Origin of the sequence: Hymenobacter sp. H14-R3, from assembly GCF_030063445.1 — a bacterium.
Taxonomy (GTDB): domain Bacteria; phylum Bacteroidota; class Bacteroidia; order Cytophagales; family Hymenobacteraceae; genus Hymenobacter.
In genome coordinates, this window is the sequence record NZ_JASITD010000004.1 from 228,711 (window position 1) to 285,999 (window position 57,289).

Genomic DNA, 57,289 nt, shown 5'->3' on the forward strand with positions numbered 1-57,289 from the left:
AGCGCGGCTGGCCTACCACGCCCGCATCACGCACGACGCGTTTGGCGAAGTGGAGCTGGGCCTGCGCCTGCTGGCCAACGTGTTTCGACACCAGCCGGCGCTGGTGGCGCGGCTGCACGGCCCCACCCAGCCGCTGCTGCAACACCTGGTGCGCCGCACCCAGGAAGCCCTGAAGCAAGCCGAAAAGCTGCACCCCGACTACCACCTGGAGCTGGCCGACGCCGCCAATGCGGTGCTGGCGGGCCTGTTTGCCGCGGGGGCGGCCCCGCTGGCGCGTGAGGCCGGCCTGCCGGCCCACGTGGCGTGGGGGTGAGGCGCAACCTTACTTGGATAGGAGGGGGCTTTAAATTATCCACAAAAAACGGTGGTCCAAGGACAAGGCACGCCGTTTTTTCGTAGGTGAGGAAGGGCTGTTTCTTACCTTTACCCAAAGGCTGTTATTTCGCTTGTTAACTTATGAAAATAGTGCGTACGCTAGTATGGGTCAGCTGTTTGCTATTGGCTTTGCCGGGGCTGGCTGCGCCGCCTACGCGGCCGGGTAAGCTAGTGCTGAAGCTGCGGGCCAGCACCAACCCGCTGGCCGCCGACCTTAGCGCCTTGCTGCCCGCGCTGGTTGCGTTGCAGGCCACTGACCTGGCGCAGAAGTTTCCGCACAGCGCCCTGCCCAGCCCCGAGCGCCCGGGTAGCGTAGACCTGCGCCGCGTGTACGAGCTGACGGTGCCAACCGGCTTAACGCTGACCAAGGCCCGTACAATGCTGCTAGCCACGGGGATTGTGGAATATGTGGAGCCGCTCTACCTGCGCATGCCCCAGTACCAGCCCAACGACCCACGGGCCGACTCGCTGGCCGGCTACAATGAGTACCACCTGCGCCTCACCCAGGCCTACCGCGCCTGGGACTTCACGAAGGGCGACACCAGCGTGGTAATCGGCGTGACCGATACCGGCATTCGCTACACCCACGAAGACTTGGTTGGGCAAGTGAAATACAACTACGCCGACCCCGTCAACGGGCTGGATGATGACGGCGACGGCTACATAGATAACTTTCGCGGATGGGATTTTTCCAATAATAACAACGACCCGTTTTATAACGCCTTCGTTGGGCACGGCTCGCAGGTATCGGGCATTGTGGCGGGGGCCACCGACAATGGCAAGGGCATAGCGGGCGTCGGGTTTAAGTGCAAGTTTCTGCCTTTGCAAATATTTCCGGGTACTACTACGGGCTCGTTTGCGGGCTACGAGGCGGTGGTGTACGCCGCCGACCACAACTGCCGGGTCATTAATATGTCGTGGGGCGGGGCGGGCGGTTATTCGCGCTTCGAGCAGGATGTGTGCACCTACGCCGCCGTGAACCACGACGTGGTGCTGGTAGCGGCGGCCGGCAACACGCCCGGCGACCTGCTTTTTTACCCCGCTTCCTACGACCACGTGCTCTCGGTGGCCGCCACTGATGAGGCCGATGCCAAAGCTGATTTTTCTGCTTATAGCCGCCGCATAGATTTGTCGGCGCCGGGTACCAACATCATCATCGTTAATGGCCGGCTTAGCAGCTCATACGCCGGCCCGCCCGATGCCGACTACTGGGTGGGTTCGGGCACGTCGTTTGCCTCGCCACAGGTGGCGGGCGCGGCGGCCCTGGTGCGCAGCCGCTTTCCGCAACTTACTGCCGAGCAGGTAGTTGCCCAGCTGCGCCAGGCAGCCGATACCAGCATCTACACCCTGCCCGCCAACCAGGGCTACCGGGGCTACCTGGGCACCGGCCGCCTCAACATTGCCCGGGCAGTAGCTGCCCTTAACCAGCGCGAGGCGCGGGTGGTAACCAGCGCCTTTGCCCCGGCCAAGCCGTTTGGCTACGCCCCCGGCGACACCGTGCGGCTGGCCGCTACCGTGCGCAATCTGCTGCTGCCGGTGGCCGGGCTCACCGTCACGCTCACCTCGCTTTCGCCCTACCTCACGGTGCGGCAGGGTGGCTTTGCGGTGGGCAGCCTGGCCACGCTGGCCGAGGCCAGCAACGGGGCCGCGCCGTTTCGGCTGGCGGTGGCCAGCAACGTGCCGCCCAGCACCAAAGCCACGTTGCGCTACCATTTTTCGGGCGCAAATAACTATCAATCAGACCAATATGTGGAGCTGTTGCTTAACCCCGATTTTGTGCAGCTCGACGCCGGTAATATCAGCGTGAGCGTGAGTAGCCGGGGCAACCTGGCCTACGACGACGTAACCGGGGCGGTGGGCCGCGGCTTCAGCTACCGGGGCAGCACCCCGATGCTCAGCGAAGGCGGCCTGCTGCTGGCCACTACCCCCACCCGCGTGGCCACCCACCTGCGCAGCAGCTCCGGCGCGGTGCAGCAGTCGTTTTTTGCCCTCGCCCAAATACAAAAGCTAACCCCCGGCCCCCGCGCCGACCAGGAGGCCCGCGGCACCTTTCGCGACTCCCTGCCTGACCCGCAAAAGCCGCGCTCGGTGGGCGTGCGCGTGCGTCAGCACGGCCAAAGCTGGGCGGCCCCGGCAGCCCGCCGCAATTTTATTCTGCTCGATTATTCGCTGCGCAACCTCACCGCCGATACGCTCAAGCCCCTCTACGCCGGCCTGTTTGCCGACTGGGACCTGCCCGGCGATGCCGCCCGCAACGTAGCCCGCTGGGACTCCGTGAACCGCATGGGCTACTGCTACGACCCGCTCACGCCGCAGGTATACGCGGGGGTGCAGGTGCTGGGCCCCCGCCCGGCCGGGGTGTACTCTATTGATAATAGCGCGCCGGCTGGCACGCCCATCTACTTTGCCGACGGCTTCAGCCCCGCCGAAAAATACCTGGCCCTGAGCGGCGGCTTTGGCCGGGCGCACCGCAGCGTGGGTACCGACACGCAGGGCACCGATGCCTCGCAGGTAGTGAGCACCCTGGTGCCCTGCCTGGCCCCCGGCGACTCGGCCACCGTGGCCTTTGCGGTGCTGGCCGCCCCCACGCTGGCCGAGCTGCAAGCCACCGCCCAGGCTGCCACGGCCGCCTACCAGCAGCAGCAAGTGCTGGCGGCGGCCCCAGTGGCGGCGGGTACTACCTGGCAGCTATTCCCTAACCCAACTACTGGCCTGGTAAACATTGTGTTACCCACTAAGCTTGGTGCCGCTGCGGCGCAGGTGCTCGATGCCCTGGGCCGGCCCGTAGCCACGGTGGCGCTGCCCAGCGGCGGCGGCCTGCTGAGCCTGCAAGCCCTGGCCCCCGGCCTGTACGTGGTGCGCATACTCGGCACGAGCCTATTGCAGCGCGTGGTGCGCGAGTAGCTGCGAAGTAGGTTTAGCTACACGGGTTTGAAAACGGCACCAAAAGCGGCGGCCCTTGCCTGAGCCACTGCTGAACAAGCAATTAGCTCAGGCAAGGGCCGCCGCTTTTAGTGCCGAATGCAGGCTAAATGCCGGCCGTGGTGAAGCCTAGCACGGGGGTTTCTTCGCCGGTGCCCAGCCGGAAGGAAGGCTCGGCGGCGGCCATTTCGTAGCGCAGCACAATGTCCGTTTCGAAGGCCACGAAGTATTCGCAAAGCATAGCCAGTGCTTTGGCCGGCCACTCGCCGGCCAGGTAGGCCTCCAGGGCGGGCACCGACAGGCCGAGCAAGCTGATTTCGAGGGCCGGCAGGGTTTCCTGGTAGGCCCCGCCCAGCACCAGGTCGTGGCCCAGCGCCACGTGGCCCAGGGTGCCCGCCGCCGGGCCGCCGGTAGGAGCGGAAGGTAGGGGGTGGCGCTGCGGGGCCACCGTGCGCAGCGCCACGGGCTGGCCCAGCACACTTTCGAAGCAGCGCTGCGTACGGGCGAGGTCACCCACTATGCTTTGGGCCAGGGGCAACAGGTACAGCAAGTTGGTGAGGGGGGCGGGGGGCAGGCCGCAGTCGGCAATGCCCCAGAGGTGCGCCAGCACCTCATTGTACCAGGTGGGAGAGAGGCTGGTGAAGTAGCGGCGCTCTTCTTGCTCGATGCGCACCCGGCACCGAAAAAACTCCTGCTCGAAAGGCAGAAAAAACTGCCGGGTAGCCTTCTCTTTGCGGCGCTGCACCTGGCTGTCCTCCACCATGGCGCGCACGCCGGGGGGCGCGTCGGGCGTGGCGCTGCCCGGCTGGTGAAACACCTGCTGCGGCAGGGCGTCGTAGAGGCCCTCGCGGTGCAGGTCGAGCACGGTGCGCACCACGGGCCGGCCGCTGCGCACAAACTCTTCGTCGTGCACGGCCCCCAGGTCGCGGCGGTAGCGGCGGGCAAACAGCCCCACGGGCCGCACCAGAAAATCGTCGAACGCGTACCCGTAGCTCAGCAGTTCGGCCAAAATTACTTCGAGGCGCAGGTCGAGCGGCTGGCGGCTGAGGGTGGCCAGCAGCTGGCGAACGGAGGTGGTTGGTGGCACGGCAAAAGCTAGGGCAAGTGAGGCAGCGGGCCCGCCCCAACGCGTACGGGGCCGGCGGCCCCAAGTTAGGCGGCCCAATTCGATATTGGCCCGCAGGCACCCCTGGGCCAGAATTTTCCGTACCTTGGGCAGCCGGCCCCTGCTGGGTGCCCTGGCCGCCCGCTGCCGTTCGCTAGCCGCTCTCCGAATGCTCCCAAATCCTACTTCTCAGGCCCGTACGGCCGCTTCCAGTGCTTTATCCAATTCGGCTTCTAGAATTCAGAATAGCAAGCCTTTTATTAGCGGAATGCTCTATGTGTTGGGCACCGTGCTGGCGTTTGGGCTGCTGGGGCTGGCGGCTGTGCGCAGCCCGTGGCCGTTTCCGCTCACGTTTGGCTTGTTGCAGCTGGCCGTGGTGCTGCTCGGGTGGCTCTACGCCGCCCAGCTGCCCAGCTGGCTAAGCTGGTATAACCCTCAGCGCCGGGCCCAAGGAGCTCTGATACTGTTGGTTACGGCTTTCGTAGGGGCGGCGGCCATTTTTGCACTGCGCTGGGTGCCGTGGGCCAAAAGCCAGCTGCCTTCCACTAGCTTTATGATGGCGGTAGTGCCGTTTTTATTGCCCTTCTTTTTCTGGGAATCGTACCGGGCGTGGCTGGCTATTCCGCACCGGCAGTATAAGCTGTGGCACTACAACCCGCTGGCTGCCAGCCCCGACCTGTCGCGCATGGACCTCAACAACTTCATGGTGGTGCACTTCTGGATGACGCGCCGCCACGGCGAAGCCCTCTACTACGACTTCTCCTCCAAGGCCCCCTTCCAGATGCGGGTGGGCGACTTGTTTGCCATTTTCCTCACCGACTACAACGCGCTCAAGCCCGACCAGGCCCTGCAATACGTAGACGGCCAGGGCCAGCCCTTCGGGTGGCTGTTCTACGCCAAGCGCTCGTGGTGGCACCGCCGGCACTACTACAACCCCGACTTCACCTTTCAGGACAATTTCCTGCGGCAGGGCAGCATTTTGGTGGCCCAGCGCGTGCCGGTGCCCCCGGCCGCCCAGGCTTAGGGCGGGCCGCCGGGGGTGCACTTTACTTTCGCTTCTACATTTGCGTCTATGATTCCTGAAATTAAGTATTATCCGGTGAATTGGGTGGATGGGATGAAAATTTCCCGCCTCCAATTTGCGGAGACTGAGCGTTTCACCACCGACCACCTGCGCGATGCCATCGCCCTGCACCTGCGCCCCGATTACTACGGCCTGCTGCCCGCCACCAACGAGCTGGGCAGCCCCGCCTCTTTCGAGCTGCTGCTGAGCGTTGATGCCCAAAGTGGCGTGCAGGCCCGCCTCACGCAGTGCCGGGCCATTACGGCCGGCGGGGCCCGCATCGAAATCACCCCCAGCGCGCAGCCCCTTACGGCGGCCAGTAGCCTGCCCCAGCTGCTAGCGGCCTTCGGCCTCACGGCTACCGAAGGCCTGCGCTTTAGCGTGGTGCTCACCGTTAATCCCTTCGAGCGGGTGCCTACCGGCGCGCCGGCCCCTGAGGAGATGCCCCCCCGGCACCCGTACTCGCGCCCCGCCTATGAGCTGAGCTTTGTGCCCACCCAGCAGCTGAGTGGCACGGCCAGCGCGGCCTTTACGCTGGTGGTGGGTGAGCTGCTGTATACGGAGGGCGAGCTGCGGCCCGTGGCGCAGTTTATTCCGCCCAGCACGGCACTGGCTAGCCACCCGGCGTTGCTGCAAGCGCTGCATCAGCTTGATTTTCAGTTAACTGAGCTGGAAACCGATGCCTTCAAAATTATTCACAAAGTGAAGCTGCGCACCGACAAGCGCGGCCCGCTGGCCGACCTCGTGCGCGAGCTGGCCGAGCGCACCGTGTTTGCCCTGGCCCAGCAGCTTACCACGCTGCGGCTGCTGGCCGCTGCCCAGCCCCCCAGCTACCTGCTCGATGCCCTGCTACGCGTGGCCAAGCAAATAAAAACGTCGCTCGACAGCCTCACCGAAGCTGAGCGCGAAGAGCTGCTCAAATACTTCGAGCAGTGGTCCGAAACGCCGCCCGCTGCGTTGCTGGGGGCCTTGCAGGCCGCCGTTACGCTTACCTACAGCCACCAGCTGGTGCACGAGCACCTGCGCCAGCAGCAGCAGCTGTGGCAGCTGCTGGGCCTGGTGTTTCGGCAGCTTAGCCAGCTGGAGTACATTGGGAAAAACCGCGAGGGCTGGCAGCCCTTCATTATCGAAAACCCGGTGGCCCGGTCGCCCGCCGTGGGCTACGTGCCCACGCAGCCGCAGCTGCAAACGCAGCCCGAGTCCGAAACCAACCCCGCCCCCGCGCGCAGCACGCGCTGGAACCCTTTTTAAGCGTCCGTTGCACCGGCCCGTCGCCTCTTCCTTGCCTGCATGAATCCCCTCAACCAACCCGAGCGCCGCACCCGCCTCTGGCAATTTAGCCTGTTATACCTGTTAGCGCTGCTCATTCCGCTGGGTGCCTCCTACTATTTGTTTTCCAATAAAAGCATTGTGGAAGAGAATACCCGGCTCACCAGCGAGTTGGACGTGACGCATAAGGAGCAGGCCCGCTTGGTTATGCAGTTCGATACGCTTACGCACCGCCTGCAAAATATCGACCAGCTCGACCAGCGCATCCTTAGTGAAACCAACCAGCAGGTGAAGAGCAGCCTTGCCCTGCGCAATGAGGAAAACGTAAACGCTATCGGCCTCGGATTAAGTGAATTGAAGCGAGATTCGGCTCAAATGAAGGTGCAAGCGCATCGGCAGCTGGCCCGTAACATACTGCGCGATTTTGACCTGCTGCGCTCTACCCGCAAAACGGTGGATGTGCTAAACCAGAATGTGACCCGCGGCGGCGATGCCGAGAAAAGCAACGCCACGCTGCTCGACCAGCTTGGCCAAGCCCGCCAGCAGGTTATTATGCTGCAAGCCGCCTTAGCCAACTGCTCCAAAGCGCCGCCACCTATCGTCAACCCGCCCTCCGTGGCTACGCTCAGCACGTCGGCCAAGCTTCAGATAGAGCTGCTGCGCAACCAGGTAGCCTTTGCCGATGCCGATTGCCTGCGCCAGCGCGCCCTCGACAGAAAGCCCCACAGCAAGGACCGCGCTAAGATGCTGGAAGAGTCGCGCACGGCTTTTATCCACATCCTGCAAAACCCCGCTACCGATGACCTGAAGCAGAGCATCGAGAAAACGCTCGAAACCATTAATGTTGAGCTGGGTAAGCCCGCCCGCTTCTTTTTATTTAAATAGGGCTTACGCAAAAGCCCCTTTTGTAGCCCCAGCGAGGTCGTACTCCGCTGGGGCTACAAAAGGGGCTTTTGCGTGAGCCCTGGCAAGGTTTTATGAAAAGCAAAAAGAACGTCATGCTCATCTGGCGTTCTGACGAAACCCTGAACAGGCTCGTCGGCAGCTTCTACTGGGAGTATACCTGTTCGTTCTGAAAACAACTTTTCCCCTCCTTTTCGGAGAGGTTGTCGGCGCACGGGGCGCGCACAGAGAATGAAAAATAAGGAATTAATAATCTTATAATGAGGTAGTTGCAGTATATGTTACTGCGTGGCCTCGGCCCACTGGTTAACATAGGCCACGCCCTGCTTGATGATTCGGCGGGCCACCACGCTTACCACATAGTAGTGCGAGGCTTGCCCCAGGCCGTTGGGCTCAAAATGCTCTTCGTAGCCCACGCAGTAGGCTTCTTCGAGCACCAGCGTGAGCGGCAGCGACACGCCATCGAGGGCCTCAAACACTACCCGCGCCGGCAGAGCCATGTGCGGGCTGAAGGCCCAGGTGGGCAGCAGCACGTCGTGGGGGCGGCTTGCCAGTACCAGGCGCAGTTCGCCGCTGGTGGGTTGTGCATTCACAATGCCCCGGTCGGTGGTTTCCTGGTGCATATGCTGGGTGAGGCTGCGTACGACGTAGTCGGTATCCTGCACCCAAAAAGTAGCGGCGGCGGAATTCATAACAAAAACGACAAAGGAGGAAAAAAGGTACTAATAGCCCAAGCCAGCCAGTGGCTTAGACCGGCCAGTGATTATCGATAACCAGCTCGCTCTCAATATGCAACTGCCGGGCAGTGAGCACTATAGTCATGCTACCCGCAAATTGCCCGTCGCCCCCGGCCGTGAAGTGAAGCTCCTGGCTCACGCACAGCGCATCCACAAACCGCAGGCTGCGGGCCGTACCCAGGCCATCGGGCGCATCGGCCACCAGCAGCCCGCTGAGCTGCTTGCGGGCGTCGGCCATCCAGGCATCGAGCAGCGGGTGTTGCAGCTTATCGATAACCAGGCTGATTTTGCCGGCCAGCACGCTATTTTGCGGCCGGCTCTGGGCATCGGTGAACTGCACAACAGCCCAGTGAAACTCCTGTACTATGAGTTCTTCGCCTTCCAGATACAGCTTGGCCGAATGTGCCATAGTAAAAAATTTGTTTGAGGTAATTCTGAATAAAAGTAGTGCTATTAGGGCGGTTGCCAAGTCTGCTAGGCCCACCAATGGCTAGCTATACCCGTACTACCATCTCAATAAGCCAGCTACCAAACATATGCGCTGCCTAATTGTCAGCCATATTCATGAGCGTTTACGTAACGGATAACAGCGGCGGGGGTTATCTGGTAAAAGCATTAGCTTGCGCTGGGGCACCACCAAGCTTGGGTTGCCGGCACATAGTACTCAACTAGCTACGTAATGATTCCACCATTTATGGCGCGCCGCCCACCGGGAGACGCGCCCACCAAACCAACGCCACCCGCCACCGGCTGGGAGCAGGTGCGCCAGGGAATAGAGGCGGCCCGGCTTTACCAGGCCCTCGACTTGCAGGCCGCCGTGCAGGCCTGGGAGCTAACCCGCCCGGTGCAGCGGCTCACTCCCGTGCGCGCCGCGCGCCAGGATGGCCACCTGGCGTATGTGAAGCGCCAGCATTACGAAACCGCCCTGCATGGGGCGCAGGCCGCCCGCCTGGCGGCCGAAGCACGGGTGCAGTCCCGCATCACCTACGTCAGGACCGGGCCTACGCCCATTGAGCGGGCTATGCGGGAGGCCGCCGTGCGCGACCCCTTCGCCGCCGCCTGGGGGGCCGACCCCCTCAACCGGCAGATAGCCGTATCGGTACTCACCGTAGGAATGGGCCGGGTATTGGCTCCGGCCTCCGCCGGCGTTGCCAGGCTGGCGAGTCGGCTCACGTACGCAAAGGCGCTTCGGGCAGGTGGTGAATTCGGCGTGCGGGCCCTCACTGACGGGGTCATTCAGTTTTTTGGCGGCCTGGCAGCGCACGATGGCAACTTCGAAGAAGCAGTGGGTGAAGTTAACATAACGTCGATGGGGATGGCCGGGCTGCCGGGCGACGGCCTGGGGCATTCCATTCGCAACAATTTGATTAGCAATTCACTGGAGTGGAAGCTTGATTTTAAAGAGGGCACCAAGTTCGAACCCATGACCTTCGACCAGCCGGGCCTGCTGAACTTCGGCCAGAAGGTGGTCATTGGCGTGGGGGTAGACTACGCCACTGGCCGCCTCAATGCCATGGTGCAGCCCGCCCGGGGGGCGTCGTCCTCGGCCATTAAGCGGTCCCTTGACCCCAACACGGTTTGGTTGCATCGGCAGCGCCTGCGGTACCTCAATATTTTTCTAAGGGGCACGGATGGCTTCAAGGTGTCGGGCGAGGCGGGGAGCAACCTGCTCGAAGACCAGATAAAGGCTATTTACAAAACCGATGAGCAACCATGAGCGGGTTTTTAGCGGCCGTGCGGGAGGTATGGTTGGAGGCACCCCTAAAACATACGCTTACCATACTGGGGCTGAGCGCGTTCATTGGCTACGGCTTCTACAACTACTACGTGCGGGGCGGCAAGCTGCGGCGGCACCACCGCTACACCATTGCCACGGTTTACAAAACGCACTGGTCGGTTAAAAGCGGCAAGTTTGCCGATAGCCGCTACCAAGTGCAGGGGCGCGACTACCTGGTGAGTGCCGATGCCGACAAGCTGGCCGGGCAGGAGCTCATCGGCCGGCGGTTTTTGGTAGAATACCATCCCCCCGACCCCACTATTAACGTATTGCTACTGGGGGCCCCCGTGCCCGACAGCCTGGCCACCGCCCCCCCCGATGGGTGGGCCCAGCCGCCCGTTACTATAGTTGAATGAAGGTAGCACGCAGCGTTCTTGTCTTACTTTCGTCTTCCGTCTTTCCTCCCCCGTTCCTTTTTTCATGTCGTATCCCGTAAAAGTGAGTGTGCAGGTGGCTGGGGTTGCCGACCCCTCGTCGGCCCTGGCCGACTACCACCACCTGACCCTGCAGCAGCACGCGCTCACCCACCACACCTTTACCCTCGACTTTGCGTGCGATACCCTGGGTAAGGCCCTGGGTATCAAGCCCGAGTTGGTGCCCATTCAGGCGCACACCCGCCTCAGCGGCAAGGACATTACCATCGGCTGGACGAGCCGGCTGGCCAGCGCCGCCGGGCGCTCGTTTCAGTTCAAGGGTATCATCACCGACATCTGCATTCGCACCGATGCCGACCTGGTCAACTACTACCACCTGAGTGGGTACAGCCCCACGTTTTTGCTGGAAGACGGCACCCAGAGCCGCACGTTCGTCAAGAAGTCGCTGCCCACCATTTTCGATCAGGTGCTGGCGGCCTACCCCGGCAACGCGTTTGCCAGGCAGCTCAGCGCCCAGGGCTCGCAGGTGCTGCCCTACGTGGTGCAGTACCAGGAAACCAACTTCCATTTTCTGAGCCGCCTGGCCGCGGCGCAGGGCGAGTGGTTTTACTACGATGGCACGACGCTGCGGCTGGGTGGCGAACAGGCCCCGCTCATTGCCTTTCGCAGCAGCGGGGCGCAGGTATTCAGCCTGGCCATGCGCCTGCAGCCCAGCACCACGCAGGGGGCGGCCTACAACTACCGCACCCACGCCCCGCTGGCGGCCACGGCCGCGGCCCCGGCGGCGGGCTACGCACTGAGCCAGTTTGCGGTGCAGCACTCGGCGGCCCTGTTCACCCAGCCCCAGCGGCTGGTGGTGGGCCCGCAGGGGCGCGACCAGGCCCAGTTGCAGCGGGCCCTGGACGGGCTGGCCGCCAGGCAGGCGGGCAGCCAGGTGACGCTTACGGGGCAGGGCGAGGCCTTCGACACGCGGCCGGGTAGCGTGCTGGACGTGCAGGACGCGGCGGGGGCGTCGTACGGCAAGTTCCGGGTGCTGTCAGTGGTGCACACGCTGGACGGGGACGGCAACTACCAGAACCGCTTCGAGGCCCTGCCCGAGGGGGCCACCGGCCCGCCGCCCAACCCCTACTGCGCCCCGCCGGGTGCCCAGCCCGAGCTGGCGCAGGTGCTTGACCTGGCGGACCCCAAGCAGCTGGGGCGGGTGCGGGTGCGCTACTACTGGGGCGTGGCGCAGGCCAGCGAGGCGGAGAGCGGGTGGCTGCGGGTGAGCACGCCGTACGCGGGCGACGGGAAGGGGCAGTTGTTCACGCCGGAGGTGGGCAGTCAGGTGCTGGTGGGCTACGAGCAGGGGCGGGCCGAGTTTCCGGTGGTGCTGGGCAACCTGTTTCACGCCCGCAACCCGGCCGGGGCCAAGTACAGCCACGGGCCGGGCGGGGGCGAGGTGAAGGGCATCCAGACGCTGGCGGGCAACCGCCTCACGTTTCACGACAAGAAGGGGGAGGAGAAGATTGTTATCACCAGCGGCCAGCAGAAGGAGACGGTGCTGGAAATCTCCTTCAAGGGCCAGGGCCGGATTGAAATTAAGACGGCGGGTGATATCAGCCTGCGCGCGGGCCAGAACGTGCGCATCGAGGCCGGTAAAAAAATGAGTCTGAAAGCCGATGAGCTGACGCTGGAAGCCAAAACCATTCAGGCGAAGGCCGATTCGACGGTGGAGGTGGGCGCGGCCGGTGCCCAGTTGAAGATGGCGGGCGCTTCCACGCAAATCAAAGGCACTCTCACGCAAGGATAACCCGCGATGCCTCATACCGATTATGTTGTCAATCTGGCGATAGTGAAGTGCTCGATGGGCACGCTGCCGCTGCCGTTTCTGGTGACGAGCCAAGTGGTGCACCTGGTCAACAACGTCCTGGCCGTGGCCACGGAGCTGGACCGGGCTCCGCTCGTGAATATTCCGTGCTTTGGCATCTGCCAGCAACTCACCAAACTGGCCAGCGGGGTGCCCACGCCTTGTGTGCCGGTGCCCACGGGCTGGAAGGGAGCCAACCCGGCCCGCAAAATCACGGGCCTCAAGCCGCTGCTCGAAAAAGCCACCTGCCAGTGCGTGCTCGGCGGTACTATCTCGTTCCAGAGCTCGGGGCAGGTAGGGGCGGCCAGGTTCCAGACGGGCCCCAACTTTATCATGCTCGCGGCGGGCAGTGTCGGTGGCTGGAACAAGGTGCTGAATCAGCCCTTAGCGCCCGACCACGAGTATCTGGTAGACAACTACCTCTACTCGACCGACAGCCAGGGGCGGGTAGCGAAGGTGCGAGGCGATTTGGAGGACCAGGAGCACAAGCGCCACCCGACCCAGCAGATGGCCTCGGTGCGCCTCAAGGACGGGCAGCACAACACGGCCTTCGTAGCCGACCCGCGGGCCAAGGGCACCAAGCTGGCTAAGCTGCGCAACGGGCAGCCCAACCCGGCTTTCGTGCCCGACCCGCGCCAGCCCCAGCAGCAGCGCGAGTTCTCGGACGACGGGGGCCACCTGCTGGCCTCCCTGTTCAACGGGCCGGGCGAACAGTTCAACTACGTGCCCATGGCCAGCAGCCTCAATCAGGCCGGCGGCGGCTGGTATCAGCTGGAGCAGGAGTGGAAACAAGCCTTGCGGGGTAGAAACCCACCGCCCCCGCTTCCCAAAAAGGTAGATGTTGAAATTGAGCTTCAGTATGCCACTGATAAAAGACCAACAGGTTTCAATGTACGATACTGGATTGATGGCAAGAAGAAAAAAAGGTTTTTTCCTAATTAATGTTAATAAATCAACTGTCCAGTGATTTCAGCAAAAGAGATTTACGCTTTTATTGGTAAAATTATTGCCGATGATATTCAGGACGAATGGCAACAGGCGATTTTAAATGTGGAGCGTTTAGAAGATAGTGTAGGATGCGACGGCTACTATACTAATGAGACAGGTGATAAAACGGATTTAGAATTGGAAGCAGAGGGTTTCGACCTGCAGTTTTCAAGCCGAATTCAGGCGTTATATAGCATCACGACATCAGAAGAAAGTAACCGTTGGAACCGTTTGCGCTACACGCTTTATGCAAATAATAGTTTTGAAGTAGATTTCATCTGGGACGAGGATTTTGCCGAAGAAATGGCCTACATCAACTCCACGACGCAGGTGCCCGAGCCCCAGCGGGCGAATGGGCTGGACTTTCTCAAGCAGCGCCAGCTAGAGCGTAAAACCCGGCACCTCTACGACACCCTGGCCCTGGCCCTGCTGCGCAACGCGCCGACCAGCGGCTCGCCCTGGCAGCAACTGGTGCTCACCCTCACCCAGCCCCCGCTTCACTACGAGGCCCACACCGAGCGCACGCCTGCCCCCCGCGCCCCCGTCCAGCGCCAGGCCCTGCTGCTGCTGGGCGAGCACGAGGCGGTGGAGGCCCTGGTCGAGTTAACAGAAAAGGGCGACCACCTGGGCTGGGAGCGCGCGCAGGTGGTGGTGCAGCCCACGGGAGCGTACCGCTTCAGCTTCGAGTGGGCGGGGGCCCCCGCCTACAAGCTGCCCCGCCACTACCACCGCGACGGGCAGGCAACGCCCCCCGAGTCGCCAGCTTAGCCAGGGCCAAGGCCGCAGGAGGCCGAGAGTGGCTGGATGCGGGTGAGCACGCCGTACTCGGGCAATGGCAAGGGGCAGCTCTTCACGCCGGAGAAGGAGTCGCAGGTGCTGGTGGGCTACGAGCAGGGGCAGGCCGAGTTTCCGGTGGTGCTGGGCAACCTGTTTCATCCCCAGAACCCGCAGCAGGCCAAGTACAGCCATGGGCCGGGCGGGGGCGAAATGAAGGGCATTCAGACGCTGGCCGGCAACCGCCTCACGTTTCACGACAAAAAGGGGGAGGAAAAGATTGTCATCACCAGCGGCAAGCAGAAAGAGACGGTGCTGGAAATCAGCTTCAAGGGTAAAGGCAAGATTGAAATTAAGACGGCGGGCGACATTAGCCTGGCTGCCGGCCAGAACGTAAGTATTGAAGCGGGCGAGAACGTGGTCATCAAGGCCAAGAAGAAGTTGGTGCTGGAGGCGGAGGAGGTAAGCAGCACCAGCGGCCAGGCCACGGCCATCACGGCCGGCGGCAAGGCCACGCTGGCCGGCAGCAGCGGGGTGGACGTGAAGGGGGTTCTCAACCAAAGCGCCTAGCAGCCATGAAACAGTATTTCGTCATCTCCGGGGCGCGCCTGAGTTGCGACCAGTCTCCGCTGCCCAGTTTCTTTTCTGCCGTCAACACCTGGAAAATTAACAATAAAGGGGTTGGTCGCCTCACGGATTTCATTCCATTCCTGAATGTTTTGTCCTTTGGACTGCCGTGCAAGATGCTGACGCAGGCGGCGAGCGGGGTGCCCACGCCCTGCATCCCGTTTCCGCTGCCCTGGCAGGGCACCCACGAAAAAGGCAAGGGCCAGCAGTTACGGGCCCTGCTGGACACCTCCAGCTGCCGCTGTGCCTTTGGGGGCAAGATAACGGTGGCCGACGCGGGCCAGCAAATCGGCTGCTACGACGGGCCAGTGCTGGCCGTGGCCGACCCCCCGGCCACTGAGGTGGCGGGCTCGGCCGCCAATATCGTGGTTTACCACCCCCCCGATAAAAACACTGCCCCGACGGCGGCCCATGACAAACAACTCAAGGCGGTCGAAAAGATAATCAACCAGCCGGAGCTGCTGCGGCCCAACACGTTTTTTCTGGTGGGCCAGCACCTCTACGTTACCGACGCACTGGGCCGGGTGGTGAAAGTCAAGGGCCGGCTGCCCTTGCCCGTATCGCCGCCGCGGGGCCAGCCCAAGCCCAAGCCCGTGCGCAACGAGACGGCCCAAGGGACCTCCGTGCGCTACAAGGATGGGCTGCGAAACGCAAAGTGGAGGGGACCAGACAAGCGCACCCCAGACCAGAAAAAAAAGGGCCACCAGGACTACATCCCGGACCCGCGGCCGCTGGATGAACAAAAAGAGTATTTTGACCAGGGGGGCCACCTGATTGGGGCCTCTTTCGAGGGCACCCCGTTCCACCTCAACTACGTGGCCCAGCACGAAGACCAGAACCAGGCCCGCACCGGGGTGGAAAACTGGAATGCCATGGAGGGCCGGCAGCGGAAAGCCTTAGCAGCTGGCAAGCACGTATACGTGGAATACGAGATGCAGCACCCGCTCGCCGGGCCGCCGGGCTCGAAGGGGTTTGGGGGCTACACTGGCAAAGAATTGGCTCCAAATGGCGACACAGTACTCAAATCTCCAGACCCAAAAACCCAGCGCGACTTTTCCCTGCGTCCAGACAGTTTCCTCACCAGAACGTGGATTGCAGGCCGATTAGACGAGCAACCATACCCCAACTCATAATGACTGATATAACGACCGCGGCCGAAGTATACACCCTGCTGGGCGACGCGCTCTGGGATTACCTGCCCATCGAGGAGGGCCGCATTTTGCTGCGCATTGAGCGCTCGGAGGGTGCGCAACGCTATAATGGCATTTACATGAACGACAATGGCAGCGCAGAAAGCCTAGCCGTGCTGCCCTCCAACAAGAGCAAGGCCGTCGAGCAGCTCTACCAGCTGACGAGCCAGGGGGGCAAAAACCCGTGGAACCTGCTCTATTTCACCCTGCTGCCGGGGCGGGCCTTCGAGGTCGACTTTATCCGGGACGAGGACGCGGTAAGCTCGCTGGCCTTCTTGACCCGCACCCGCCAGCTGAGCCGGGCCAAGCGCGAGGCGGCCTATGATGCCTTCATGGAGGCGCAGGCGCAGGCGGGGGCAGGGCGGATTTTCACCAGTATCAGCCAGCGGCTGCCGGCGCTGGTGGGCGGTTGGCTGCCGGGCTGGCAGCGGCTGGTGGTGCGGGCCCGCCACTGGAACGGGGGCACATTTGAGTTGCGGGGCTTTGCCTACGCCGACCTGCCGGATGAGCCGGTGGAGGGCGAACCGTTCAGCGTGGTGCAGGACTGGGACCTCGTCAAGCAGTTTTATGAATTTAACACGAATATTTTTCAGACGCCCTGGAACACGTTGGCGTGGACGGTGCGGGCGGACGGCACGTACACGCTCGTCTTCGACTGGGACCCAGAAGAAGAGTTGTATAGCCCCCGTCCGCCCGACACTATCTTTCCCTATACCCGCCAGGGGCGGTGGCAGGAGCCGGCCTAGCGGGTCGGAGTACCTTTCAGAAAAACCAGGTTCCGAGAATAACGCTCAATGACTGATATAACGACCGCGGCCGAAGTATACACCCTGCTGGGGGATGAACTCTGGGATTACCTGCCCATCGAGGAGGGCCGCATTTTGCTGCGCATCGAGCGCTCGGAGGGTGCCCAGGGTTACAAAGGCATTTACATGGACGACAATGGCAGCGCGGAAAGCCTGGCCGTGCTGCCCTCCAACAAGAGCAAGGCGGTCGAGCAGCTCTACCAGCTGACGAGCCAGGGGGGCAAAAACCCGTGGAACCTGCTCTATTTCACCCTGTTGCCCGGGCGGGCCTTCGAGGTCGACTTTCTGCTGGACGAGGACGCGCGGGCCATGCTCTCCTTTCTGGCGCACTCGCACGGCATGGCGGCCAGGCGGCGGGACGCGGCCTACGCCGCCCTCATGGCCGAGCAGGCGCGGACGCAGGCGGCGCGGATTTTTACGCAGTGCAGCCAGCGGCTGGCGGCGCTGGGGGCCAGCGAGCAGCCGGGCTGGCAGCGGCTGCTGGTAGAGGCCAGCCACTGGAACGGGGGCACGTTCGAGCTGCGGGGCTTCGTCTACGCCGCCCCGGTGCCGGGGGCAGCAGGCGAGCCGCCGCAAGAAGCGGGCGAGGCGTTCAGCGTGGTGCAGGACTGGGAGCTCGTCAAGCAGTTCTACGAGTTCAACACGAATCTGTATCAGCCGATGTGGAACACGTTGGCGTGGACGGTGTGGCCCGACGGCACGTACACGCTCGTCTTTGACTGGGACACGCAAAAGGAAGTCTACACTAAACGCCCCACCCACCTCGTCTTCCCTTACACCCGCCAGGGGCGCTGGCAGGAGCCGGCCTAGCGGGTCGGTCCGGCCCGGCCCAACGCGGCCGTTTCTTTTGTCGTCTTCTTTTCTCCTGCCTTCCTATGTTTTCGCTGTCTTCTCTCTACACCCAGCACGCGGCCCGCTCGCTGGAAAAGCTGCTGGCCCTGCAAGCCCTGACCGGCGACCCCGACTTTGACTTCAATCTGGGGGCGGGCACGCTCAGCTTCGGGGCCGGGTTCACGTACCCGATGCAGATTCTGGGCACGGTCTCGCGCCAGAGCAGCACCTGGCAGTGGGCCTGGGCCAGCCCCCAGGCGCTGCCCGCGGCCCTGCTGCTAGCCAGCGAGCAGCTCCAAGAGCTGGGCGCTGCCCGCGGCATCGAGGAGTTCACCAGCCCCCGCTTCGCCATCACGCCCCCGCCGGCGCCGGCGGGCTCACTGCTGGGTCTGCACCAGCAGTTGGGCTTTGCCGGCCGGCCCGCCGCCCCGCTCGACGGGCACCTGCTGGCGATGGTGGGGGCGGGCGTGTGCGGGGCAGACGCGTACTACGGGGCCGACTACGGGCCGGGCATCGCCTATGTGCTGCTGCCCAGCGTGCCCGGCGCGGCGGCCCACTGGGCGCAAGAGCCGGGGCAGCTGGCAGAAGTATTTCGCCGGGTGCTGGCCCTGCCCTACGCGCTGGATGCGCGGGCGGCCTTCAGCGCCTATCTGACGCAGAAGGGCTACGCGTTGGAAACCGACGGCGGGCTGCGGCTGCGCGGGGTGAAGGGCGAGCGGTGGCTGGCGGCCCGTTTCGATGATGCCGGCCAGCTCACGGAGCTGGAGCCCGACCAAGAGGAGCCAACCTAGCCCAAGAAGCCACCCTGCCCCGGCTGCGGGGGCTGGGAAGGGGCAGTTGTTCACGCCGGAGGTGGGCTCGCAGGTACTGGTGGGCTACGAGCAGGGGCGGGCCGAGTTTCCGGTGGTGCTGGGCAACCTGTTTCACGCCCGCAACCCGGCCGGGGCCAGCTACCGCCACGGGCCGGGCGGGGGCGAGGTGAGGGGCCAGCTACAGCCACGGGCCGGGCGGGGGCGAGGTGAAGGGCATCCAGACGCTGGCGGGTAACCGCATTACGTTCCTGGAGAAGAAGGGGGAGGAAAAGATTGTTATCACCAGCGGCCAGCAGAAGGAGACGGTGCTGGAAATCTCCTTCAAGGGCCAGGGCCGGATTGAAATTAAGACGGCGGGTGATATCAGCCTGCGCGCGGGCCAGAACGTGCGCATCGAGGCCGGTAAAAAAATGAGTCTGAAAGCCGATGAGCTGACGCTGGAAGCCAAAACCATTCAGGCGAAGGCCGATTCGACGGTGGAGGTGGGCGCGGCCGGTGCCCAGTTGAAGATGGCGGGCGCTTCCACGCAAATCAAAGGCACTCTCACGCAAGGATAACCCGCGATGCCTCATACCGATTATGTTGTCAATCTGGCGATAGTGAAGTGCTCGATGGGCACGCTGCCGCTGCCGTTTCTGGTGACGAGCCAAGTGGTGCACCTGGTCAATAACGTCCTGGCCGTGGCCACGGAGCTGGACCGGGCTCCGCTCGTGAATATTCCGTGCTTTGGCATCTGCCAGCAACTCACCAAACTGGCCAGCGGGGTGCCCACGCCTTGTGTGCCGGTGCCCACGGGCTGGAAGGGAGCCAACCCGGCCCGCAAAATTATGGGCCTCAAGCCGCTGCTGGAAAAGGCCACTTGCCAGTGTGGGCTGGGGGGCACCATCTCGTTCCAGAGTTCGGGCCAGAAGGGGCTGGCCAAGTACCAGACCGGACCCAACTTCACTATGCTCCAGGCGGGCCAGAAAGAGCCGGGTAAAAAGGGGGTGTGGACCAAGGAGTTGAACAAGACCCCCCTGGAGCCTGACCACGAATACCTGGTGGACAACTACCTCTACTCAACCGACAGCCAGGGGCGGGTGGTGAAAGTGTGCGGCGACCTGGCACAAAAGCAGGAGGAGCGGCGCAACGAGTACCAGCAAAAGGAATCGGTGCGCAAGAAGGATGGGCAGGGCAATGTGCATTTTAAGAAGGACAAACGTAAACCTGGTACGAAGCAGCTTAAACTCCAGAATGGCCAGCTAAATAGTAAGTTTAAGCCCGACAAGCGACAGAAGCAGCAACAGCGCGAGTACATGGACGACGGGGGGCACTTGTTGGCGGCCATGTTCGACGGGGCGGGTGAGCAGATTAACTATGTGGCCATGGCCAGCACGCTTAATCAAGCCGGAGGGGGATGGTATGATATGGAACAAATATTTAAGAGCGCCTTGGATGGAGACAATCCGCCGCCAGAATATCCGAAGGAAGTGGAGGTGGAAATTGATATTATTTACGGTGTTGACAAACGCCCAGTAGGTTTTCAGGTAGAGTACTGGATTGATGGAATAAACAGAATCGAACGTTTCACTAATTAAATTCTTTGCGGTAATGTCAACTATATCTGATTCAGTTTACGATACAATCGGTCAATCAATGGCCGATTGTATAGCGGGTGAATGGACGAAAGCAGTGCTCACAATTGAGTATCTACCTAAAAGAAAAAGCTATCAAGGTATTTATTTTACTCTTGAAGGTCAGAAAGAGCAGCTAGATATTTCCGTGCCCTTCGAGTTGGATGCGGCGTTAGATGAACTTCACGCTACGACCACGGAAGGTGGTTCTAACCGGTGGAACCAATTGCGCTACACGCTATATTCAGATGAGAGTTTCGAGGCAGATTTCATCTGGGATGAGGATAGGGCTGAGGTAATGGCCTATATCAACTCCACGACTGCCGTACCCGAACCCCAGCGGGGCGCAGGATTAAAGAATATCAAGCGAATGCAGTTGGCGCGTAAAACCCAGCGCATTTACGAGGCGCTGGCGCTGGCCTTGCTACGTAACGCTCCCAGCAGCGAATGGCAGCAACTCGTACTCACGCTCACCAAGCCTCCGCTTATCTACGAGGCGTATGCCGAGTATGCCCCCAACCGGCGCGAGGCGCTGTTATTACTGGGCGAAGCCGAGGCCGTGGAGGCTTTGGTGGAGCTAACAGGCAAAGGCGACCATCTGCGCTGGGAGCGGGCGCAAGTGGTTGTGCAGCCATCGGGAGCGTACCAGTTTAGCTTCACCTGGGCCGGGGCGGGCGAGTACAACCTGCCCCGGCTCTACCACCGCGAGGGGCAGGTAACGCCGCCCACGGCGGTAAGCTGACTCTTCCCGCCAGAAGTGGGCAGTCAGGTGCTGGTGGGCTACGAGCAGGGGCGGGCCGAGTTTCCGGTGGTGCTGGGCAACCTGTTTCACGCCCGCAACCCGCAGGGGGCCAGCTACCGCCACGGGCCGGGCGGGGGCGAAGTGAAGGGCATCCAGACGCTGGCCGGCAACCGCCTCACGTTTCACGACAAGAAGGGGGAGGAAGAGATTGTTATCACCAGCGGCCACCAGAAGGAGACGGTGCTGGAGGCGGAGGAAGTGCGCAGCACCAGCGGCCAGGTCACGGCCATCACGGCCGGCAGCAGCGGGGTGGATGTGAAGGAACCATTCCCATCTGGGTTTCGGGGCGCAACCTGATGCATGCCGCCCACACGGGCCACGAAATGAGGTAGCGCTAAACGCGGCGTTTGTAGTAGAGGATATTGCCCCGGTGGCGGCCGGGGTGCTTGGCTTCGGAGCGGCTACTGGGGCCATGGCTGGGGCAAAGGCTGGCGGGCGCGGCTTGCAGCTACCACCTGCTGCCCGAAGCGACCGGCTACTCAGCGTGGTGGCTTGCCAGGCCTAAAAAGTATTTTTGGGATGCGCTGATTAAGGGGTGCACCTAGCATTCTCTATATTTACCCGCAACTAACTGCGCTTGCCAGGCGTAACGCAGCCAAGCTCAGCGCTTGCCTGGCCTTATTGGCCCCGTGGCCGCCAGGCCATCCTTAACTTTTCCTGCTTACTTATGAGTGCCACCTACTACCAGCTGCCGCTCGACCTCGAAGGCATATTGGAGCGCAAGCGGCTGCCGCGCTGCTCGGCGCAAGACTCTATCGCGCAGCATCTTTACTTATTGCTGACTACTTACTTTGGCGAGTCGCGCTTCGAACCCGAGTTTGGCTGCCAGGTGTGGGAGCAGGACTTTGAGGCCATGACCACCATGCGCTGGAAAGACCAGGTGCAACAGTCGATAGACCAGTCCATCCGCGAGTTTGAGCCGCGCCTGGCCCGGCCCCGGGTGCAGGTAGCGGTGATGGATTTTGAGCTGAAAAACGTGAGCCAGCGCATTCGGCGGCGCCTGGAGGTAACCATCACGGCCGTGCTGCACCGCACCCACGAGCCGTTCGACTTCCAGGCCAGCCTGTTCATTGCGCCCCTTTCGGTTGATTAAGCATCCGTCAGTAGCTTGCCAGTATTCTCCCTTTTTTACTCCACCGCGTGCTTCCTCCGCTACCCTTTTCCGTCACTGCCCCTTCCGATTTTACCAAGGCCAGTGTCAAGAGCCGCCTCACCCGCCAGGCCGCCGAGCTGTGGGGCTACGGCGAGGGCGACCTCGATGCCTTCGACCCCCTGGTGAACCTGCTGCTGGAGTCCTGCGCCGTCGAGTTTGAGAAAATCGGGCAGGCGCTGCACAACACCCAGTACCGGCTCATCGAGCGCCTGGCCACGCTGCTCAACCCCGAGGTGATTGATGCCCCGCGCCCGGCCCACGCCGTGCTGCAAGCCCGCGCCCGCGAAGCGGTGGTAACCCTGCCCAGCGATGCCCAGTTTGTGTTTGAGCCGCCCACCGTGGGGCGCCAGTCGGCAGGCCAGTCGCTGTTTTTTTCGCCCCTGCAAGCCACGCGCCTCGTGGGTGGGGCAGTGCAGTGCCTCGCCACCGATGCTGCTGTGTGGCAGGTAGAAGCCGGGGGCCAGAAGCGCCTGGTGGCCCAGGCCGTTGCCCCTGCTCCGGCCGTGCATCGCCGCCTCTGGGTAGGCGTGCAGCTGCCCGCTGAAGCCTTGGATTTGAACGAGTTAACTTTTTATTTCGATTGGCTCAACGAGCCTCGCCGGGCCAGCTACCAGGCCTTTTTGCCCGGCGAGCAGTGGCTGCTGGGTGGAGTAGAGCTCGTGCCCCAGCCCGGCCTGCCCGCGCCCGCGCCGCTGGCCGGTAGCCTGGCGGGCGAGCTCAATGGGGAATATGATTTTCTGCGGCGCATTGAGCAGCAGGTACATGCGCTCTACGCACCCTCGTTTGTGCAGGTGGCCGCGCCGGCCGGGGCCCTGCCCACCTACGTGCCCCGCCCGTACCCCGACGAGCTGGCCGCCGCCTTCAGCAACCCCGCCACCGAGCTCCAAGCGCTCTCGCAACCCCTCACCTGGCTCGAAGTGCGCTTTGCCCATGCGCTGCCGCCCGAGGCGTTCGACCAGCTTACCTGCGCGCTCAACTGCTTTCCGGCCCTCAACCGGCGACTGCACAAGGTGCTGTTTCGCTTGCAGCCGGCTCTCAACCTGTTTCCGCTGGTGAGCGAAGAGCCGTTTTTGGCCGTGCGCGACGTGTATAGCCTCAGCAACGTGCTCTACCGCTCTACCACGCTCAGCGACCTAACCGACGGTGCTACTGATACTTACACGTTGCGCACTCACGGCGTAGGTCGCTTCGATACCCGCACCGGCCGCGAGGCCCTGCGTGAGCTGCTGGAGCTACTGCGCGATGAGAGCCGCGCCTTCACGGCGGCCGGCACCGACTTCGTGGGCACCATCCTGCGCGAGCTCGACCAGAATATGGCCCGCCTCGAAGAGCGCCTTGACCGCCAGCGGGCCGCCGAGCAGCCGGTACCCTACCTGCTGCTGCGCCCCCAGGATGTGAACGACAGCGTGTACCTCGAATACTGGTCGAGCAACGGCGCGGCGGCCAACCGCCTGCCCGCCGGCAGCCTGCTGCGCGTGCACGATGGTCACTACGTAGACGAGGTGCGCCTGCTCACCACCACCAGCGGCGGCCGCGAGCGCCCCCGCCCCGAAGAGCGCACCCACTCCCTGCGGTGCAACCTATTGGCCCGCAATAGGTTAGTAACCCTGGCCGATATCAAAGCTGCTTGTTGGGCCGAGCTGGGCACCCAGCTGGCCGAGGTGCAGGTGGAGAAAGGCTTCCAAACCGGCGCTACGCCCACGGCGGGTTTCGTGCGCTGCATTCGGGTGCAGCTCACGCCCGCCGTGCCCACCCGCCTGAGTGCGCCTGAGTGGCAGCGCGCCGCCCAGGAGCTGCACACGGTGCTATCGGGCCAGTCGGCGCTCAACCTACCGTATGAGGTGGTGGTGACGCCGCCCCGGGACAACGTATTGGTTATGTGAGCAAAATAGAAGAGCCAGCCACATTGGGGCTGGCTCTTCTCTTGGTTTCAGCTGCTAAGCAGTGCGTCAGAAGTAGCGAGGTAGTCGTTCTAACGAAGTGCCCCTCCGAAAAGGAAAAGGGGAGCTATGCGCTCGCGCAAAGCCGGTATCCCCTTTCCGGAGAGGGGGCAGGGGGTGAGACGCAACGCGGAGGGCAATAAACGCTTGCGTACTAGCAGTTGCTAGTTACTTGCTTCAGCATCTGATTCTTGCTGGGCCGCCAGCTCCATTTCAACGGCAGCTTCCTGCGTGGTGGTCCACACTACTTCTTCGCCGTCGGCGGGCTTATCCAGCGCCAGCATGGTGCCCTTGCGCGCCTCCCCGCTGATGATGAGCCGCGAAATGGGCCGCCGCAGCTGCGTGCGAATCACGCCCGTGATGGGCCGCGCCCCGTACTTGGGCGTGAAGCCCGACAGGGCCAGGTGCTGCCGCGCCTCGGGGCTGAGCGTGAGCGTAATACCCTGCCGGCGTAGCTGCTCCAGCAGGGGTTGCAGGTGAATGTCGAAGATGCGCCCCACGTTCTCCTCCGAAATGGGCGCGAAGGGCACAATCTCGGTGAGGCGGGCCAGAAACTCGGGCCGGAAGTAGCGCGCCATGGTCTCCAGCAGCTCGGTGCCGGTGGGTACCTGCCCGGCTCCAAAGCTGGCGCTAATCTGCTCAGAGCCAATGTTGGAGGTGAACAGGATAACGGCGTTGCTGAAATCGCCCTCGCGGCCCAGACGGTCGTGCAGCCGGCCTTCATCCAGAATCTGCAAAAAGATGTCGAACACCGACGGGTGAGCCTTCTCAATCTCATCAAACAAGACGACCGAGTACGGCTTCTCCCGAATTTTATTCACCAGCAGGCCGCCCTGCTCGTAGCCCACGTAGCCGGGAGGCGCGCCGTACAGTAACGCCGCCGAGTGCTCTTCCTTGAACTCCGACATGTCGAAGCGAATGAGGAACGACTCGTCGTTGAACAGAAAATCGGCCAGCGCCTTGGCCAGCTCAGTTTTGCCCGTGCCCGTGGGCCCCAGCAAGAAAAACGAGCCAATGGGCTGCCCCGCCTTCGTGAGGCCCGAGCGCGACTCCAGAATGGCGGCGCACAGGGCCTTCACGGCCACTTGCTGGCCCACCACGCGCTTCTGCAGAATCTGGTCCATGCGCAGCAGCTTTTCGCGCTCATTGCTTTGCAGCTTGCCCAGCGGAATGCCGGTTTTGCCCGATACGATGGCGGCAATATCCTGCTTCTCCACGCTTTCCTTCTTGGTGTCGGCCATGGCCAGCACGGCCGTTAGCAGCTCGCGTAGGTAGGCGGCCAGCTCGGCGCTGGTTTCCAGGGTGTCGGGTTGCTGCTCGTTTTCCAACTGATTGAGCCACAGTTGGCTAACCTGGTTCTGCACCTGGTACGAAAACCAGCGCAGCTCGCGCAGGTAATCGGCCTCGCCCAGCTCGTGCTGGCGGGCCGTGAGGACGTCGAAGTCGGCTTGCAGCTGCGTGAGGCCCGCCACGGCCTGCTCATCCAGCATCCGGATGGCGGCCATTGTGCGGTCTACCAGGTCGATGGCCGAGTCGGGCAGCTGCCGGTCTTTGAGGTAGCGCTTGGCCAGGCGCACGGCCTCGCCAATGGTGCCCGCGCCCAGCGCCAGCCCGTGGTGCGCGGCATAAATGGGCATAATGCGCTCCAGCATGCGCTCGGCCACCACCAGCGTGGGCTCCTCCACCCGCACGCTGTCAAACCGCCGGTTAAAGGCCTCATCCTTTTCAATATACTGCCGGTACTCATCCGTAGTAGTGGCCCCGATAACGGTCAGTTCGCCCCGCGCCAGCTCGGGCTTGAGCAGCTGCGCAATGCCGCTGCCGGCGCTGCCCTTGGGGTCGAGCAGCACGTGAATCTCGTCAATAAACAGGATGGCGCGGGTGTACTGCTTCAGCTCGGTGAGCACCTTTTTAATGCGGTCCTCCACCTCGCCCTTGTACGACGCGCCCGCCACCAGCGTGCCCATGTCCAGCTCAAACAGCGTGACGTCGCGCAGGTGCACCGGCACCAGCCCGGCGGCAATTTGCTGGGCAAAGCCCTCTACCAGGGCCGACTTGCCCACCCCCGGCTCGCCAATAAGCAGCACGTTGGGCTTGGTGCGCCGGCCCAGTATCTCGGCCACCAGCCTAATTTCGCGGTCGCGCCCCACAATGGGGTCGAGCTGGCCGGCCCGTGCCTGGGCCGTTTTGTCGGTGCAGTAGGTGGCCAGCGCGCCGCCTTTGCCCGCCGGAGTGGGTGTGCCCGGCTCGGTAGCAACTACCTCATTAGCAGTAGCTCCGGACGGAACCGGGTTGTCGGCCTGGGCAGCGTCCAGCAGTTCTTTTTGCGTGAGCGGCAAGGATTTTAGCTGCTCGGTGGTGAAGGCCAGGCCGGGGCGCAGCAGCGCCGCCAGGGTGCAGAGCGGGTCCACCTGGTCGCGCGATAATTGCAGCGCCACCAGCTCGGCCACTTCGAGCACTCTTTGCACGGTGGGCGCGGGGGTGGGCATTTCGGGCGGGCGGGCCGCCTTGGGCTCGTCTTCGAGGCGCACCTCGGCCCACTCGCGCAGGTAGTGAATATCCTTGTCGAGCACGGCTACGAGCCACGAGGCCAGGCCTATTTCGTTGTGCAGCAAGGCAGTAAGCAAGTGCGGGGCGGCGTAGTGCTCCTGGCGGTATTCGTGGGCCACGGCTTGGGCAATGTGCAGGCTGCGCTTCAGGTTGTCGGAGTAGGCCACGGGCAAAAAGGGGCGAGAAATGAAAGGGCAAGGTAGTGCACAGGCTACGTGCAAAGGGGGGGCTAAGGTTAGCTTACCGCTTTATAAGAGCAATCCTATGCTGCTACAACCCCCGGCCCCAAAATAAACTCCTCCGTCCGCCTAACCTTTCGAATTCTCTCTCCGTTAAGCCAGCACAAAGCCAGTAGCATGCCTATGTTTGGCCATTGGTTGCGGCGCCCGCTTGGTGCGCCCGGCCGCCCCACTTTCTTTTCCTTCTATGTACAACTACGGAATTGGCGGTCAGGAGCGTAAGCTCGACAACGCCGCTGAAGCAATCTCGTCCATCCCCCTCAACCGGACTTTGCTGGTACAGAAGCTCACCACCAACACGCCGCTGCGCCCGCTGGTAGTGAAGGGGCTCAAAACCCCCGAGGCCGTTTTTGCGCATTTCAAGCCCGAAGTAGGCGTGCAATTCGAAGATGCTCAGGGTACTACCGTGTCTGAGCAGCTGCATTTTGCCTCGCTCGGCGACTTTGGTAAGAAGGGTATTATCAACCAAAGCAACTTTTTGCAAGGCTTGGCGGCCGAAACCGACGACTTGCAGAAGCTGTTGCGCCAGCTCAAGTCAAACAAGATTTTGAAGTCGGCCCTGGAAAACCCCGAAACCAAGGCTGCTTTCCTGGCGGCCATTCAGACCATGATGGACGAGCTGGAGTAAGCCCCCCGCGCCCGCTCAATTTCCTTGCCTTGCCCCCTTGCTTACCTATATGGCTACCGAACAACAAGATTCTGCCGCCGCTGGCTACCGCTCACGCGAAGCCGCGCCGTCGCTCGAACAAAGCACGCAGGCCCTCCTCAAAGTAGGCGGGTTCGATTTGCTGGAGACAACTATCGACGGGGCTTCCAACCTGAACCCCGAGAAAAAGGCCCGCAAAAAAATATTTTTGTCGGAAGACAATAAGAAGAATGACCGCAAGCAGCTCAAAAAGCGCCTGGCGCTGTGGCATGCCCTGCTAAGCGAGACCGACTCGGTGGCTGGGGCCGTGGAAAAAGCCGAAGCGCGCGTCGAAGCCACCCAGGAGCAGCTTACTGCTAACCTGAAAACGGCCGTGGAGGCAACCGGTGAGCTGGAGCAGGCCTACCGCTCGGTAACGCTGTTCTTTCGCAATACCGACCAGGATGAAGTCAAGAACATCTCCATGCTGAACGCCGACAAGGACCAGCTGCAAGACCTTGATAATACGATATTTATTGACGCCGTAGCCGACGAGCTGGAGCAGAACTACGACCGCCTCGACCTGCGCGAAAACTACTCGCTGCTGGTGGTGCCCGGCTACCTGGGCTCCAACAAGGTGGTGGATAAGTGGGCCAAAATCGCCCATAAAAACAAGGTGATGATGGTCACCGACTTCGAGCACTACGACACGCCCGAGGATGTAATTGAGCTGTTTGAAGAAGCCAATCTCACGGGGGCCGAAGCCCATAAGTCCAACGTTATTATGGCGGCCAACTGGCTGGTGGGCCGGGGCAAAATTGAGGAAATCGGCGAAGAGGAAGACCTGTTTGTGCCGCCCTCCTCGGCCCTGGCCGGGCGCATCTACTCCACGCTGGCCTCGCAGGTAACGGCGGGCCGCAAGCACGGTACCCTCAACGAAGTAGACGGCGTAAAATTTCCGCTGCGTAAAAGTGAGATTTCCAACTTCGAAAAAATTGGCCTCGTGCCCATGGTAAGCGAATATGGCCGGGTAATGGCTTTTTCGGCCAAAACGCTTTTCAATGGCGACAACATTGGCTTGCAGACCTACTCGGTGGTGCGCGTGTTCGACTACGTGACCAAGGTGCTGGTGGACTTTTTGAACCGGCGCGCCTTCGAAAACTGGGACCACAACATGCGTATGGACATTCAGAACCAGATTGTGCGGTTCCTCGACGGGATTGCCGGGCCGGGCAAGCTGATTGAGAAATTCTCCATCAAAAAATTTGAGCGCGACCCCGACCAGAAGGACCGCATTCTGCTCGACATTCACATGGTGCCCTACTTCCCCGCCAAGACTTTCCTGGTGTCGCTCGATGGTACCAAAGGCGACGACCCAGATAACCCCGGCCGCGATTGGAACGCCGAATACGCGCAGCAATAGTCGGCAGTAGCCGGCTGCCATTAGCTGACTGACAAGTAGATTGATGTAGTGATTCGGAATATTATTTTTTTGAATTATTGCATAGTAAACCTAACCAATATTGGTAGGTTGCGTAAAGCGGAAGCGAAGAGATATTCTCTCATTTTCCATAACCCTTTTTTTCAATATGGCTTCTTTTAGTGCTGTTTTTGACGCTGCTGGCAGCGAAGAGTGTGAAGTAGTAAGCTGCGAATACACCTTCAATCAATCAACTGATGACAAAGGCCGCCCTTCGTCGGTGGTGCAGGGAGCATTCATTAAGGTATCCCTCGTATCTACTGACAGCGTAAAGCTAATCAGCTGGATGCTGGACCCTTACAAGCGTGCCGATGGTAAAATCGTGTTTAAGCGCGGTGACCAGGACTCTAAAATGAAGGAATTGGTTTTCAAAGAAGCTTACTGTGTAGGCTACACAGAAACCTTTGATGCCCGTCGGGCGGAGTCGCAAGCCTCTATGGTATTGAGCTTGATTATCTCGGCCAACAAGATTGATGTGAATGGCGCAACCCTTGACAACAAGTGGGTATAAACCACTAGCTTGACTACCTCAAGGGCCCCCGGCAGAATCATCTGCCGGGGGCCTTTTTTGTGGGTGGGGGCACGCTACTTACACTGCCCGGCTACGGCGGCTATGCCACCGTAGCCGGGCAGTGTAAGTAGCGTGCCATTAGCTTTTGTCTTTCTTGCTCAGATTCAGCTTGTTGCAGCTGAATCAATGTGTGATTAAAGTAGGCTAAGTGCTTTTCTTGCAAGGCTATTCTACAACTAACCGACTGAAAAACTGCCCTCCCGCCGTGCCCACGCGCACCGCGTAAACGCCGGGGGCCAGCCCCGCCAGCTCCAGCGTGGCGGGCGCAGTATCGCCCATGGCGGCCGTGACGTGGCGCACCAGCCGGCCTAGCGCATCGAGTATCTCAACGGTAGCCAGGTGGTTGCCAATGGTACCCGGCAGGCGCACCTGCACGGTGCCCGGCCCGGTGGGGTTGGGGTATACTTGCAGCGCGGTGCGGGTGCTACTGCCGCGCACGGCCAGCACCGTGGCGCAAGCCGTGGAAGCGTAGCTGCCGATGCTGGCGAAGTTGTCGGTGCCCTGCGCCTGCCAGGTAGTGGCCGCGCCGCCCGTGCCCAGCCAGCGGCTGCTGCCGCGCCCAGTGGCGGGCAGGCGCACTAGCGAGTTGTCGCGGGTGGTGCCGCCGCTCACGACCCAGCCGGTGGCACCGTTGGCCGGCGCGCGGCCCACCACGCCGATAATATCCAGGGTATCTGTGTCGTCGAACAGCACCAGCGTGTGGGTGCCGGCAAAAAAGCACACGTTGGACTGCAGGTTGGCGGCGGCGCGCACGGTGGCGTCGGTTACGCCGGTGTTGGCAATGACGAAAACCTTGCCCGCGGCCAACGTGCCCGTGAGGGTGGCCGTGGCGGTGGGCGTGGTAGCATTGGCGGTAAACACCTCCACGCGCAGCGTTGAGAGGTCGAGGGCCGAGCTGGTGGGGTTGAAAATCTCCAGCGCCTTAGTGTTGCCAGTGCCCGACTCGAAATACTTGGTGAAGAAGGCGTCGGTGCAGCTGCCGCCGGTGGGCGATACGTCGTCGTTGACGATGGTGAGGGTGTGGCGGCTGGGCGTGCCCAGTACCACCGCCGCGCCGCTGGGTGGGCCCAGGCGCAGCACCACGGTTTCGTTGGGCTCGGGCAGCAGGTCGCCCACCACAGTGAGGCTCACCAGCTGGCTCAGGGCGGTGGCATTGGCGAAGGTTACCTGGCTGGTAGTGAGGGTGTAATCGCTGGGGCTGCTGGCAGTGCTGCTGGCGTCCACCGTTACGGGTACCGTGAGTGGAAACATGATACTGCCGGGGTCACTCAGCGTGACGGTGGCGGTGTAGGTGCTGGTGCCGCTGTTGCCCTCGGCGATGGTGCCGGTGGCGGCGCTGAAGCGCACGGTGGGCACCGCGCCATCGTCGTTGGTGATGGTGAGCGTGTGGGTGGCCGGGCCGCCGATGCTGGCCCCGGGGCCGGGGTTTTGCAGGGCCAGCACCACGGTTTCATCGGCCTCGGGCAGCAGGTCGCCGGTTACGCTCACGGCCACCGTCTGGCTGGTTTGGCCGGCGGCAAAGGTGACGGTAGTGGGCGAGGTAAAGCTGAAATCGGCGCCGCTGGTGGCTGTCGAGCTGGCGGCATCCAGGGCCACCTGCACCGTGAGGGCCGCCGTGGGGGCCGGGCTCACGCTGAGCGTAGCGATGTAAGTAGTTGAGCCACTGTTACCTTCGGCCACGGTGCCCGTGGCGGCGGCAAACGCTACCACCGGGCCGGTGGCGGCAAAGCCCCAGGCCCGCGCCACCAGCGCAGGGTCGTTGATGAAGGGGTTGTAGTTGCCCTGGCTGGCGGCCACGCGGCGGTTGCGCTCGCGCTCGTGCTCATCCACGGGGTCGGCCAAATGCCATTGATACAGGGTGTTGAGGTCGGCCAAGGTGTTGATGTCGCCGTGGCCGGTAGCTACCAGGTCGGGCTGCCCGGCGTGCATGGTGTAGAAGTAAAACGCCGTGCGCGCCAGGTTGCCCTTGTGGTCTTCGCGGGGCTCAAACTGCGTGTTGGTATCCTCGCTATACTCGTCGATGTTGGTGCTCGGAATGCCCGTCTGGCTCTGGGTCAGGCGCATCCACAGGCGCGTCTGCGCGTCTGGTATCTCGGCAAACGGGTCCGAGCCGCGGTTGCTATTCCACTGAATATAAGTAGGATACAAGTGGTGCATGTCGGAGCGCATCCGCACCGTTTCCTTGAACCACGACTGCGGAATGGTGTGCTCGCAGTTGATGCTCTGCACCACGCTCGTGCTGGTGCTGCTGAAGCTGAGCAGCACCGTTTCGGTGTAGCCCGAGTACACGCAGGCCACCGTATTGCTGTAGTTATCAGCGTAGTTATACATTTTGGCGCGGGCGTCGGCGTAGCTCAGCTCACGGCGGTAGGGGTCATACCAGTTGGTGCGCAGCCAGTCGCGCAGCGCCGTGCCCGATAGGATGGCCGGCGCAGTCGCCGGCACGGCTGGTATTGTTTGGGCCACGCCCCCCAAAGGCCCCGCGCATAAGGCCAAGAGTAAAAAGCGGAAAAGTCTTTTCATATAAAAACCTTCAAAAGCAAAATAAAAGCTGCGCGGCAAAGGTCAGGCACCAACCGAATAAAAGATGAAACTTCGGCGGTCTTTCACAAAAAGATAACCATGCAGCCACTACCTCTTTTGGTGAGTAAATTACCGGCAAACAAAAAAGGACTGACCACAATGGCCAGTCCTTTAATAAGTTGCGTCCGATTACAGACTAGTGCCTTAGCCGCTTAGTTAGCGGGCATCAGCACCGTGTCGATAACGTGGGTCACGCCGTTCGAGTCGATAATGTTGGGGGTGGTAACGGTGCTGGTGCCGCCTTTGGCGTCTTTCAGCATTACCGAGTCACCGCTTTTCATCACGGTCAGGGTTTCGCCCTCTACCGTGGTCAGCGTCTGGCCATCGGTGAGGTCGGCGGCCAGGAGGCGGCCGGGTACTACGTGGTAGGTCAGGATTTTGGTGAGCGTAGCCTTGTTTTCGGGCATTACCAGGGTCGAAACCGTGCCAGCGGGCAGCTTATCGAAGGCCGCGTTGGTGGGGGCAAACACCGTGAAGGGACCCGCACCTTTCAGCGTGCCCACGAGGTCGGCGGCCTTCACGGCGGCTACCAGCGTAGTGTGGTCACTGGAGTTCACGGCGTTATCCACGATGTCTTTATCGGGCATCATCATGGCGCCGCCTACCATCACGCCCTTGTCCATTTTGTTTTTGCGCATTTTGCGCTTATCGTCCTCTTTGCGGGGTTTGGTGGTGGCTTTCATGCGGTTGCCGGCTTCGTCTTTGCCTTTTACCTTCATTTTGCCATCGTCGGCGACCTTCGTTTTCACGGTCATGCCGTCCACGGTCGTCTTCACTTTATCACCGCCGTCTTCTACCGAAGTCTGGGCGAAGGCAGGCGCAGCAAACAGGGCCAGGGCCAGGGTAGCGAGGGGGAGGAGGTTCTTCTTCATAATGCAGGGGGGTGAGAGAATTGCTTGGCCGCTATACGGCCCAAAGTGGGTTAGGGGTTTAATACCCGGCCATTATTTAGCTAAGTGCCTCAAAATCAAAGCCGGCTGGCTGCCTTAGGGCAGCCAGCCGGCTTTGATTTTGAGGCGGATGCGGCGCTAACTAGGGTCGGCGGTTCACCGCGTTCAGGTCTTCAAAGGCGTGCTTGAGGCGGGCCACAAAGGTTTCCTCGCCTTTGCGCAGCCACACGCGGGGGTCGTAGTACTTCTTGTTGGGCGAGTCGGGGCCGTTGGGGTTGCCAATCTGGCCCTGCAGGAAGCCCTCATTCTTCACGTAGTACTGCTGGATGCCTTCCCAGAAGGCCCACTGCAAGTCGGTGTCGATGTTCATCTTGATGGCGCCGTAGCTGATGGCCTCGCGGATTTCGGCCTGGCTCGAACCCGAGCCGCCGTGAAACACGAAGTCGATGGGCAGCGCCTCCTCAATGTTGTGCTTGGCGCGCAGGTGCTCCTGCGAGTTGTGCAAAATTTTGGGCTCAAGCTTCACATTACCAGGCTTATACACGCCGTGCACGTTGCCAAATGCCGCCGCAATGGTAAAGCGTGGGCTGATTTCGCGCAGCTGCTCGTAGGCGTAGGCCACTTCCTCGGGCTGGGTGTAGAGCTTCGACGAGTCCACGTCGGAGTTGTCCACGCCGTCTTCCTCGCCGCCGGTCACGCCCAGCTCAATCTCCAGCGTCATGCCGATTTTGGCCATACGGGCCAGGTACTCGCGGCAGATTTCGATGTTCTCCTCAATCGGCTCCTCCGACAAGTCAAGCATGTGCGAGCTGTACAGCGGCTGGCCGTACTGGGCAAAGTGCTTTTCGCCGGCCTCCAGCAGGCCATCAATCCAGGGCAGCAGCTTTTTAGCGGCGTGGTCGGTGTGCAAAATCACGGGCACGCCGTAGGCTTCGGCCATCAGGTGCACGTGGTGCGCCCCCGAAATGCCGCCTGCAATGCTGGCCTGCTGCTTATCGTTGGGCAAGCCTTTGCCAGCAAAAAACTGCGCGCCCCCGTTTGAGAATTGAATGATAACCGGCGAGTTAAGGTCGCGGGCGGCTTCGAGCACGGCGTTCACCGTATCGGTGCCGGTCACGTTCACGGCGGGCAGGGCGTAGCCGTGGGTTTTGGCGTGTTGGAAGAGGGCCTGCACTTCGTCGCCGTGCAGCACGCCGGCGCGCAGGCCGGTAAGGGTGGAGTTTGCCATGAGTAGAATAGGCGGCGCAAAGAAGGCCCCGCCCCCGCAAAGAAACAGCCGAGCGGCCGTTTTGCCTGCGTTGGGCAGGCCACCGCGACGCTAAAAATAAAAACCCTTCCTTATCCAGCGATAAGAAAGGGTTTTGCCGTGGGCACATTAGGAATCGAACCTAAATCTAGAGCTTCGGAGGCTCCCATACTATCCGTTGTACTATGCGCCCAGTAGTTCGGGCTGCAAAAGTAGCCACAAATGCGGCCGCTGCCAAACCCAGGTAACTACTTTAGCCAGTCAAATTAGCTAAAAGCGTAACCCTGGGCCTGAAAATCCGGTTAACTCCCCCTAAACCTGTCAATTCATTCCCTGCACATGGATTCTTCTAAAAAGACCCTCTACACGGCCGACGCTACGGCCGTGGGTGGCCGTAGCGGCCACGTACGCTCCGCCACCGGTATTATCGACCTTGAAATGAGCGTGCCCGAAGGCCTCGGCGGCAAAAAAGGCGCTACTAACCCCGAAGAGCTGTTTGCCGCTGGTTATTCGTCATGCTTTCAGCAGGCCCTACTCGTAATCGCGCAGCGCGGCGGCGAGAAGCTCGACCCCGCTACGGAGGTAAAGTGTTCGGTAACCCTCTTCCAGGATGGCGAAGCCTTCGGCCTGAGCGCCGTGCTGGACATCGACCTGAAGTCATTTGACCAGGCTAAAACCATTGAAATGGTGCGCGAGGCCCACAAAATCTGCCCCTACTCGGTAGGTACCCGTGGCAATATGGAAGTGGAGCTGAAGGTGAAAGGCGAAGCCGTTCCCGTGCAGGCCGCAGAAAACGCCGGCGTAGCCGAAGGCAAGTAAGCAACTTCGTTTGCCCATAGGAAGGCCCATCCGAGCTATTGGATGGGCCCTTTTTGCGTGGGCTGAGCGGTGGGCACACCTTTTGCGGGTGGCTTGCGTAAGAGGCCAACCCCTCGGATTATCCGGCGCAAACCTTCCGCTTATGATTATGAAAAAACTACTCACCGTGCTGGCCGCCGCCGCTACGCTGGCTTCGTGCCGCGAGGCCGGTACCGCCGTGCAAAGCCGCCCCTCGGCCACCGGCACCGCCGAGGCCAAGACTATTCGCTTCGATACGACCTTCCTGAAAGTGGCCGGCGCGCGCACCTACCCGCACACCTACACCGGCAACCTGGTAATCGGGGAAACCAAAAAAGTATCGGTGCCCGTGCAGATTGACTGGACGACCATGGACCAGGCGGGCTGCCCGCAGGTAGCCGCCGTGAAAGTATATCAGCTCAACGGCGACGACCGCCGCATCATCCTCACGGTGAAGGCTATCCGCGATGCCGTGTGCAAGCCCAACCCCCGGCCCGCCGGCAGCACTCGCGCCGCTACCTTCGCCGGCGCGGCCTACCTCAAGCTAACTGGCGAAGCCCGCGAAATTCACCGTACTACTTCTACTACCTTCACCCTCAATGGCTTGGGTTATCATGATGAGCTAAGCGCCGACTCGCTATCGGCCAGCGCACAGTAAAAGCCAGAAACTGCGTAACAAAAAGAGCCCTGACCGCAGCTGCGGTCAGGGCTCTTTTTGTTACTTGCAAAGTGCTTTAATTCAAGTAGATGCGGTGCGTTACTTCGAAGCGGTGCGGCGCAAAGGCGTTGTAGTAGGGGGCTGGGCCGTCGAAGGTGAGCACGTGAATGAGCGGAATGCCTTCGAGACGGCTTTCTACCACACGCACGGGGTAAACTTCGCCTACCGTGGGCCAGTCGCCGCCGTGGTTGGCGGGCCGGTTGTCGGCATCGACACAGCGGGCGTAATCGAGGTAGGGGGCCGCCGTGGTGGCTTCGGCCAAGGTGTAGCTAGCAACTTCCATAAGGCAAAGGTATGGGGAGCAAGTAAATACGTACGAAATGGGCAAACGTTGGCCGGAGCCGAGCGGGTGAATAGCAGCCTTAACATCAGCCCACAGCCATAAGTTTGGCCCTGACGCTGCGGTGTACTTGTGAGCAGCTAAACTTACGACAGAAGTGCCTAGCCCGGCGTAATGACGCCGCCCAAAATCAGCTACGAGCGCAGCGAATCTTTCGGCGCGGACGCGGGCGGCCGAAAAAGCCTGAGCAGTAGCAGTAGCGCCCCCGCCACTACCAGCGCCATGCCGCTCAGCAGTAGCCAATCGGCACCAAACCAATGCAGTACCTTGATTACAGCACCAAGGAGGAGGACGGCCAACCCGAGCAAGAAGCAGGTAACGGCATAGGCAATTTTCATAGCTGCAAGCTATATAAAACTTGCGCGGAAAGCATTAGCTTAGCTAAAGCCCAGCACCGGGTGCGGCTGGTAGGGCGCTTCGAGCCGCTTTATCTCGTCCTCCGACAGCTTTACATCCACCGCCGCCACGGCGTCTTCGAGGTGGCCGGGCTTGCTGGCGCCTACGATGGGGGCCGTAATAACGGGTTTGCTCAGCAGCCAGGCCAGCGCGATTTGGGCATTGGGCAGGCCGCGCTCCCGGGCAATTTCTGTTACGCGGTCGGCCACCGCGAAGTCGTCGTCGCGGCCGTAGAGGCTTTTGCCGAAGGCGTCGGTTTTGGCGCGCTCGGTTTCGTTGCGGGCCTTGCTGCGGCCGCCCGTGAGCAGCCCGCGCGCCAGCGGCGACCACGGAATAACCCCGATTTTCTGGTCGGCGCAGAAGGGCAGCATCTCGCGCTCCTCCTCGCGGTACACGAGGTTGTAATGCGGCTGCATGCTCACGAAGCGCGTCCAGCCCTGCCGGTCGGCCAGGTACTGGGCCTGCGCAAACTGCCAGGCAAACATCGACGAAGCCCCGATGTAGCGCGCCTTGCCGGCCTTTACCACGTCGTGCAGGGCCTCCATCGTTTCCTCAATCGGCGTGTCGTAGTCCCAGCGATGAATCTGGTAGAGGTCCACGTAGTCGGTACCCAAGCGCTTGAGACTGGCATCAATGGCACTCAGTATATGCTTGCGCGAGAGGCCCTTATCATTCGGTCCCGGGCCCATCGCGTTAAAAACCTTGGTAGCCAGCACCACCTCGTCGCGCTGGGCAAAGTCGCGCAGGGCGCGGCCCACCACTTCTTCGCTCGCACCGTTGGAGTACACGTCGGCGGTGTCGAAGAAGTTGATACCCAGCTCCAGCGCTTTTTGGATGAAAGGCCGGCTTGTGGCTTCGTCCAAGGCCCAGGGCCAGCGCTCGGTGGGCGTGCCGTAGGTCATGGTGCCCAGGCAAATTTTGGAAACCTGAAGGCCAGTGTTTCCTAAGCGGGTGAATTCCATAGTGGAAAAGAGGGAGTAGGAGTAGAATAAGTAAACAGGCCTGTCATGCTGACGAAGGAAGTACCTCATCGCGTCAGGGCCGCTCGTTTGCACCTGACGCGACAAGGTGCTTCCTTCGTCAGCACGACAGGTGGGTTATAACCAAAAAAAGCCCGCCTGGGTTACCAGACGGGCTTTTCAATCTCAAAATAGCTAACTGCTTATGCGGTAGCCAATACTTCTTTCACGCGGGCAGCGGCGTCCTTCAGCAGGGTGGCCGACTTCACTTTCAGGCCGCTCTCATCAATGATGCGGGCGCCTTCCTCGGCGTTGGTGCCTTGCAGGCGCACGATGATGGGCACGCGGATATCACCGATTTTCTTGTAGGCCTCTACCACGCCGTTGGCTACGCGGTCGCAACGCACGATGCCGCCGAAGATGTTGATGAGGATGGCCTTCACGTTCGGGTCCTTCAGGATGATGCGGAAACCCGCCTCTACCGTCTGGGCGTTGGCTCCACCCCCTACGTCGAGGAAGTTGGCCGGCTCGCCGCCGCTCAGCTTGATGATGTCCATGGTAGCCATGGCCAGGCCGGCGCCGTTCACCATGCAGCCCACGTTGCCGTCGAGCTTCACGTAGTTCAGGTTCGACTCCGACGCCTCTACCTCCAGGGGGTCTTCCTCGTTGGTATCGCGCAGGGCCACAAAATCTTTGTGGCGGAACAGGGCGTTGTCGTCCAGGGTCACCTTGGCGTCAACGGCCAGGATTTTGTTGTCCGATGTTTTCAGCACGGGGTTAATCTCGAACATGGCCGAGTCCGTCTCGTCGTAGGCCTTGTACAGCGCCGTTACGAACTTCACCATCTCCTTAAAGGCATCGCCCGAGAGGCCGAGGCCAAAGGCGATTTTGCGGGCCTGAAAGCCTTGCAGACCCACGGCGGGGTCGATGAATTCTTTCAGGATTTTTTCGGGGTGATGGTCAGCTACTTCCTCAATATCGACGCCGCCTTCGGTGGTGTAGATGATGACGTTTTTGCCACTGGTGCGGTCAAGCACCACGCTCATGTAGAACTCCTTGGTGGGGCTTTCGCCGGGGTAATACACGTCCTGGGCGATGAGGACTTTATTGACCAGGCGGCCTTCGGGGCCAGTTTGCTTGGTAACAAGCTGCATACCAAGGATTTGACCGGCAATCTCTTTTACCTGCTCCAGGTTTTTGGCGAGCTTTACTCCGCCGCCCTTGCCCCGGCCACCGGCGTGAATCTGGGCCTTGATGACGTACCAGCTGGTGCCGGTTTGCTCGGTGAGCTTTTTGGCGGCTTCTACGGCTTCCTCGGCGGTGTCGGCGGTGAGGCCTTCCTGCACGCGTACGCCGTATTTTTTGAGAATTTCCTTGCCTTGATACTCGTGAATATTCATCGGAGGGGGTAGGGGTGGAGTTTTAAGTACTGGCGCGAAGGTAGGGCCGGGATGCCGCTTGTCATTGCGAGCGCAACGAAGTGGAGCGCGGCACCCGACAGGCGGCGCGGGCGGCCCAACGCCCGGCGGCCTTTGCACGTAGCTTTGCCCACTTACTACTAGTATAGCCCACATTACCTTGCTGCAAGCCATTAACCTCCGCAAAAGCTACAATTCGCTGGAAGTGCTCAAGGGCATTGACCTTACTATTAAGCGGGCCGAAATCGTGAGTATCGTGGGGTCGTCGGGAGCTGGCAAAAGCACGCTGCTACATATTTTGGGCACCTTGGACGACCCCGACGCGGGCGAGGTGCTTTTCGATGGCGAGTCGGTGACCAAGCTGGGACGCACTGCGCTGGCCAAGTTTCGCAACCGCCACATTGGCTTCGTGTTCCAGTTTCACAACCTGCTGCCTGAGTTCACGGCTCTCGAAAATGTATGCCTGCCCGCCTTTCTGGCCGACCGCTCGGAGAAGGAAGTGCGCGTGCGGGCCCGCGAATTACTGGGCCTGCTCAACCTCGACCACCGCGTAGACCACAAGCCCAGCGAGATGAGCGGCGGCGAGCAGCAGCGCGTGTCGGTGGCCCGCGCCCTCATCAACTCGCCTGAAATCATCTTTGCCGATGAGCCCAGCGGCAACCTCGACTCCAAAAATGCCCAGGAGCTGCATGAACTGTTCTTCTGGCTGCGCAAGGAGTTTGGCCAAACCTTCGTCATCGTGACTCACAACGACACGCTGGCCCAAATGGCCGACCGCACCATTGTAATGCGTGACGGCCATATTCTGGAAGAGTAGGCGAGTAGCGTGGACGCTGGGAGTCCGCGCTTGGAACCGTTGGTTTTCGACAAAGCAGGCGTTTATTTCGTAGTAAACGCACCTCTTTTTCAAAAACACGCCTGCTATGCCCCTACTCACCATCCTCGACGAAACGGCCAGCGGCAGTGTGCTGCACCGCCTGGAGCTGGAAATCAGCCAGGAAACGCTCACCGTGCGCGAACTGATTGCCCGCCGCGTGCACGACGAAGTAGCCGACTACAATAAGCGGCAACCACCTGTTTTTCAGGGACTTGTCCAGCCCACCGAGTCGGAGCGGGCGCTCAACGGCTACCGGCTGCGGCCCACCAAGCAAATTGATGGCGAGCAGCAGGCGTACCGCGCCCTCGAAGCGTTTCAGCGCAACGGGTTTTTCGTGCTCATCAACGACCGGCAGGCCGAAAGCCTGGACGAGGAGGTGTGGCTCGGCGACGGGGCCACCGTCAGCTTCGTGAAGCTCACGCCCCTGGTGGGCGGCTGAGGCGCGGCCCGGTTACTTGCTTTACTCCTTTTCTTCCCTTGTTCAGCCAGCTCCTCGGCTGTCAGTAGCATCAGTATGTCCACTCCCGAATTCAACGAATCCGACATTACCCTCACCATCCTCCAGGACTCCAGCCCCGAAGCCCAGGAAATGCGCGCCGTACTCGTTGAATTGGTGGGGCAGCAGCGGGATGGGTCGGGTTACTTCCCCAAACTTACCAGCCTGCCCGCCTACCAGGCGGCACGGGCGCAGGATGTGGCCTACCGGGGGCGGCTGGTGCGGGCCACTGCTACCGCGTATGCCCGCTCTTACAAAAAATGGGGGGCTGAAAATATTCGCCGGGCGCTAGCCTACCTGTTAGAAGGTTTATTCCGCACTAAGCTAGCGCTCACCCAGGCCGATTACCTATTCGTATTCGACAAGGCTGATTTTAATTTAGCGAAGTCCAGCAGAGAAACTTTTGAAAATTTTTACCGCTTCCCCATCCTGCTAGCCTTGAGCCAGGTAGCCAATCTAGCCCAGAACCAAGGCTTAAGCCCGCAGATGCGGGTATTTCTGGAAAAGCTGCTCAACTTCACCACTCATTTCCTGCGTGAACTTGATGCGGTACAGGTAAGAGTTCAGGAAATTCTGGGTCGGGATGCCACCAAGGGGATGCCCGTGCTGCTGATTGCTAAACGTGACATTCTGGGCAAAGGCATGTGGGATTTCGTGGCCTCCCTCAACCCAGATAGCCCGGCCACGCTCCACTGGCTTCAGCTGCTGGAGCTATGGCAGCAGGCCACCACCAGCCAGCCTTCGGCTAAGCTGCGCCAGGAGCTGGATGCCGCCACGGCCACGCTGGGTGCCAACGTGGTGCGCGAACAGGGCCGCGCCTGGCTGGAGCTGCTGACTTTACCGACTACCCAGCCCAGGGCTTTCTTCGCTAATTACTTTGATAGCTATGCGCCCACCAACTACTGTTGCCTGGTCGATGCCAATTCCGTACTGGATAAGGGTCTCGTCTGGACTATGCAGCCGTTGGCGGATGCGGATATCCTGGCCCGCCTTACGACCATAGCGACCTGTGGCGTAGGCGACGGGCTGGGCAATGCCTGCCTGCTGGCGCTCGCCAAGAATGGCCTGCCCGGCATGGCGGCCCTCACGCGGGTGCGCAGCAAAACCCGCCAGAGCAATACCCTGGCCCTGATTGCCCGTCATATTACCCAGGAAGCGGCGCAGTTGGGCGTGAGCTCGGCCGAGGTGGAAGACTTATCGGTGCCTGATTTCGACTTCAAAAATGGCCGGCTGGCCGAGGAGCTGGGTGAGTACACGGCCACCCTCACCCTGACCGGCGGCAAGGTTGAGCTAAGCTGGCAGAAAGGCGACAAGCCCCTGAAAAGTGCCCCTGCCGCCCTCAAAGCCAGCCACCCCTACGAGTTGAAGGCGCTGAAAGCCACTCATACCGCCATTCAGCAAACCTACACGGCCCTGCGCGACCGGCTCGACCGCAGCTTTACCGAAGGCCGCCGCATTGCCGGGCCCTGGTTCGAGCAGTACTACCTCCACCACGAGCTGATGCGCGAGCTGGTGCGGCCCCTCATCTGGCGCCTGCACCAGCCCGATGGCGGCACGCAGGATGCTATTTATCAGGCTGATGCCTGGCAGGATGCGCAGGGCCAGCCCGTGCCCGCGCCCACGGCCGAGACCGAGCTGCAGCTCTGGCACCCGGTGCTGGCTCCGGCCGGGCAAGTAGTGGCCTGGCGGCAGTATCTGGAAACCAAGCAGTTGCGTCAGCCCCTCAAGCAGGCCTACCGGGAGGTGTATCTGCTCACGCCGCCCGAGGAGCGCACCGCCACCTACTCCAACCGCATGGCGGCCCATATCCTCAAGCAGCACCAGTTCAACTCATTAGCCAAGCTGCGCGGCTGGCGCTATAACCTGCTGAGTACCTACGACGCTTCCCGCACCACCGAAGCCGCTACCCTTCAGCTGCCGGCCCACGACCTCACGGCTGATTTCTTGGTGGGTGCCGTGGCCGTTGAGGGCGAGTGGAACGGCAGCCAATACAAGTACGTGAGCACCGACCAGGTACGCTTCGGGCGCAACTACCGGCTGGTGCCGCTGCCCGAAATCCCGCCCTTGGTCTTCTCGGAAGTGATGCGCGACGTGGACCTTTTTGTGGGCGTGGCCAGCGTGGGCAACGATCCCGAATGGCGCGACAATGGCGGTCTGGGCCAGTACCGCGCCTACTGGGAACGCTACAGCTTTGGCGACTTGGGGGAGGTGGCCAAAAACCGCCGCCTGGCCCTGGAACGCCTCGTGCCCCGCCTCAAAATTGGCAAGGTGAGCGAAATTAAGGGTAATTTTCTGGAGGTGACCGGCAAGCGCCACGTCTATAAAATCCACCTGGGCTCGGGCAATATTCTGATGGCGCCCAACGACCAGTACCTGTGCATTGTGCCCGACCAGGCGACCAAAACGCTGGGTACGGGCAGCGTGTTTCTGCCCTTCGAGGGCGACGAGCTGCTCTCCATCATCCTCAGCAAAGCCTTGCTGCTGATGGAGGACGATAAGATTACCGACCAGACTATTTTGCGCCAGCTATAAACTATAGGTGGCACTTGCTGGAAAAGCAACCCCCTGCCCTGGCTGCCAACCCAGACGTTGCGGCCGCCCCAACCAGGTTGTGTTATCGTCCTCCCGCCCGCAGCTGGCTACTGATAAATACCTAACGATGAAAATCTTATGGCCTATCATAACCAGTTTCCATCTTACTCAAAATGCCATGTTCGCTGAACCTAATCTGCAACACCTCTCATTCGTTTTGGAAGACCCCAGCCCCGAAGCCCGGGAAATGCAGCCCCTACTGACAGATTTACTGCCGAAGGTGGTGTATAAAGGCTATTATACCAAAGTTGAAGAGGTGCCCGCCTATAAAGCTGTCCTGGCGCAGGATGATAATTTTCGGAGCCGGTTGGTGCTAGCCCTGTCCTGTGTGTATGAACGCTTGCGCGGCCAGAGCGCTTACTTTTTTTACATGGCGGTTTCCGGGTCGATGGAAGGGCTACTGCGCAGTTCACTGGTTCTCAGTCAGGCCGACTATCTGCTGCTACTGGCCAATGCGGGCTTCGATTTGACGCTGCCCAAGCCAGCAATGCCCTATCCCCCCTACTTCCCCCTGCTGGCCACGCTGGCCCAGATTGCCCGGCTGGCCAAAACCCAGCCGCTGGACCCACCCATGCGGGCATTCGTGGAGCAGCTGCGCGACCTGGCGCACGCGGGTAGAACAGAGTCGCCGCTGAAGGTATACCCCAAGGCGCGCGAGATTCTGGGCCAGGTCGATAGCCCCGGCGAACTGCCCGCGCTACTCCTCACGCCTTATCCGCTGGGCGAGCCGCTGGGGCAGTTTGTGGCCGCCCTCGCGCCCACCGACCCCCTGGCCCGGCCCTGGGTGCGGCTGCTACTGCTCTGGAAAAAAGCCACCGCCGGCCAGCCCACCGCCAAGCTGCGCCAGGAGTTGGATGCTGCCACCGCTGCTGTGGGGGCCGAGGCCGTGCGCGAGCAGGGCCGCGCCTGGCTGGAGCAGCTGAACAATTTGCCGTTGCACGATGGCATGGAACCCGATAATGCCATTGTGGCCAAAGGCCTGGTGTGGACGATGCAGCCGCTGGCCGATGCGGGCATGGTGGACCTACTAGCGAAAATAGTGGCTAACTGTTTCCACAAAGTGCCGGGCCAGGCCCCGCTGGCCGTGGGGCTGGGCAACGCTGGCCTGCTGGCCCTCTCGCAGGCGGGCCTGCCCGGCATAGCGGCCCTGGCGCGGGTGCGCGGAAAAATCCGTCAGAGCAATACCCTGGCCCTGATTGCCAAGTACATCGAGCAGGAATCGGTGAAGCTGGGCGTGAGCCCAGCCGAGATAGAGGATATGGCTGTGCCCGATTTCGGCCTCGAAAACGGCTGGCTGACCGAGGAGTTGGGCGAGTACACGGCCGCCCTGACCCTAATAGGCGGCAAGGTTGAGCTGCGCTGGCAGAAGGGTGACAAGCCCCTGAAAAGTGCCCCCGCCGCCCTCAAAGCCACCCACGCCGACGAGCTAAAGGAGTTGAAAGCCACCCACACCGCTGTTCAACAAACCTACGCCGCCCTGCGCGACCGGCTGGAGCGGGGCTTTGCCGATGAGCGCCGCCTGGCCTGGCCCTGGTTTGCGCAGTACTACCTGCACCACGGCTTGCTGGGCGAGCTGGCTCGCCCGCTCATCTGGCGGCTGCACCAGCCCGATGGCCGCGTGCAGGACGCTATTTATCAAGATGCTACCTGGCAGGATGCGCAGGACCAACCAGTGGCTGCCCCTACCGCCGACACCACCGTGCAGCTCTGGCACCCCGCGCTGGTGCCCGCCGCCGAGGTGCAGGCCTGGCGGCAATGGCTCGATGCGCGGCAGCTGCGCCAGCCCCTCAAACAAGCTTACCGCGAAATATACCTCCTTACGCCGCCCGAGGAAGTTACCGCCACCTACTCCAACCGCATGGCGGCCCACATCCTCAAGCAGCACCAATTCAATAGCTTAGCCAAGCTGCGCGGCTGGCGCTACAGCCTGTTGGGGGCCTATGATACCGATATTGCCACCGCCACGCTGCTACTGCCTACCCACGGCCTCACGGCCGAGTTTCGGCTGCGTGGCCTGCTAGGCGACCACGAGCTGACCGATGTGGGCCTGTACCTATACATGACGACCGACCAGATGCGCTTCGTGCGCGGCGGCCAGCCCGTGCCGCTGCCCGAAATTGCGCCGCTGGTCTTCTCGGAGGTCATGCGCGACGTGGACTTGTTTGTGGGCGTGGCCAGCGTGGGCAACGACCCCCAGTGGCGCGACGGTGGCGGCCTGGTCCAGTTCCGCACCTATTGGGAAAGCTACAGCTTCGGCGACCTGGGTGAGGTGGCCAAAAACCGCCGCCTGGCCCTGGAGCGCCTCGTACCCCGTCTCAAAATTGGCAAGGTGAGCGAAATTAAGGGTAATTTTCTGGTGGTGAAGGGCACGCGCCACGTGTACAAAATCCACCTGGGCTCGGGCAATATTCTCATGGAGCCCAATGACCAGTACCTGTGCATTGTGCCCGACCAGGCGGCCAAAACGCTGAGCACTAGCGACGTGTTTCTGCCCTTCGAGGGCGATGCGGTGCTCTCCATTATTCTCAGCAAAGCCCTGCTGCTGATGGAGGACGACAAGATTAAAGACGAAACCATTCTGCGCCAGCTGTGAGCCCGCGCGCCGGTAGCGTAGCCGGGGTCAAACCGCCCGGCAACGGCTACTCTCACCACGCCCCAGCCCAGCCCAGCCCAGCCCAGTCGGCGGCGACGACTGGCCGGCAGCCTGGCTAAGGGGGTGGGGGCCAGTGACGGGGCCACCGGCAGCTTTGCCACGCTCACGCTCTTGGTTAGCGGCTGAGCCGCGGGCCGGTTGCCGCCTTTTAGCCTTTTCTCACCTTTTACACCCGGCCCATCGGCCGTCAATACCACCAGTATGCCTGCTCCCCAAATCAATCAAGCTGACCTTATTGCCACTATTCTAGCGGATTCCGGCCCCGAAGCCCAGGAAATGCGCGCCGTGCTAACCGAATTGGTAGAGCAGCAGCTAAAACGCGTTCCACTCACCGAATTGCCCGCCTACCAGACGGTACGGGCCCAAGATGCAGCTTACCGGAGCCGGCTGGTGCGGGCCATTACCACCGCATACACCCGTTCCTACGGTGAACGAGGGGGTGGCGATATCCGCTGGGCGCTGGGTGATGTGCTGGCCGACCTGTTGCAAACTACTTTATCGCTCACTCAGGAAGATTGTATACAGCTGTTTGTCAACGCGCGCTTCAACTTCATAAAGCCGGGCAAAAGGGAGGTGGAGTTTCATAGCTTCCCCGCTAACGCAGTGCTCAGCCAATTAATTAAAATAGCTCAGCAGCAAACCCTTAACCCAACCACGCGGGCATTTCTGGAAGCCATGTCCGACCGCACCTCCGATAGTGAGGACAGTTTGCTGCTGGTGCATTTCAAGGTGCAGGAGGCGCTGGGCCAGTCCAGCGCCGCGGGGGCCCTACCCGTGGTGGCGTTTGACCAAGGCGACCCGCTGGGCCAGCGTTTGCGGCAGTTTGGGGAGGCCTTAGCCCCTACTGGGCCAGCCGCGCGGCCCTGGCAGCAACTGCTGCGGCTGTGGCAAAAAACCAGTGGTGGCCAGCCCACCGCTAAGTTTCGCCAGGAGCTGGACGCCGCTACCGCCGCCGTGGGCCCCGAGGCCGTGCGCGAGCAGGGCCGCGCCTGGCTGGAGCTGCTGGTTGACATACCAGTACCAGGACCGGAGCGGGAATACCAGCGTAGCGACGGCACAACGTTCTTTTATTCGAGCTGTGATTACTTAACGTCAACCAATAGCACCGTGGCCAAAGGCCTCGTTTGGACGATGCAGCCGCTGGCCGATGCGGCGATGCTGCCCCTGTTCACGGCGCTGGTAACCAAGTGCTTTCGCAAGCGCCAATACCAAGGGCCGTTGAATGTAGCGCTGGGCAACGCCGGCCTGCTGGCCCTCGCGCAAAACGGCCTGCCGGGCATGGCGGCCCTGTCCCGCATACGCGGCAAAGTCCGCCAGAGCAACACCCAGGCCCTGATTGCCAAGTATATCGGGCAGGAATCGGCCAAACTGGGCGTGAGCCCGGCCGAAGTGGAAGACCTGTCGGTACCCGATTTTGGCCTCGAAAATGGCCGGCTGACCGAAGAGCTGGGCGAGTACACGGCCACCCTCGCCCTCACCGGTGGCAAGGTTGAGCTAAGCTGGCAGAAAGGCGACCAACCCCTGAAAAGCGCCCCTGCCGCTCTCAAAGCCACCCACGCCGAGGAGCTGAAGGAGCTGAAAGACGCCCAAACCACCGCCCAGCAGACCTACACCGCCCAGCGCGAGCGCCTCGACCGGGGCTTTGCTGACGAGCGCCGCATTGCCTGGCCCTGGTTTGCGCAATACTACCTGCACCACGGCCTGCTGGGTGAGCTGGCGCGGCCCCTCATCTGGCGGCTGCACCAGCCCGATGGCAGCGTGCAGGATGCTATTTATCAGGCCGATACCTGGCAGGATGCGCAGGGCCAGCCCGTGCCTGCCCCCACGGCCGACACCACCGTGCAGCTCTGGCACCCCGTGCTGGTCCCGGCCGGGCAAGTAGTGGCCTGGCGGCTGCTGCTGGATAAGTGGCAATTGCGCCAGCCCCTCAAGCAGGCTTACCGCGAGGTGTATTTGCTCACGCCGCCCGAGGAGGTTACCAATACTTACTCCAACCGCATGGCCGCCCACATCCTCAAGCAGCCCCAGCTCAATAGCCTGGCCAAGCTGCGGGGGTGGCGCTATAAACCGATGGGCTACCACGACAGGGGCAACCAAATCGAGGCGGCCAGCCTGGCATTGCCCGCCCACGGCCTCACCGCCGAGTTCTGGGTGCGTGAGGTGGACGCCAACGATGCCTTCAATCACGTTGGCATCTGGCTCTATGTGAGCACCGACCAGGTGCGCTTCATGCGGGGCCGCGAGTTGGTGCCGCTGCCCGAAATCCCGCCCCTGGTGTTTTCGGAGGTGCTGCGCGACGTGGACCTGTTCGTGGGCGTGGCCAGCGTAGGCAACGACCCGCTGTGGCGCGACAACGGCGGCCTGGGCCAGTACCGCGCCTACTGGGAACGCTACAGCTTCGGCAACCTGAGCGAGGTGGCTAAAAACCGCCACCTGGCCCTGGAACGCCTCGTGCCCCGTCTCAAAATTGCCAAGGTCAGCGAACTTAGGGGCAATTTTCTGGTGGTAAGAGGCACGCGCCACGTCTACAAAATTCACGTGGGCAGCGGCAACATCCTCATGGAGCCCAACGACCAGTACCTGTGCATTGTGCCCGACCAGGCGGCCAAAACGCTGAGCACGGGCGACGTTTTCCTGCCCTTCGAGGGCGACGCCGTGCTCTCCATCATCCTGAGCAAGGCCCTGCTGCTGATGGAGGATGACAAGATTACCGACCAAACCATCCTGTGCCAATTATAATTGGGAGCCTATACCTCGACTGGAGTCTTGTAAGGAACGGGGTCTTATCTGGCTAAGAGGCTATCCAACTACGCGTTGGGTAGCCTCCAAAAGCTAGCTAAGGCTACTGGGAAAGCGAGCTACCAAAAACAATCTTTTATCTCCTCGCAAACCCCTTGATAATCAGCGTTAAATTTTACTAAAATAATTGGCTTTTTTGGAACACTCTTCGCGTTGGGTTGGTTATTCACTCGTACTACAGAACGATAACCGGGCGCTGCCCACATCTACCATGACCGAAGTAACCAAAACCCCCAAGGAAGCTACCGCCGCCAAGAAAGCCGCTCCCCGTGCGGAGAGTTACGACATTGCTAAATCGGACGAAACGCTCGACTTAGCAAAGGACTTGGCCAAGTTTATCAAAGACAACAAGCTTAGCACCCAGGTGCAGGGCAAGGAGTTTGTGAACGTAGAGGGCTGGCAGTACGCCGGCTCGCGCCTGGGCATCGTGCCCGTAGTCGAGCACGTCATCAACCTCAGCAACGACCAGGAGATTAAGTACCAGGCCAAGGTGACGCTCTTTGACCTGCGCCACGGCGTAACGGTGGGCGCGGGCTTCGCCATCTGCTCGAATAAGGAGAGCGGTAAGAAATTTTACCAGGAGTTTGCCATTGCGAGCATGGCCCAGACGCGCGCCATTGGCAAGGCCTACCGCAACATTCTGGCCTGGATTATCCGCGCCGCCGGCTATGAGCCCACGCCCGCCGAGGAAATGGAGTACTCGGGTAACGTGCCCGCGCCCGTCGTGGCTCCTTCGGTAGTGGCTGAAACCGCCCCCGTCATGCGCGCCCTCACTACCGCGCCCGCCGAAGCCCCGGCCGTTGAGCCCGCCGCCTCGGTGCCGGTGCAGTACGCCACCGCCAGCCAGAAGGAAGAAATCATCCGCCTGCTGAATCACCCGCTCGTGACGCGCCAGGAAAAGACGAAGATGTTGCTCAATATCAACCGCCTCGATGAGGAGCGCGCTACCCAGGCCATCGCCAAGCTGCGCAAGGCCATTGAGGACCGCGAAGGCACGTCGGCCGTAGCCGCGTAGTGTCAATTTGAATTATTGCAAAGCCCGGTGCCATCAAGGTACCGGGCTTTTTCGTGCGTAGTAGCGCGAAGCTTCCGCTTCGTGCGCGAGCAAAGCGAGCATCTAACGTCGGGGCCGTCCGGTTCCGCCTGTTCGCTGCGCTCACGCAGGCAGTAGCGCGAAGCGCTACTGCCTGGCTGCTTAATTTTGCTGAATGCCCGCTATTACTACCGACCCGCTCGCCCTGCTACGCCAATACTGGGGGCACCAGGCGTTTCGGCCGGGCCAGCAGGAGATTATCGAGGCCGTGCTGGCGGGCCACGATGCACTGGCGCTACTGCCCACCGGGGGCGGCAAAAGCGTGTGCTTCCAGGTGCCGGCGCTGGCGCGGCCGGGCATCTGCGTGGTGGTTACGCCGCTTATTGCCCTCATGCGCGACCAGGTGGAAAACCTGCGCAAGCGCGGCCTCAAGGCCGAGGCCGTGTACGCGGGCATGAGCCACCAGGAAATCGACCAGGCGCTAGACAACTGCGTGTATGGGCGGGAGGTTAAGTTCTTGTATGTCAGTCCCGAGCGGTTGCTAACCGACCTTTTTCGGGCGCGGGTGGCGCGCATGAGCGTGGGGCTGCTGGCCATTGACGAGGCGCACTGCCTGTCGCAGTGGGGCTACGATTTTCGGCCGCCCTACCTGCGCATTGCCGAGCTGCGGGCGCTACTGCCGCCCACCGTGCCTTGCATTGCGCTCACGGCCACAGCCACCGGCCAGGTGCGGCACGATATTGTGGAAAAGCTCCACTTCCGGCCCGGCTACGGCGTATTCACCCAAAGCTTTGCCCGGCCCAAGCTCTCGTATTCGGTGCTGCCCACCGAGGACAAGCAGCGCCGCCTGCTGGAAGTATTGCGCGGCGTGGGGCCCGGCAAAACGGGCATCGTGTACGCCCGCACCCGCCGCCAAACCGAGGACACCGCCACTTGGCTGAGCCAGCAGGGCCTGCCCGCCGTGGCCTACCACGCCGGCCTGCCCACCGAGCAGCGCACCCGCACCCAGCAAGACTGGCTGGCCGATAAAACGCGCATCATCGTGGCTACCAATGCCTTCGGCATGGGTATCGACAAGCCCGATGTGCGCGTGGTGGCTCACCTCGACGCCCCCGCCACCCTGGAGGCCTACTACCAGGAGGCCGGCCGCGCCGGGCGCGATGGCCTCTACGCCTTTGCCGTGCTGCTGAGCGGCCCCGCCGATGCCGACAACCTGCGCCGCCAGGCCACGCTGGCCCACCCGCCGCCCGACGTGGTGCGCCGCGTGTACCAGGCACTGGCCAACTACTCGCGCACGGCCGTGGGCGGCGGCGAGCTGGTGGCCTTCGACTTCGACCTCGGCGTATTTGCCGAAACCTATCGCCTCAAGGCCATCGACGCCCACCACGCGCTCAAGCTGCTGGAGCAGCAGGGCTTCGTGCAGCTCACCGAAGCCGTGAACCAGCCGGCGCGGGTGCAACTTATTAGCAATCAGCACGATTTATACCAGTTTCAGGTGGCTAATGCCCAGCACGACCTGCTCATAAAAGCGCTGCTGCGGCTGTATGGCGGCGAGCTGTTCGTGGCGTTTCAGAACATTGCCGAAAGCGCCCTGGCCCGCCACCTGCGCCAAAGCACCGTGGATGTGACGCGCCAGCTGCGCTACCTGCACAGCACTGGCGTGCTGCACTACCAGCCCCGGCGCGAGCTGCCGCAGGCCCTCTTTCTCACGCCCCGCTACGACGCCGCCCAATTGCCGCTCGACGAGCGCCGCCTCAAAGCTGCCAAGCAGCTCACCGAGCACCAGACCAAGGCCGTAATCGACTACGCGGCCAGCACCACGCACTGCCGCCAGCAGCTCTTGCTCGACTACTTTGCCGAGCCCGACGCGCCCGCCTGCGGCGTATGCGACGTGTGCCTGGCCCGCAAAAAAGCCCGGCAAGCGCCTACCGACGCCACCGGGCTGCAAGCCGGACTACTCGAATTGCTGCGCGCCACGCCGCTGCTGCCGCGCCAGGTGGTGGCCCGCTACCCCGCCGCCGAGGCTACGGCCGTGACCGCCGCCCTGCGCAGCCTGGTAGAATTGGGAAAGCTGGTTTATGCCGCCGATGGCCGGCTGGGTATGTAGCGTAAGCTGTGATGTAGCGTAAGCTAAAGCTTACGCTACATCACAGCTTACAAAGCCTGGTAGGCCATGATGCCGCCTTCCAGGTTGCGCACGTTGGTGAAGCCTTGCTGGGTGAGGAAAGCCTTGGCGGCCGAGGAGCGCGCACCGCTTTTGCAGTGTACGATAACCTCCTGGTCTTTAAGGTCTTCCAGGTCGTCGAGGGCGGCGGGTAGGTTACCAAGGGGAATGTTCTGGCTGCCGCTGATACGGCTTTCTTCAAATTCCCAGGGCTCGCGCACGTCGATGATGGTGGGGGTTTGGCCAGCCTGCTGGCGCTGCTTCAGTTCGGGGGCGGTGATGTCGGGCATGAGTCGGGTGGGTAAGAAGTTGGGAGACAGGTTATTGAATTACCAAGCGGCGGGTGGCCACGCTGCCATCGGCCAGGGTGAGCTGCACCAGGTATACGCCCCCGGGCAGCATGGCGGGCAGGCGCAGGGTGGGCTGGCCAGCTTCGGCGGTGGGCTGCTGCCACACGGGGCGGCCCAGCACGTCGAGTATGGTGGCGCGCCGGAAAGCGGGGCCACTCACAGCTACCATGGTACCGGTGGGGGCGGGGTTGGGGTAGAGGTCAAATTGGGCGTTGGTAGCCTGCTGGGCCCGGGTGGCCAGGATGTTGTTGTTCATCACGGCGCGCATCATGATGGTGCCGGGCGTGGTGAGGGCCGGTTTCGACCACGCGCCCTGCTTGTTATAAAACAGCGTGGGGGCCGTGGAGGTGTTGTTCAAATCGAAGCCGTAGGGCAAAAACTGCCCGCCTGACGCCTGCCCGTAGCCAATGTAAAACAGCCCCGACACCGGCACCGGCATATCAAACTTGACATCGTAGAACACGCTGCCGATGAGCTTTTGGTCGAGCACGGCGGTGGCGGTGGCCAGCGGCGCGTCGGCGGGCTGGCCGTTGTTGTCGGCCCACACGGCCACGGTTACCGAGCGGTTCTGGAAGTTCTCGCCGCCCTGGCCCGCCGGAATATTATTGAAAACGGGGGCCAGCCGAATGGCCTGCACCTGGTCGGCCTTGGCGGCCGTAATGGGGTAGGCAAAGTACGTAACCGGCCCGGTGCTCAGGGCCGGCAGCGTGAGGAAAGCTTCGGCCGTGCCATCATCAAAGGCATAGTAATCAGCTAGTTCCAGGTCGCGGTAGGTGGTGTCGTTGGGGAGCGTGAGCGGGTTGGTCTCATTGGTTTGCAGGGCCAGCGTGTAGCGGTAGCGGCGGGGCGTGCCGGCCGCGGGCAGCGGGGCCGTGCGCGCATCGCCGGTGATGGCCACCTGCCGCGCCCCGGCCAGCAGCGGCTGGTTGCCGGCCACCCAGGTGGCGGGGCCAAAGCCGCCGCCGCTGAGCTCGCGCACCGTGCCCAGCCAGCTGATGGGCGTGGGGTTGCCGCTGGGCAGCAGGTTGTTAACGGTAGCCGTCATGGCTGGATTCAGCGGGCTGGGGCTGGTGGCGGCGTACTGCCAGGCCGGCATAGCCGTGAAGCGCTGGAGCGGGCTGCTGAGCCCGCGGCTGGTGGCAATATCTTGAAAGACAGTATCATTGGCCGCCCGGTTGTTATTCAGGTAGATGTAATCCAGCCCAAACGCGTCGCGGCTCGACGACTGGTTGCCCGAGGCCCGGAACCGAAACCGGAAGCCGCTGTGGAAGTAGGAGGCCTGGTTGAGCGGGAAAATCTGCTGCCGAAACCGCGTGGTTTTGCCCTCCGCGTTGTAGGTCCAGATGCGGTTCCAGCGGCCCACGTTGTCCAGAAATTCGAGCGCCAGAAACACCGGCGTCACGCTGCCGTTGGCCACCGGCGAGCCCGCCAGCGAGCCCGCCTGCCAGGCGTAGCTGAGGTAGAGCCGGCTGGCCGCCGAAAACGTGCTCAGGTCGATGGGCTGCGAGGTAAGCGTGTCGGTGGCGCTGTAAAACGAGGCCGAGCCGGCGCTGTAGGGCTGGCCATTGGCGCGCAGGCCGTCGAGCGTGGCGGTGCCCCGCGTGAGAGGCTCGCTGGCCAGCCGGTTACTCACGTAGGCCCCGCCGCCCCGGTAGTTCTGCAACAGCCCGCTGCCATCGGGGTAGGTGGCGGCGGTAGTGGCGTTTTGCCAGCGCAAGGGGCTGGGCTGCCCATCGCGCGGCAGCGTAAAATCTTCAAAAAAGGGCAGCGTGAGCGCCGCCGTGCGCTGCGCCGCCGCGCCGATGCTAGCGGCCGTAGCGGCCCGGCTGGGGTCGGCGGCCAGCGGCTGGGGCGTGAGGAGCAGGGGCGTCGCCGTCTGGGCCTGGGCGGCCACGGCGAGCAGCAGGGCCGGCAGGGTTAAAAAGTAACGTAGTGGACGCATACTAAATCTTATTTACGGATAAATCAGCTGTCCTCACAAATGAAGCGCGGCAACCGTACTCGAACGCTATCCCAACGGTTTCGTTCGAGTACGATTGCCGCGCTATGCTCGCAGCGACAGATTTTTACCAAAAATCTATTCTGCTACCCACAAATCGACCAGCTGGCCCATGCGGATGGTGGCGCCCGGCGTGGCGGCTGGCCGCTGGCGCACGATGGTGCCCGGCGTTTGGCCGGCTTCGGCGGCTTGCTTGAATACTTCGCCCACCTCCAGGTGCTGGCCGGCGAGCAGGGTGCGGGCCTCATCCTCGGGCATATTTACCAGGTTGGGCAGCTCAAACTCGGTGTTGCCGAGGCCGTCGCCCACCTCCAGGTCTACCTTGGTGCCTTTGGCGATGGCCGCGCCGGGCACAATTTCCTTGTCGCCCACCAACTGCTTGAGCACGGCGTCTTTAGCCACGTTGGGCACTAGCTTTATCTGGCCGATAACCAGGTCGTAACTCGCCAGAATGAGCTGGGCGTTTTTCACCGAGCCGTCCGTGAGCTTGGGCATTTTGATTACCGGCGGGCGGCGCATGGCCACCGAAATGTAGATTTTGCGGTCCTGCTTCACCTTTTCGCCGGGGGCGGGCTCCTGGGTGAGCACGGTGAGGGCGCGGGTGCCGGGCGCGTAGCTGCTATCGTCGACGAAGTAGGCCAGCTTGCGCTCGTCGAGGTAGTTTTCGAGGTCGGCCAGGTTCATGCCCGTCACTTTGGGCACCACAATGGTTTCGCCGTGGTGCGTGGTAATGGGCAGGTACACGTAGAAAAAGCCCAGCACCAGCGCCGCCCCCAGGCCCGCAATGAGCGCCAGGTGCAGAAAAACGTCGAACCAGGTATCAGATTTTAAAAAAGACATGGGTAGGGTAAGCTTTAGCTTGCCAGGTAAACGAACGTGCGGTAAGCTTTGGCTGGCACCGCAGGGCCGGGGGTAAAATGGAGTGATAAAACGGCAAGCTAAAGCTTACCGCACTTTCTCACTCCGCGCCTTGCCGAAGTCCAGAATGCGGTCGATAAACTGATAGGGCGTGTACCCGGCCAACGCCGTTTGGTGAAAAATGCAGGTGGCGGGCGTCATGCCGGGCAGCGAATTGACCTCAATAATAAGCACTTCGATGGCCCCGCCGGCGCGCACCCGCACAAAGGCGTCGATGCGGGCGTAGCCCTCGATGTGCAGAATCTCGGCTACCTGGCGCAGCACGCGCTTCACCTCCTGGCTGATGCGCTGGCGCTCGGCGGGGTCGGTAGCGTAGCGGGCGGGGGTGATATTCTGGCCTTCGCCGGCCAGAAACTTCTCCTCCAGGCTCAGCACCTCGCCGTTGGCCAGGGCCTCGCTGGCCTCGAATACCTCAATTTGCAGCTGGCCGCCGGTATCATAAGACGTTAATAATCCGCCGGTTACCTCCAGGAAGGTGGCTGCGCCGTCGGGGCCGATGAGCGTTTCGACCAGAAAGGCATCTTTCTGCGGAAATTCCTCCTTGAAGCCCAGGTGCAGCACCTCGGCGGGGCCGTTGAGCAAGGCTTCCTGCTGCCGGAAAATCTGCTCGCTAAAGGCTTGCAGCTCAGGCCGATTCTTGATTTTCTTCACGGCCGAGGAGCAGCCGTCGTCGGCGGGCTTGGCGATGAAGGGGTAGCCAAACTGGGCTTCGAGGCCGCGGTAAAACGCTTCCGGGTCGGCGGCCCACTCCAGGCGCTGGGCCAGGCGGTGGTCGGCCACGCGCAGGCCGGCCTCGCGCAGGCGGCGGTTGGTTTCGAACTTGTTGATGGTCACGGCCGAGCTGGCCGCGCCCGAGCCGTTGTAGGGTAGGCCGAATTTCTCCAGCTCCTGCTGCAAAGCGCCGTCTTCGCCAGGGCGGCCGTGCAGGGCGATGAATACCTCATCGACCCGCTCGGCCAGCTCCTCGAACGAGAGGCGGCGGGCGGCGGCAATGGCCTGCCCGGCATAAACCTGGGTAATAGCACTAGCCTCCTGCCGGATTTTGGCCAGGATGGGGTGGCTGGCCACGCCCGCCTCGGCGTGCTCTATTTTTTCGCGAATATCATCCGCGTTATCCTTGAGCATCACGTTGATGGGCAGCTCGTAGAGGCGAAACTCGTCGCTGTTGCCAGCCAGAAAAACCGGCACCGGCCGGTACTTGGTGCTCGACGAAAGCTTCTCGTAGATGTTGCGCCCGCTCTCCACCGAAATGTGCCGCTCGGAGGAGTAGCCGCCCATGATAACGGCCACGCGAATGCGGTCGTCGGCCACGCGCTGGCGCGAGTTGATATCGGCGTCCAGCGCTTCCAGCTGCTTCGCCAGCTGCACCGGCTTCATGCCGTTGCGCCGGCGGGCTGCCAGCGAGGTGCGGATGAGGTAGGTAAGGAACTGGCTGGGGTTCAGGCCAATCTCGGCCGCCTGGTGGAAGAAGAACGACGCCGGCAGCATGCCGCTTGTGGTATTCGGGTCATTCAAAAAGATGGTGCCATCTTCCTGAATAAAGCCGTCGAGCCGCGCGTAAACCTCGAAGCCGAAGGTGCTGAACATCGTCTGGCACTGCTGCCGAATGCGCTCAATATCGGCCTCGGGCAGGTCGATGGGCGTGACTTTGCGGGCCAGGCCGGGCAGGTACTTGGCGCGGTAGTCGAAGACTTCGCTGCCCTTCACAATCTCGGTGGGCGGCAAGGCCAGCGGCTCGCCGTTTTCGTCTTCGATAACGATGCACGAGAACTCGCGGCCGGCAATGAAGCTCTCGATGAGGACTTGGGTTTCGCCGGTGGTGCTGGTTGCCTCTACCGCAAAAGGGCTGAGAAAGCCGGCTGGCTGACTGAAGCGCTTGTCCAGATAGTCAACCAGCGCCTCTGGGTGCTCAAAAACCGGCACGGTGTAGCCGGGCATTTTTACGCCGCCGCTCGACACATGGGCTTCGGCTGCCACTGGCAAGCCAATACCCTCGCGAATGTCGGCCAACTGCCGCACCAAGGCCAAGCGGCCGTTTTCGTCCAAGTCTTCCCAGTCGGCCCGCGTGATAGTGCGGCGAAATAGCGCCCGGTCCATGGCGGCGCTAAATAGCGCCGGGTCCTCCTCCTTTATAATACTGATGCCAATACTGCTGCCTTGGTGCGGCGCTTTCAGCACCAGCGGCAGGCCTAGCTCGGCCACCAAGCTGCGCAGATATTTCTCCCGGCCCTGGAAAAACCAGTTGGGCCCCACTACCCGAAACTTCGGCGTGGCCAGCCCCGCCGCCTGCATTAGCTTCTTCTGCGCGATTTTATCAATACCAATTGCCGAGGGCAGGATGCCGGAGCCCGAGTAGGGGATGCCCACCCACTCCAGCAGGCCCTGAATAGCACCGTCTTCGCCGCCCGGGCCGTGCAGGGCCAGGAAGGCAAAGTCCATGAGCTTGGGTAGCTCGCTGGCTTCTACCTGGCGGCCCACGTGGCTGATTAGCTCCGTGAGGGCTTCGGGGCTGAGCTCGCCCAGGCTCTCGATATACACCTGCCAGGGGTGGCGGGTGGCGGGCAGCGCGGCCACGGGCGGGTAAAAGTCGCGGATGGTGCCCTTGTAGAGGTACTGCCAATCGAGCAAAATGAAGTGCCCCAGGCTG

48 protein-coding genes, 1 tRNA gene and 1 pseudogene (2 of these 50 only partly in view) are annotated in these 57,289 nt (G+C 61.9%); 34 read left to right on the forward strand and 16 right to left on the reverse strand.

The annotated features are described in order from the left end of the window. A protein-coding gene (locus QMK33_RS05965) for a hypothetical protein (RefSeq protein ID WP_283563650.1) crosses the window boundary here: on the forward strand, positions 1-313 show its 3' portion. The gene continues 245 nt to the left of window position 1, outside the view; 313 of the gene's 558 nt are visible here — the last part of the coding sequence; the start codon falls outside the window, past its left edge; its stop codon occupies positions 311-313. A gap of 143 nt (positions 314-456) precedes the next feature. After that, complete coding sequence (locus QMK33_RS05970; RefSeq protein WP_283563651.1) at positions 457-3,279, forward strand: S8 family peptidase; 2,823 nt, start codon at positions 457-459, stop codon at positions 3,277-3,279. A 124-nt stretch (positions 3,280-3,403) separates the two neighbouring features. Here QMK33_RS05970 and QMK33_RS05975 read toward each other — a convergent pair whose 3' ends face one another. Next, on the reverse strand, positions 3,404-4,384 hold the full coding sequence (locus QMK33_RS05975) for a type VI secretion system baseplate subunit TssG (protein ID WP_283563652.1): 981 nt from the start codon (positions 4,382-4,384) through the stop codon (positions 3,404-3,406). A gap of 286 nt (positions 4,385-4,670) precedes the next feature. On the opposite strand from QMK33_RS05975, the gene QMK33_RS05980 reads away from it, so the two are divergent. From QMK33_RS05980 to QMK33_RS05990, 3 genes are read left to right on the forward strand one after another with little or no spacing between them, the layout of a single operon-like run. After that, positions 4,671-5,426, forward strand: a complete 756-nt coding sequence (locus tag QMK33_RS05980; protein WP_283563653.1) for a TssN family type VI secretion system protein — start codon at positions 4,671-4,673, stop codon at positions 5,424-5,426. Positions 5,427-5,474: 48 nt separating this feature from the next. Then, on the forward strand, positions 5,475-6,716 hold the full coding sequence (locus QMK33_RS05985; RefSeq protein WP_283563654.1) for a hypothetical protein: 1,242 nt from the start codon (positions 5,475-5,477) through the stop codon (positions 6,714-6,716). Positions 6,717-6,755: 39 nt separating this feature from the next. Continuing rightward, complete coding sequence (locus QMK33_RS05990) at positions 6,756-7,619, forward strand: hypothetical protein (RefSeq protein ID WP_283563655.1); 864 nt, start codon at positions 6,756-6,758, stop codon at positions 7,617-7,619. Between the two features lie 299 nt (positions 7,620-7,918). On the opposite strand, the gene tssD (QMK33_RS05995) is transcribed toward QMK33_RS05990, so the two are convergent. Both tssD (QMK33_RS05995) and tssD (QMK33_RS06000) read right to left on the reverse strand, forming a co-directional pair. Continuing rightward, on the reverse strand, positions 7,919-8,329 hold the full coding sequence (tssD, locus tag QMK33_RS05995) for a type VI secretion system tube protein TssD (RefSeq protein WP_283563656.1): 411 nt from the start codon (positions 8,327-8,329) through the stop codon (positions 7,919-7,921). Between the two features lie 55 nt (positions 8,330-8,384). After that, positions 8,385-8,783, reverse strand: coding sequence for a type VI secretion system tube protein TssD (gene tssD / locus QMK33_RS06000; RefSeq protein ID WP_283563657.1), 399 nt, complete (start codon positions 8,781-8,783; stop codon positions 8,385-8,387). Positions 8,784-9,053: 270 nt separating this feature from the next. On the opposite strand from tssD (QMK33_RS06000), the gene QMK33_RS06005 reads away from it, so the two are divergent. The 17 genes and pseudogenes from QMK33_RS06005 to QMK33_RS06085 all read left to right on the forward strand — a co-directional run bounded on the left by QMK33_RS06005 (position 9,054) and on the right by QMK33_RS06085 (position 23,852). After that, positions 9,054-10,091, forward strand: coding sequence for a hypothetical protein (locus QMK33_RS06005; protein WP_283563658.1), 1,038 nt, complete (start codon positions 9,054-9,056; stop codon positions 10,089-10,091). After that, complete coding sequence (locus QMK33_RS06010) at positions 10,088-10,507, forward strand: hypothetical protein (RefSeq protein WP_283563659.1); 420 nt, start codon at positions 10,088-10,090, stop codon at positions 10,505-10,507. The genes QMK33_RS06005 and QMK33_RS06010 overlap by 4 nt, the downstream gene beginning before the upstream one ends. 64 nt (positions 10,508-10,571) lie before the next feature. Beyond that, positions 10,572-12,317 (forward strand): type VI secretion system Vgr family protein, encoded by a 1,746-nt coding sequence (locus tag QMK33_RS06015; protein ID WP_283563660.1) that lies wholly within the window; start codon positions 10,572-10,574, stop codon positions 12,315-12,317. 6 nt (positions 12,318-12,323) lie between these two features. Then, complete coding sequence (locus QMK33_RS06020) at positions 12,324-13,316, forward strand: DNA/RNA non-specific endonuclease (protein ID WP_283563661.1); 993 nt, start codon at positions 12,324-12,326, stop codon at positions 13,314-13,316. A gap of 276 nt (positions 13,317-13,592) precedes the next feature. Next, the gene (locus QMK33_RS06025; RefSeq protein ID WP_283563662.1) at positions 13,593-14,129 is read left to right on the forward strand and encodes a hypothetical protein; all 537 of its coding nucleotides are present in this window, start codon (positions 13,593-13,595) and stop codon (positions 14,127-14,129) included. A 30-nt stretch (positions 14,130-14,159) separates the two neighbouring features. Then, positions 14,160-14,705, forward strand: a pseudogene (locus tag QMK33_RS06030) (phage baseplate assembly protein V); the annotation flags it as partial. A 5-nt stretch (positions 14,706-14,710) separates the two neighbouring features. Next, a complete protein-coding gene (locus QMK33_RS06035; RefSeq protein ID WP_283563663.1) occupies positions 14,711-15,895 on the forward strand; it encodes a PAAR-like protein in 1,185 nt (394 codons plus the stop codon). Beyond that, complete coding sequence (locus QMK33_RS06040) at positions 15,895-16,698, forward strand: hypothetical protein (protein WP_283563664.1); 804 nt, start codon at positions 15,895-15,897, stop codon at positions 16,696-16,698. Before QMK33_RS06035 ends, QMK33_RS06040 begins: the two co-directional genes overlap by 1 nt. Positions 16,699-16,746: 48 nt before the next feature. Beyond that, entirely contained in the window at positions 16,747-17,568 is an 822-nt protein-coding gene (locus tag QMK33_RS06045; protein ID WP_283563665.1) for a hypothetical protein, read from the forward strand. A gap of 65 nt (positions 17,569-17,633) precedes the next feature. Further along, entirely contained in the window at positions 17,634-18,380 is a 747-nt protein-coding gene (locus QMK33_RS06050) for a DUF6882 domain-containing protein (RefSeq protein WP_283563666.1), read from the forward strand. Continuing rightward, on the forward strand, positions 18,331-18,636 hold the full coding sequence (locus QMK33_RS06055; RefSeq protein WP_283563713.1) for a phage baseplate assembly protein V: 306 nt from the start codon (positions 18,331-18,333) through the stop codon (positions 18,634-18,636). The genes QMK33_RS06050 and QMK33_RS06055 overlap by 50 nt, the downstream gene beginning before the upstream one ends. Further along, the gene (locus QMK33_RS06060; RefSeq protein ID WP_283563667.1) at positions 18,608-18,958 is read left to right on the forward strand and encodes a hypothetical protein; all 351 of its coding nucleotides are present in this window, start codon (positions 18,608-18,610) and stop codon (positions 18,956-18,958) included. The genes QMK33_RS06055 and QMK33_RS06060 overlap by 29 nt, the downstream gene beginning before the upstream one ends. Positions 18,959-18,964: 6 nt before the next feature. Next, on the forward strand, positions 18,965-19,978 hold the full coding sequence (locus tag QMK33_RS06065; RefSeq protein ID WP_283563668.1) for a DNA/RNA non-specific endonuclease: 1,014 nt from the start codon (positions 18,965-18,967) through the stop codon (positions 19,976-19,978). A 262-nt stretch (positions 19,979-20,240) separates the two neighbouring features. Continuing rightward, positions 20,241-20,756 carry a hypothetical protein gene (locus QMK33_RS06070; RefSeq protein ID WP_283563669.1) on the forward strand — a complete coding sequence of 172 codons (516 nt, stop codon included), beginning with the start codon at positions 20,241-20,243 and terminating at the stop codon, positions 20,754-20,756. Between the two features lie 15 nt (positions 20,757-20,771). Further along, positions 20,772-21,113 carry a hypothetical protein gene (locus QMK33_RS06075; RefSeq protein WP_283563670.1) on the forward strand — a complete coding sequence of 114 codons (342 nt, stop codon included), beginning with the start codon at positions 20,772-20,774 and terminating at the stop codon, positions 21,111-21,113. A 370-nt stretch (positions 21,114-21,483) separates the two neighbouring features. Then, on the forward strand, positions 21,484-21,909 hold the full coding sequence (locus QMK33_RS06080) for a GPW/gp25 family protein (RefSeq protein ID WP_283563671.1): 426 nt from the start codon (positions 21,484-21,486) through the stop codon (positions 21,907-21,909). 47 nt (positions 21,910-21,956) lie between these two features. Beyond that, the gene (locus tag QMK33_RS06085) at positions 21,957-23,852 is read left to right on the forward strand and encodes a type VI secretion system baseplate subunit TssF (RefSeq protein WP_283563672.1); all 1,896 of its coding nucleotides are present in this window, start codon (positions 21,957-21,959) and stop codon (positions 23,850-23,852) included. Between the two features lie 221 nt (positions 23,853-24,073). Here QMK33_RS06085 and QMK33_RS06090 read toward each other — a convergent pair whose 3' ends face one another. After that, positions 24,074-26,626 (reverse strand): ATP-dependent Clp protease ATP-binding subunit, encoded by a 2,553-nt coding sequence (locus QMK33_RS06090; protein ID WP_283563673.1) that lies wholly within the window; start codon positions 26,624-26,626, stop codon positions 24,074-24,076. A 259-nt stretch (positions 26,627-26,885) separates the two neighbouring features. On the opposite strand from QMK33_RS06090, the gene QMK33_RS06095 reads away from it, so the two are divergent. From QMK33_RS06095 to tssD (QMK33_RS06105), 3 genes are all read left to right on the forward strand, one after another. Further along, on the forward strand, positions 26,886-27,326 hold the full coding sequence (locus QMK33_RS06095; RefSeq protein ID WP_283563674.1) for a hypothetical protein: 441 nt from the start codon (positions 26,886-26,888) through the stop codon (positions 27,324-27,326). A 49-nt stretch (positions 27,327-27,375) separates the two neighbouring features. Next, positions 27,376-28,746, forward strand: coding sequence for a DUF5458 family protein (locus QMK33_RS06100; protein WP_283563675.1), 1,371 nt, complete (start codon positions 27,376-27,378; stop codon positions 28,744-28,746). 166 nt (positions 28,747-28,912) lie between these two features. Then, on the forward strand, positions 28,913-29,314 hold the full coding sequence (gene tssD / locus QMK33_RS06105) for a type VI secretion system tube protein TssD (protein ID WP_283563676.1): 402 nt from the start codon (positions 28,913-28,915) through the stop codon (positions 29,312-29,314). 225 nt (positions 29,315-29,539) lie between these two features. Here tssD (QMK33_RS06105) and QMK33_RS06110 read toward each other — a convergent pair whose 3' ends face one another. The 4 genes from QMK33_RS06110 to QMK33_RS06125 form a co-directional block, all read right to left on the reverse strand. Continuing rightward, positions 29,540-31,897, reverse strand: a complete 2,358-nt coding sequence (locus QMK33_RS06110) for an endonuclease (protein ID WP_283563677.1) — start codon at positions 31,895-31,897, stop codon at positions 29,540-29,542. Between the two features lie 212 nt (positions 31,898-32,109). Further along, positions 32,110-32,595 (reverse strand): fasciclin domain-containing protein, encoded by a 486-nt coding sequence (locus QMK33_RS06115; protein ID WP_283563714.1) that lies wholly within the window; start codon positions 32,593-32,595, stop codon positions 32,110-32,112. Between the two features lie 394 nt (positions 32,596-32,989). Beyond that, positions 32,990-34,075, reverse strand: coding sequence for a class II fructose-bisphosphate aldolase (gene fbaA, locus QMK33_RS06120; RefSeq protein ID WP_283563678.1), 1,086 nt, complete (start codon positions 34,073-34,075; stop codon positions 32,990-32,992). A 139-nt stretch (positions 34,076-34,214) separates the two neighbouring features. Beyond that, positions 34,215-34,286: transfer RNA gene (locus tag QMK33_RS06125), tRNA-Arg, on the reverse strand. A 146-nt stretch (positions 34,287-34,432) separates the two neighbouring features. On the opposite strand from QMK33_RS06125, the gene QMK33_RS06130 reads away from it, so the two are divergent. Both QMK33_RS06130 and QMK33_RS06135 read left to right on the forward strand, forming a co-directional pair. Beyond that, positions 34,433-34,912, forward strand: coding sequence for an organic hydroperoxide resistance protein (locus QMK33_RS06130; RefSeq protein ID WP_283563679.1), 480 nt, complete (start codon positions 34,433-34,435; stop codon positions 34,910-34,912). 148 nt (positions 34,913-35,060) lie between these two features. Then, positions 35,061-35,588, forward strand: a complete 528-nt coding sequence (locus QMK33_RS06135; protein ID WP_283563680.1) for a hypothetical protein — start codon at positions 35,061-35,063, stop codon at positions 35,586-35,588. 76 nt (positions 35,589-35,664) lie between these two features. Here the strand turns inward: QMK33_RS06135 and QMK33_RS06140 are convergent, their stop codons facing one another. The 4 genes from QMK33_RS06140 to sucC form a co-directional block, all read right to left on the reverse strand. Beyond that, a complete protein-coding gene (locus QMK33_RS06140) occupies positions 35,665-35,931 on the reverse strand; it encodes a hypothetical protein (protein ID WP_283563681.1) in 267 nt (88 codons plus the stop codon). A gap of 191 nt (positions 35,932-36,122) precedes the next feature. Continuing rightward, on the reverse strand, positions 36,123-36,326 hold the full coding sequence (locus QMK33_RS06145; protein ID WP_283563682.1) for a hypothetical protein: 204 nt from the start codon (positions 36,324-36,326) through the stop codon (positions 36,123-36,125). A 39-nt stretch (positions 36,327-36,365) separates the two neighbouring features. Continuing rightward, positions 36,366-37,346, reverse strand: coding sequence for an aldo/keto reductase (locus tag QMK33_RS06150; protein WP_283563683.1), 981 nt, complete (start codon positions 37,344-37,346; stop codon positions 36,366-36,368). A 200-nt stretch (positions 37,347-37,546) separates the two neighbouring features. Continuing rightward, positions 37,547-38,743 carry an ADP-forming succinate--CoA ligase subunit beta gene (gene sucC / locus QMK33_RS06155; protein ID WP_283563684.1) on the reverse strand — a complete coding sequence of 399 codons (1,197 nt, stop codon included), beginning with the start codon at positions 38,741-38,743 and terminating at the stop codon, positions 37,547-37,549. Positions 38,744-38,921: 178 nt separating this feature from the next. On the opposite strand from sucC, the gene QMK33_RS06160 reads away from it, so the two are divergent. From QMK33_RS06160 to QMK33_RS06190, 7 genes are all read left to right on the forward strand, one after another. Next, complete coding sequence (locus QMK33_RS06160) at positions 38,922-39,578, forward strand: ABC transporter ATP-binding protein (RefSeq protein ID WP_283563685.1); 657 nt, start codon at positions 38,922-38,924, stop codon at positions 39,576-39,578. A gap of 106 nt (positions 39,579-39,684) precedes the next feature. Continuing rightward, positions 39,685-40,077, forward strand: a complete 393-nt coding sequence (locus QMK33_RS06165) for a hypothetical protein (RefSeq protein ID WP_283563686.1) — start codon at positions 39,685-39,687, stop codon at positions 40,075-40,077. A gap of 75 nt (positions 40,078-40,152) precedes the next feature. Then, a complete protein-coding gene (locus QMK33_RS06170) occupies positions 40,153-42,666 on the forward strand; it encodes a DUF4132 domain-containing protein (RefSeq protein ID WP_283563687.1) in 2,514 nt (837 codons plus the stop codon). A gap of 178 nt (positions 42,667-42,844) precedes the next feature. Beyond that, positions 42,845-45,319 carry a DUF4132 domain-containing protein gene (locus QMK33_RS06175; RefSeq protein WP_283563688.1) on the forward strand — a complete coding sequence of 825 codons (2,475 nt, stop codon included), beginning with the start codon at positions 42,845-42,847 and terminating at the stop codon, positions 45,317-45,319. Between the two features lie 261 nt (positions 45,320-45,580). Then, positions 45,581-48,118 (forward strand): DUF4132 domain-containing protein, encoded by a 2,538-nt coding sequence (locus tag QMK33_RS06180; protein WP_283563689.1) that lies wholly within the window; start codon positions 45,581-45,583, stop codon positions 48,116-48,118. A gap of 271 nt (positions 48,119-48,389) precedes the next feature. Next, positions 48,390-49,193, forward strand: a complete 804-nt coding sequence (locus QMK33_RS06185) for a polysaccharide deacetylase family protein (protein ID WP_283563690.1) — start codon at positions 48,390-48,392, stop codon at positions 49,191-49,193. A gap of 193 nt (positions 49,194-49,386) precedes the next feature. After that, on the forward strand, positions 49,387-51,318 hold the full coding sequence (locus QMK33_RS06190) for a RecQ family ATP-dependent DNA helicase (RefSeq protein WP_283563691.1): 1,932 nt from the start codon (positions 49,387-49,389) through the stop codon (positions 51,316-51,318). A 47-nt stretch (positions 51,319-51,365) separates the two neighbouring features. On the opposite strand, the gene QMK33_RS06195 is transcribed toward QMK33_RS06190, so the two are convergent. The 4 genes from QMK33_RS06195 to QMK33_RS06210 form a co-directional block, all read right to left on the reverse strand. Further along, entirely contained in the window at positions 51,366-51,665 is a 300-nt protein-coding gene (locus QMK33_RS06195) for a rhodanese-like domain-containing protein (protein WP_283563692.1), read from the reverse strand. Between the two features lie 31 nt (positions 51,666-51,696). Next, positions 51,697-53,667: a T9SS type A sorting domain-containing protein gene (locus tag QMK33_RS06200; protein WP_283563693.1), complete on the reverse strand. Its 1,971-nt coding sequence runs from the start codon at positions 53,665-53,667 to the stop codon at positions 51,697-51,699. A gap of 135 nt (positions 53,668-53,802) precedes the next feature. Continuing rightward, positions 53,803-54,564 (reverse strand): PASTA domain-containing protein, encoded by a 762-nt coding sequence (locus tag QMK33_RS06205; RefSeq protein WP_283563694.1) that lies wholly within the window; start codon positions 54,562-54,564, stop codon positions 53,803-53,805. A 105-nt stretch (positions 54,565-54,669) separates the two neighbouring features. Next, on the reverse strand, positions 54,670-57,289 hold the 3' portion of the coding sequence (locus QMK33_RS06210) for a D-alanine--D-alanine ligase (protein ID WP_283563715.1). The gene runs 122 nt beyond the window's last position; the window shows 2,620 of its 2,742 coding nt (coding positions 123-2,742); its start codon lies off the right edge, out of view; it ends in the stop codon at positions 54,670-54,672.

What these genes read in the sequence shown, in the direction of transcription:
- sucC (WP_283563684.1), bottom strand. Translation starts at nt 38,743, where the DNA reads ATGAATATTCACGAGTATCAAGGCAAGGAAATTCTCAAAAAATACGGC.
- QMK33_RS05990 (WP_283563655.1), top strand. Translation starts at nt 6,756, where the DNA reads ATGAATCCCCTCAACCAACCCGAGCGCCGCACCCGCCTCTGGCAATTT.
- QMK33_RS06045 (WP_283563665.1), top strand. Translation starts at nt 16,747, where the DNA reads ATGACTGATATAACGACCGCGGCCGAAGTATACACCCTGCTGGGGGAT.
- QMK33_RS05970 (WP_283563651.1), top strand. Translation starts at nt 457, where the DNA reads ATGAAAATAGTGCGTACGCTAGTATGGGTCAGCTGTTTGCTATTGGCT.
- QMK33_RS06150 (WP_283563683.1), bottom strand. Translation starts at nt 37,346, where the DNA reads ATGGAATTCACCCGCTTAGGAAACACTGGCCTTCAGGTTTCCAAAATT.
- fbaA (WP_283563678.1), bottom strand. Translation starts at nt 34,075, where the DNA reads ATGGCAAACTCCACCCTTACCGGCCTGCGCGCCGGCGTGCTGCACGGC.
- QMK33_RS06015 (WP_283563660.1), top strand. Translation starts at nt 10,572, where the DNA reads ATGTCGTATCCCGTAAAAGTGAGTGTGCAGGTGGCTGGGGTTGCCGAC.
- QMK33_RS06130 (WP_283563679.1), top strand. Translation starts at nt 34,433, where the DNA reads ATGGATTCTTCTAAAAAGACCCTCTACACGGCCGACGCTACGGCCGTG.
- QMK33_RS06080 (WP_283563671.1), top strand. Translation starts at nt 21,484, where the DNA reads ATGAGTGCCACCTACTACCAGCTGCCGCTCGACCTCGAAGGCATATTG.
- QMK33_RS06200 (WP_283563693.1), bottom strand. Translation starts at nt 53,667, where the DNA reads ATGCGTCCACTACGTTACTTTTTAACCCTGCCGGCCCTGCTGCTCGCC.
- QMK33_RS06110 (WP_283563677.1), bottom strand. Translation starts at nt 31,897, where the DNA reads ATGAAAAGACTTTTCCGCTTTTTACTCTTGGCCTTATGCGCGGGGCCT.
- QMK33_RS06145 (WP_283563682.1), bottom strand. Translation starts at nt 36,326, where the DNA reads ATGAAAATTGCCTATGCCGTTACCTGCTTCTTGCTCGGGTTGGCCGTC.
- QMK33_RS06095 (WP_283563674.1), top strand. Translation starts at nt 26,886, where the DNA reads ATGTACAACTACGGAATTGGCGGTCAGGAGCGTAAGCTCGACAACGCC.
- QMK33_RS06050 (WP_283563666.1), top strand. Translation starts at nt 17,634, where the DNA reads ATGTTTTCGCTGTCTTCTCTCTACACCCAGCACGCGGCCCGCTCGCTG.
- QMK33_RS06100 (WP_283563675.1), top strand. Translation starts at nt 27,376, where the DNA reads ATGGCTACCGAACAACAAGATTCTGCCGCCGCTGGCTACCGCTCACGC.
- QMK33_RS06185 (WP_283563690.1), top strand. Translation starts at nt 48,390, where the DNA reads ATGACCGAAGTAACCAAAACCCCCAAGGAAGCTACCGCCGCCAAGAAA.
- tssD (WP_283563656.1), bottom strand. Translation starts at nt 8,329, where the DNA reads ATGAATTCCGCCGCCGCTACTTTTTGGGTGCAGGATACCGACTACGTC.
- QMK33_RS06175 (WP_283563688.1), top strand. Translation starts at nt 42,845, where the DNA reads ATGTTCGCTGAACCTAATCTGCAACACCTCTCATTCGTTTTGGAAGAC.
- tssD (WP_283563657.1), bottom strand. Translation starts at nt 8,783, where the DNA reads ATGGCACATTCGGCCAAGCTGTATCTGGAAGGCGAAGAACTCATAGTA.
- QMK33_RS06010 (WP_283563659.1), top strand. Translation starts at nt 10,088, where the DNA reads ATGAGCGGGTTTTTAGCGGCCGTGCGGGAGGTATGGTTGGAGGCACCC.
- QMK33_RS05980 (WP_283563653.1), top strand. Translation starts at nt 4,671, where the DNA reads ATGCTCTATGTGTTGGGCACCGTGCTGGCGTTTGGGCTGCTGGGGCTG.
- tssD (WP_283563676.1), top strand. Translation starts at nt 28,913, where the DNA reads ATGGCTTCTTTTAGTGCTGTTTTTGACGCTGCTGGCAGCGAAGAGTGT.
- QMK33_RS06055 (WP_283563713.1), top strand. Translation starts at nt 18,331, where the DNA reads ATGCCGGCCAGCTCACGGAGCTGGAGCCCGACCAAGAGGAGCCAACCT.
- QMK33_RS06065 (WP_283563668.1), top strand. Translation starts at nt 18,965, where the DNA reads ATGCCTCATACCGATTATGTTGTCAATCTGGCGATAGTGAAGTGCTCG.
- QMK33_RS06180 (WP_283563689.1), top strand. Translation starts at nt 45,581, where the DNA reads ATGCCTGCTCCCCAAATCAATCAAGCTGACCTTATTGCCACTATTCTA.
- QMK33_RS06115 (WP_283563714.1), bottom strand. Translation starts at nt 32,595, where the DNA reads ATGCGCAAAAACAAAATGGACAAGGGCGTGATGGTAGGCGGCGCCATG.
- QMK33_RS06165 (WP_283563686.1), top strand. Translation starts at nt 39,685, where the DNA reads ATGCCCCTACTCACCATCCTCGACGAAACGGCCAGCGGCAGTGTGCTG.
- QMK33_RS05985 (WP_283563654.1), top strand. Translation starts at nt 5,475, where the DNA reads ATGATTCCTGAAATTAAGTATTATCCGGTGAATTGGGTGGATGGGATG.
- QMK33_RS06195 (WP_283563692.1), bottom strand. Translation starts at nt 51,665, where the DNA reads ATGCCCGACATCACCGCCCCCGAACTGAAGCAGCGCCAGCAGGCTGGC.
- QMK33_RS06170 (WP_283563687.1), top strand. Translation starts at nt 40,153, where the DNA reads ATGTCCACTCCCGAATTCAACGAATCCGACATTACCCTCACCATCCTC.
- QMK33_RS06035 (WP_283563663.1), top strand. Translation starts at nt 14,711, where the DNA reads ATGAAACAGTATTTCGTCATCTCCGGGGCGCGCCTGAGTTGCGACCAG.
- QMK33_RS06190 (WP_283563691.1), top strand. Translation starts at nt 49,387, where the DNA reads ATGCCCGCTATTACTACCGACCCGCTCGCCCTGCTACGCCAATACTGG.
- QMK33_RS06005 (WP_283563658.1), top strand. Translation starts at nt 9,054, where the DNA reads ATGATTCCACCATTTATGGCGCGCCGCCCACCGGGAGACGCGCCCACC.
- QMK33_RS06040 (WP_283563664.1), top strand. Translation starts at nt 15,895, where the DNA reads ATGACTGATATAACGACCGCGGCCGAAGTATACACCCTGCTGGGCGAC.
- QMK33_RS06140 (WP_283563681.1), bottom strand. Translation starts at nt 35,931, where the DNA reads ATGGAAGTTGCTAGCTACACCTTGGCCGAAGCCACCACGGCGGCCCCC.
- QMK33_RS06135 (WP_283563680.1), top strand. Translation starts at nt 35,061, where the DNA reads ATGAAAAAACTACTCACCGTGCTGGCCGCCGCCGCTACGCTGGCTTCG.
- QMK33_RS06205 (WP_283563694.1), bottom strand. Translation starts at nt 54,564, where the DNA reads ATGTCTTTTTTAAAATCTGATACCTGGTTCGACGTTTTTCTGCACCTG.
- QMK33_RS06020 (WP_283563661.1), top strand. Translation starts at nt 12,324, where the DNA reads ATGCCTCATACCGATTATGTTGTCAATCTGGCGATAGTGAAGTGCTCG.